Genomic DNA, 57671 nt, shown 5'->3' on the forward strand with positions numbered 1-57671 from the left:
GCATTTCTTTTAAAAGAGGCTAACGATAACGCTACATATATCGCGGTGCAAATGGTCGTAAAGCCAGACGAAGCGGAGGATATGTTTTCCTGAGCTTAATTTTCAGTATGAAATATCGCTTCGCTGGCTTTCTTCATCACACCTGCCGGGGTGGCTTATTCAGGGTTTCCCGCCCAGACGATGATAACCTTGTCGTCGCCCTGCTCACGCGCGAAACCGTAGCCCTGGCCCAACGCTAGTGTGGTTTGTTTGCCCGCGCCGATAGCGGGATGACGGGCGCGGAACTGGCTTATTCGCTGCCAGTGCTCAAGCATGGCTGCGTTTTTACCCAGGGCGTCCTGCCAGTTCATGTCTGAACGCGTCCCCTGTAGCGGATCGGAGCCGGTCGGGCCGAAGGGGCGCGCCGTTTCATCGCCATAAAAAATCTGTACGGCGCCGGGCGTGAGCAGCAGCAATTCCGCGGCGCGCTGCCCGCCTTCCCGGAACAGGCGCGTGTCATGTGAGGAGAGATAGCTCAGTACGTTGAACTGCTGAAGTTTTTCCGCCATCTGCTGCCAGGTGGTATCGATCTCCGCCAGGCAATCCGCCGCCTTCGCCGCCTGCTCCTGATAATCGAAATTAATCATCGCGTCGAAGCCGTGCTGATAGTACTCGCTCTGCATCACGCCGTGGCCCCAGGCTTCGCCGGTCATCCAGAAGGGGGCGTCATCCAGTTTTTTGTCCGGGTTGGCGGCTTTCCAGGCCTGCAGCGCTTCGCTGGCCTGGGTTTTGAGCTGCCGCCAGGCACCCATCTCCACATGTTTTGCGGTATCTACGCGAAAGCCGTCAATGCCGAAATCTTTCACCCAGCGGCTAAGCCAGTGGGTGAGATAGTCCCGCGGCGTGAAGTCCGCTAATTCCCGGGCGGCGGTATCGGGCTTATGGCGGTAGAAGCCAGGCAGCCCGGAGGGCTCGACAGATTCCGTTTTCAAATCCGGTAGAAAAGAGAGCGACATCGTGAGGTCGTCAAAGCCCGGGTTGTCATAGTCGCCAATATCGGTGCGGATCCATTTTTTACCCCACCAGTTTTCCCAGGCGGGGCCGTCATTGAAATTAATATAGTCGTTAAAGCTGTGCCAGCTCTGGCCGGGCCCTGGCCGCCAGTCGGTCCAGCGGTCGCCCAGCGTCTTTTTTATTTCGTCATCTTTAAGGTAAAGCGCGCCAAACTGAAACTCCTGCATATCCGCAAGCGTGGCGTAGCCGGTATGGTTCATCACAATATCGAACAGAACGCGGATGCCGCGCTTATGCGCTTCATCCACCAGGTTTCGCAGGTCTTCTTCGCTGCCCATGTTGGCGTCAAGTTTCGTCCAGTCCTGCACGTAATAGCCGTGGTAAGCGTAATGCGGGAAGTCGCCTTTGGTGCCGCCGCCCACCCAGCCGTGGATTTGCTCAAGCGGCGAGCTTATCCATAAAACGTTTACGCCGAGTTGCTGCAGGTAATCAAGTTTGCCGGCAAGGCCCTGCAGGTCGCCGCCGTGGAAAGTGCCAATCTCCTCCCCCCCATCTTTGTGACGACCGTAGCTGTTGTCATTCGCCGGATTGCCGTTGACGAAGCGGTCGGTCAGCACAAAGTAAACCGTGGCATTTTGCCAGCTAAAAGGGGCTTTGCCAGCCGCTTGCGCGGGTTCGAGCAGCAGCAGCCCGTCGCTATTAGCAGCGGGGGTCAGGGTGATGGCGCCATTCGTTACCGTGGCGGTCTGGCCGCTGTAAAAATCACGCACTTCGCTGCCTTCAGGGAAAACGCTGTTTACCTGCACCGTTAACGGCTTGCCGTCCCATTTCGGGCACTGGCGCGCAACTTCCTGCGTCGTGTCGTCCGCTTCCTGCTGCACGCTTAACATTAGCGTGGGCGTGCCGGAGCGGGTATCAATCTGCACGCGGTAATGGCCGTCGCGAAACAGGCGCCACTGCGGCGGCGCGCCATCGCAGGGTTTTAGCGAAAGCATCTGGTTGAGCCTGATGGCGTCTGCCGGCTGCCAGCACGCCTGGTCAAATGTCAGGGTAAGAGGAAGCGTACCTTTTGCGAGCGTGGCGTCGCTGACAAATATCCCGGCGGGCTGTTCGTGAAATTCAGGCAGTCCTGGCGCAGACCAGTTGGCCCAGACAAGGCCTGGCATAGCCAGCAGGGCGAGGAGCGAAAGTTTCATTAAGCGGCGTCCTGTGCGGTTTTTCTCCATTTTCGCCTGGCTGCCATGAAAGTAACTCATCCTTTATTCGTAGTGAAAGGGGAGGACGATACGGGCTGAGTTTTGAGGTCATTCATTGGTATTATCACGTAAAAAATTGACGACTTTTATTTTTAATAATCAAAGAGATGTAAAAATCATACGTGACAGTTTTTAGGATTTGGACTATTTCTTTTGATGCTATCGACCGGTATTTTTGATACGATTTCAAATTCGTTTCTTAAATATTTGTGAAAAATAAGGTGTTGGAATGCTTATATCCGACCAGGAGAGCTGATGATATCGACTCGATTACACCGATTCGGGGCCGCGATATTCATGTTGATCACCCTTGGCTTATCGGGTGAGGTGCTGGCAAAAGAGCACACAACTAAGAAGACTCATACAGCCCACGTAACAGCAATAAAAGACGGTAAAAATCTGGCGAGCAGTAAAAAAGAGTATTCTCGCAATAGTGAAAGCGGTTCACTTCCTGACTTGCGAAAATACCCTTCCGGGACACCAAGGAAAAAGGCGTTTCTCCGGACAGTAATGCCCTATATTACCAGTCAAAACGCGGCAATTACGGCAGACCGTAACTGGCTTATTTCTAAGCAGTATGAGGGCCGTTGGTCGCCGAGTGAACGCGCGCGCCTGAAAGATATCACGAAGCGCTACAAGATTAGCTGGAGCGGCAATACTAAACGCATTCCGTGGAATACGCTGCTTGAGCGCGTGGATATTATTCCAACCAGCATGGTCGCGACCATGGCGGCGGCGGAAAGCGGCTGGGGCACCTCTAAGCTTGCGCGCAGTAACAATAATCTGTTCGGCATGAAGTGTGCGAAACGCCACTGTAATAATGAGCCGGGCAAGGTGAAAGGTTATTCGCACTTTACTTCGGTAAAAGAATCCGTGAATGCTTATGTGGTAAATCTGAATACGCACCCGGCTTACAACTCCTTCCGTAAATCACGCGCCCAGTTGCGCAAAGCGGATCAGGAAATTACCGCGAGCAATATGATTCATAAGCTCAAAGGCTATTCGACGAAAGGTAAGAGCTATAACAATTACCTGTTTGCCATGTACCAGGATAATGCCCGGTTGCTTTCGGCAAACTAAGCGGACAGATAAAACGCCTTCCAGCCGGAAGGCGTTTTTTATTGCTTAAATCAGCACTTCGCTATACCTGTCCCGATAATCTTTCGGGGTCGACTCGTAAGCCTTTTTAAACACCGAGTAAAAATATTGCAGCGAAGGGTAGCCGCACATTTGTGAGATTTCGTTAATAGTTAACGAGGTAGAAATAAGCAGGCTGCGCGCTTTATCCAGCTTTTCTGCATGAATAACCGCATGAATGGTTTCGCCCACCTCTTCTTTAAAGCGCTTTTCCAGATTAGAGCGGGAAATGCCTACGGCATCCAGCACCTGTTCAACCTTGATGCCTTTGCAGGCGTGATTGCGAATGTAATGCATCGCCTGGATAACTGCCGGGTCATGCAGTGAACGGTAATCCGTGGAACGCCGTTCTACTACTCGTACGGGCGGCACCAGCACGCGCTGCAACGGCATCGACTCATTATCGAGCAGGCGATGCAGTAACTTAGCTGCCTGATACCCCATCTGTCGCGTGCCCTGCGCCACTGAAGAGAGCGCCACGCGTGACAAATAGCGCGTCAGCTCTTCGTTATCAATGCCGATAACGCACAGCTTTTCCGGCACGGGAATGTGCAAATGTTCGCAAACCTGTAGAAGGTGACGCGCCCGCGCGTCCGTCACGGCGATAATGCCGGTCTGGGGCGGCAGCGTTTGCAGCCAGTCCGCCAGCCGATTTTGCGCGTGTTGCCAGTTTTCCGGCGCGGTCTCCAGCCCCTGATAGATGACGCCCCGGTATTTCTCCCGCGCCACCAGTTGGCTAAAAGCATGTTCGCGCTCCGCCGCCCAGCGTTTGCCGCTGGAAGCAGGCAGACCATAAAAGGCGAAGCGATTGACGCCTTTTTCTTTAAGGTGCAGGAAGGCGCTCTCTACCAGCGCCTGGTTATCGGTAGCGATGTAATGTACCGCCGGATAGTGCTCAGGCAAATGATAAGATCCGCCGACGCCGACAATCGGCACGTCAACGTCGGCCAGCAGCGTCTCTATCTCCCGGTCATCAAAATCAGCGATGACGCCATCGCCTAACCACTCTTTGATATTGTCGATACGGGCGCGGAAATCCTCTTCAATAAAAATATCCCACTCCGATTGTGAAGCCTGTAAATATTCACCCACGCCTTCAACGACCTGCCGGTCATATGCTTTATTCGCGTTAAATAACAACGTAATGCGGTGACGCTTCTCAAACATAGTGTTGATTTCCAGGCCCATAACCTGTGTCTGAATACCATATTCCGGCGGCGAGCGGCGAACCCCGCACTGACATTGTGATCTGCCGCCGGGTTTGTTCAGGCGCGACGCTTGGTTGCCGAATCCATCCAGACAGCGAGCAGCAGAATGGCGCCTTTAACGATGTACTGCCAGAAGGTGGGCACATCCATCATGCTCATGCCGTTATCCAACGAAGCCATAATAAATGCGCCCATCACCGCGCCGGCCACGCTGCCGATACCGCCTGCCAGGCTGGTGCCGCCAATCACGCAAGCGGCGATGGCATCCAGTTCCGCAATATTCCCGGCCGAAGGCGAGCCTGCGCCCAGGCGGGAGCTGAGAATTAACCCTGCGATAGCGACCATTAAGCCATTGATGGCAAAGACGGCAAGCTTGGTGCGCTCCACGTTAATACCGGAGAGGCGCGCCGCTTCCAGGTTGCTGCCAATAGCGTAAATGCGCCGGCCAAATGCGGTACGCGTCGCCATAAACAGGCCGCCCAGCAGCAGAAAGGCCAGGATTAGCACCGGGGTTGGCACGCCGCGATAATCATTCAGCAGCCAGATAGCGCCCAGTACAACGATAGCGGTAATAGCCTGGCGTCCCACTACGCCGCCCGAGGCGGGTGCGCTGAGACCCAGCGCCTGACGACGCATACGTCCCCGCCACTGCCAGATAATAAACGCGCCTAAACCCAGCGCGCCTACCGCGAAACCGACGCCATCCGGCAGGTAGCTTTGCCCGATTTGCGACATCGCTGCGCTGGTGGGCGAGACAGTAGTACCGTTAGTGATGCCTATCAGCACGCCGCGAAACGCCAGCATGCCGGCGAGCGTGACGATAAACGAAGGGACTTTGCGGTAGGCGACCCACCAGCCGTTCCAGGCGCCAAGCAGCAGCCCCAGCAACAGAGTGACGACCACCGTCAGCGGCAGCGGCCAGCCCAGCCAGACGTCAAAAATCGCCGCCGCGCCGCCAAGCAGGCCCATCATCGAGCCCACAGAGAGGTCGATTTCGGCCGAGATAATCACAAATACCATCCCTACCGCCAGAATGCCGGTAATGGCGGTCTGGCGCAGCAGGTTCGAAACGTTACGGGCGCTCAGATAAGCGCCGTCGGTCATAAAGGTGAAAAAGAGCATGATGGCGACGATGGCGGCAATCATGACAAAAACTTGTAAATTCAGCGCGCGCAAATTGCCGAGCGGCGTCGCCAGCGGCGCGGCCAGTTTCATTTCAGACGGGTTGCTTTTCGACATGGCTGTCGCTCCTCAGTGCGGCTTCCATCACCTGCTCCTGGGTCAGGTTATGGTTGATAAGATTGGCTTTCAGGCGGCCTTCATGCATCACCAGTACGCGGTCGCTGAGGCCCAGCACTTCCGGCAGTTCGGAGGAGATAACGATGACCGCGATCCCCTGTTGCACCAGTTGGTTAATTAGTTTGTAGATCTCATATTTGGCTCCGATATCGATGCCGCGGGTGGGTTCATCCAGAATCAGCACCCGGGGGTTAAGCAGCAGGCAGCGCGCAAGAATCGCTTTTTGCTGGTTGCCGCCGCTTAAGCGGCCGATAGCGAGCATGGGCGAGGCCGTTTTCACCTTCAGCCGCTGTAGCGACTGTAAGATGCACTGCTGCTCGGCCGCGTCGTCCAGCGCGCTCAGCGCGCCGGAAAAGTTATCCAGCGCCGCCAGCGTAATGTTCTGTCCGACCGCCATTACCGGCACGATGCCGTCTCTCTTGCGATCTTCCGGCACCATGGCGATGCCGTGCGCGATGGCCTGTTTGCAGTTGGTTATCGTCACTGGTTTGCCATCGATAAAGATTTTGCCTTCATGACGGCCGGGCCAGACGCCGAACAGGCACTGCACCGCTTCTGTTCGTCCGGCGCCTACCAGGCCTGCGATGCCAAGAATTTCACCGCGGCGCAGTGAAAAAGAGACATTATTCACCCGCTTGATGTGCCGGTTAACCGGATGCCAGGCGGTCAGGTTTTCCACGCGCAGAATCTCTTCGCCTGCGGTGTGCGGCTCGTTAGGGTAGAGCGCTGTCAGCTCCCGGCCGACCATCATGGTGATGATATCCTCCTCGCACATCTGTTCGGCTTCCCGGGTACCGATGTGCTGCCCGTCGCGGATAACGCAGATGGTGTTGGAGATCGCCTTTACCTCGTTCAGCTTGTGGGAGATATAAATACAGGCGATGCCGTGGTTTTGCAGGTCGCGGATAATCTCCAGCAGCACGGCGGTTTCCTGTTCGGTGAGCGACGCGGTGGGCTCATCCAGAATCAACAACCGCACTTGCTTATTCAGCGCCTTGGCGATTTCAACCAGCTGCTGTTGGCCGAGACCTAAATCGCCGACCCGGGTATCGGGTGAGATAGCGAGGCTGACCTGGGCGAGCAGCTTCTGGCAGCGTAGCGTCATGGTGTCGTAATCCAGTACGCCGCGGTGCGTTATCTCGGCGCCAAGAAAAATGTTTTCCAGCACCGTCAGGTGCTTCACAAGAGCCAGCTCCTGATGAATTATCGCGATGCCTTTACGCTCGGTATCGCGAATGTGGTTCGCCTCCAGTTTTTCTCCGGCGAACCAAATTTCGCCCTCGTAGCTGCCGTGCGGGTAGATGCCGCAGAGCACTTTCATCAACGTTGATTTACCAGAGCCGTTTTCGCCGCACAGCGAAAGCACCTCACCCGGATTCAGCGAGAGCGTGACGTTATCCACCGCTTTCACCGCGCCGAATGCTTTAGTGATGTTTTTCATTTCGAGTAAGTAAGGCATAGCACCCTCGCCCGACGTTCAGACAGCAGCAAAGCGCCCATGGCGAACCATGAGCGCCGCCAGGTTAAAGCTCGCTTTTCTTATGAAAACCATCTTTGATGACGGTGGTTTCGATATTGCTTTTATCCACTTCGATAGGCGTTAACAGGCGCGCCGGCACCTCTTTCAGACCATTATTGAGCGTGGCGTCCGATTTCGGTTTTTGATCGTTGCCAAGCTCTACCGCTATTTCCGCCGCGGTATTAGCAAGTTGCGTAATAGGTTTATAAACCGTCATGGTCTGCGTGCCGGCGATAATACGCTTCACGCCCGCAAGATCCGCATCCTGCCCGGAAATAGCCACTTTGCCCGCAAGTCCCTGCGCGCTCAGCGCCTGAATAGCGCCGCCCGCCGTGGCGTCGTTGGAGGCGACCACCGCGTCAATTTTGTTGTTGTTGGCCGTCAGCGCGTTTTCCATGATTTTCAGCGCGTTTTCCGGCAGCCAGCCATCGGCCCACTGATCGCCGACAATTTTAATTTTGCCTTCATCGATATAAGGCTTTAATACTTTCATTTGCCCGGCGCGGAATAACTTCGCGTTATTATCTACTGGCGAGCCGCCCATCAGGAAATAATTTCCCTGAGGCACTTTGTCGACCAGGCTTTTAGCTTGTAATTCACCGACTTTTTCATTGTCGAAGGAGATATAGAAATCGATATCGGCGTTATTAATCATGCGGTCGTAAGCGAGAACTTTAATTCCTTCGCGTTTCGCTTCCGCCACGACGTTGCTTAATACCTGGCCGTTGTAGGGAATAATAACCAGCACATCCACGCCGCGGTTAATCATGTTTTCAATTTGCGACATTTGCGTCTCTTCGTTGCCGTTGGCCGACTGTACGAAAACTTTCGCGCCTAACGATTCCGCTTTGCTGACGAAGATGTCGCGATCCTTTTGCCAGCGCTCAAGGCGCAGGTCATCAATAGCCATGCCGATTTTAACTTCTTTAGCGATGCCGCTGAAGCTCGAAAGCATCAGCGAGGCGCACAGGGTAACGAGTAGGGTTTTCATTTTCATAGCGTTAATACCTGTAGTAGGGGTGAGAAAGGTCGTACAACCATTAAAGCTAAAGGCAAAGAGATACTTTCAGACGCTGGCAATTTTTAGCGCAGACTCGCCTGTTATCAATTACAGATTTTTATCTTCTGATTATGATTTTTTGTTTATTTTTGCTTTTATGACGGCGATCGAATTTCATTTTTCAATGCATAGCGCAATTTCAAAAAAGTGGAATAAGCCTCGAAGATGTTTATTTCATTTTGCACGCTATTTTGAGAGCCGCCGCACATTTGCGTATTCTCTTAATCGCAGTGTGAAATAACGTAATTGAGCAGAACGAAAGGTAATTCCAGGATAAAGCCATCCTCGCTGGAACGGTCCCTGATTACGGAGTCAATTATGCAAAATTATTTCGACCAACTTGAGCGCGTGCGTTACGAAGGTCCGACGACCACCAACCCGCTGGCGTTTCGCCACTACAATCCTGACGAGAAGGTGATGGGCAAGCGCATGGAGGAGCACCTGCGCTTCGCGGCCTGTTACTGGCACACCTTCTGCTGGAATGGCTCGGATATGTTCGGCGTGGGCGCCTTTGACCGCCCGTGGCAACAGCCGGGCGACGCGCTGGCGCTTGCGAAACGCAAAGCGGACGTGGCGTTTGAATTCTTTCACAAGCTGAACGTGCCCTATTACTGCTTTCATGATGTGGACGTCTCGCCGGAAGGCGCATCGCTGAAAGAATACCTGAACAATTTTGCGCAGATGGTCGACGTGCTGGCGGAAAAGCAGCAGCAAAGCGGCGTGAAGCTCCTGTGGGGCACTGCGAACTGCTTTACGAACCCGCGCTACGGCGCCGGGGCCGCCACCAACCCGGATCCGGAAGTTTTCTCCTGGGCGGCAACGCAGGTTGTAACGGCGATGAACGCCACGCATCAACTGGGTGGGGAAAACTATGTGCTGTGGGGCGGGCGCGAAGGGTATGAAACGCTGCTCAACACCGACCTGCGTCAGGAGCGCGAGCAGATTGGCCGCTTCATGCAGATGGTGGTCGAGCATAAACACAAAATCGGCTTTCGCGGCACGCTGTTAATAGAGCCGAAACCGCAGGAACCGACCAAGCACCAGTATGATTATGACGTCGCGACGGTTTACGGCTTCCTCAAGCAGTTTGGCCTTGAAAAAGAGATTAAGGTTAATATCGAGGCGAACCACGCCACGCTCGCGGGTCACGCCTTCCATCATGAAATCGCCACGGCTATCGCGCTCGGCATCTTCGGTTCGGTAGACGCCAACCGCGGCGACCCGCAGCTTGGCTGGGATACCGATCAGTTCCCCAACAGCGTGGAGGAAAACGCGCTGGTGATGTATGAAATCCTTAAAGCGGGCGGCTTTACAACCGGCGGGTTGAACTTCGACGCCAAAGTGCGCCGCCAGAGCACCGACAAATACGATCTCTTTTATGGCCATATCGGCGCGATGGACACTATGGCGCTTTCGCTGAAGATTGCGGCGCGGATGCTGGAAGAGGGCGAGCTGGATAAGCGCGTCGCTAAACGCTACGCGGGCTGGAATGGTGAGCTGGGCCAGCAAATTTTGAAAGGGCAGCTGACGCTCGCGGAGCTGGCGAAGTACGCTGAACAGCATAATTTCGCGCCGCGTCATCAGAGTGGCCACCAGGAGCTGCTGGAAAACCTGGTTAATCACTATCTGTTTGATAAATAAAAGCCAGCGCCGCCACGAGGCGGCGCTTTTTTAAGGAGTCGCCGCTATGTATGTCGGAATCGATCTCGGGACATCGGGGGTTAAAGCGATACTGCTGGATGAGCAAGGAACGCTGTTGGCCTCGCATACGGCACCGTTAAGCGTGTCGCGACCGCAACCGCTCTGGTCTGAGCAAGATCCACAGGCGTGGTGGCAGGCAACGGACGACGCCATGAAAGCGCTGGGCGCTAAGCAGAGCCTGCGCGGCGTCAAGGCGCTCGGTCTGACCGGGCAGATGCACGGCGCCACGCTGCTGGATAAGCAACAGCGCGTGTTGCGCCCGGCGATTTTATGGAATGACGGCCGCAGCGGCGAAGAGTGCGCGCTGCTGGAAGCGAACATTGAAACCTCCCGCGCGATCACCGGCAACCTGATGATGCCAGGCTTTACCGCGCCGAAGCTGCTGTGGGTGGAGCGTCATGAGCCGGAAATTTTCGCTCAGGTAGACAAGGTCTTGCTGCCAAAAGATTATCTTCGCCTGCGCATGACGGGCGACTTCGCCAGCGATATGTCCGATGCGGCGGGCACGATGTGGCTTGATGTGGCGAAGCGCGACTGGAGCGACGTCATGCTGGAGGCGTGCCGGCTCACGCGCGACAACATGCCCGCGCTGTTTGAAGGCAGCGAAATTACCGGCGTGCTGAAGGCGGATGTGGCTGAGGCGTGGGGCATGCCAGCCGTGCCTGTGGTGGCGGGTGGCGGCGACAACGCGGCGGGCGCTGTCGGCGTTGGCATGGTGGATTCCGGCCAGGCGATGCTGTCGCTCGGCACCTCCGGCGTCTATTTCGCGGTAAGTGACGGCTTTCGCGCAAAGCCGGAAAGCGCGGTACACAGTTTCTGCCACGCGTTGCCCAACCGCTGGCATCTGATGTCGGTCATGTTAAGCGCCGCTTCCTGCCTCGACTGGGCCGCGAAACTAACCGGTTTTCACAGCGTGCCGGCGCTGCTTGAAGCGGCGCAAAACGCGCGCGGCGATGCAGGTGTTATCTGGTTTTTACCCTACCTTTCCGGTGAGCGCACGCCACACAACAACCCACAGGCGAAAGGGGTCTTTTTCGGTTTGACGCATCAGCACGGCCCGGCGGAACTGGCGCGCGCCGTGCTCGAAGGGGTAGGTTATGCGCTGGCGGATGGCATGGACGCAGTGCATGCCTGCGGCATCGAGCCGCAAAGCGTAACGCTTATCGGCGGCGGCGCGCGCAGCGGTTACTGGCGGCAAATGCTGGCGGATATCAGCGGCAAAACGTTGGATTACCGCACCGGCGGCGACGTGGGGCCAGCCCTTGGCGCGGCGCGGCTGGCGCAAATCGCCCTTTCGCCCGGACAATCCCTGCACCAGCTTCTGCCGCAGCTGTCGCTTGAGCAGCAACACCAGCCCGATAACGAGCGCTATCAGCGCTATGCCGGGCGACGGGAAACTTTCCGCCAGATCTATCAGCAACTGCTGCCGCTGATGTCATAGCGAAGAGGCTGAAAGCGTATCGCGGAAGGCGAGAGATTAAAAATCCCCTTTTTTGTCGTATAAGCGCGCCAGCAGGCGCGCTTTTTCGTTGTCCTGAACCAGCCTGTTTCTGTCCTTTTCTGGTCTGCTCCCGGCAGCGAACCTCGCGCACAATGGCTACGAATCCCCTTTACCGGAGTCCGAAAATGACACGTAGCGCATTGCTTAATATCGATACCCAGTGTTCCTTCTTTCACCGCCATTACTGGCAGGAAACGGAGTTTCCGGCCTTTCAGCAGGCGCTAAACGAGCTTATTCGCGGCTGCGAAGCGTTTCAGGTGCCGGTAGTGGATATTTTTCACGTCGACGGTGACGATGTCTTTACGCTGGAGTCCGGCTTTGTTACGCCGATGCCCTTTTTAACCCATCGTCCGGCGGTCGCTTTTCATAAGCATGTGCATAACGCTTTTACCGACACCGGACTGGATCGCTGGTTGCGCGGGCGCGATATTAATCATCTGATAATTGCTGGCATCCGCACCGAACAGTGCTGCGAAACCACTGCGCGAGTAGCTTCCGACCTTGGCTATAAGGTAACGTTTGTTAGCGAAGCCACGCTGACTTTCCCGATGACGTGGCAGGGCGTCACGCTGGACGCACAAACCCTGCGCCATCGTACCGAAACGGTGCTGCAGGGCCGCTTCGCTTCCATTCTCACCGTAGCGCAAACGCTGGAGCAGCTTGCATGATGACAGATGTCTGGTTTGTGGTGTTGCCGGGGGTACTCGCGCTGGATATGACCGGCCCGGCGGAGACGCTGCGGCTGGCGGGCGGGCGCTTTCGTCTGCATTATATTGGGCCGGACGAAGAGGTGGAAACCTCGATCGGGCTGAAAATAAGCGGCGTTGCGCCGCTGCCGGAGCACCTGCCCGCAGGCAGCCTGCTGGTGGTGCCGGGCGCGGAAGATTCAGCCCGCTGGTTCGCCACGCCGCAGGCGGAAACGGTACGCCGCTGGCTGACGCGCCAGCAGCCGCAGATCCACAGCCAGCAGCTTACGCTGGTCTGCATCTGCTCGGGCGCGTTGCTGGCCGCCCGCGCCGGGCTGATGCACGGCGTCGCCTGCACCACGCACCACGACGTGCTGGAGCGGCTCAAGGCTGCCGCGCCGGGCGCGCTGGTGCGGGAGAACCGCATTTTTGTCGAGGACCGAGGGATCTGGACCAGCGCCGGCATTACTTCCGGCATTGACCTCTCGCTGCACCTGATTAACCGGATCTGCGGGCCGCAGACGGCGCTGGAGGTGGCGCGAGAGATGGTGGTCTGGCTGCGCCGCTCCGGCGACGACCCGCAGCTTTCGCCCTGGCTGCGCTATCGCAACCATCTTCATCCGGCCATTCATCGCGCTCAGGATCTGCTGGCGGCCGCGCCGCAGCGCGCCTGGAGCCTGCCCGTATTAGCGGAAAAAGTACATGTCAGCCCGCGCCATCTTTCGCGGCTTTTTCAGCAGCACCTCGGCATTAGCGTGCGGGATTATCTGGAGCACCTGCGCCTTGCCGTGGCGGAACAGTGCCTGTTGCAAGGGCAAAGGACCGAGCAGGCGGCGCTGGCGGCCGGGTTCTCTTCGCCGCGCCAGTTTCATCGCGCCCGCGGTCGCGCTAGCTAACCAGCCGTCGGGTATCGATGCGCTGCAACAGCACGGAAAGCAGCAGTGAGCCGGCCAGCGTCGCGCCGAATATCCACGCGAGATCCAGCACCGGCCAGGCGGTGAATTCAATATCATGCGTGCGCAGAAAATGAATAAACAGCGCATGAAAGCCGTAAATGCCGAGCGAATGGCGGGAAATAAAGCCGAGTACCGGCAGCGGGCGTCCATCAAGCGTATTTTTCACCAGCACCAGCAGGCTGATAGCGGCGATAAACACCAGCGGGCCGCAGTAGATGTAAAAGATATCTGAGAAATTACCCTGGATTTCGAGTTGCGTATGGGTGCCGGTTGAAATCATCACCACGCATAATACGAATAAAAACGCCGCCACCGCGCTGACCACGCCGTTTTTCGTCTCCAGCATGCCGATAGCCCGGCCAAGCAGGCCATAAAGCACGTAGTAAAAGGTATCGCCGCGAATATACAGGTTTATCGGCAGCCATTTCACCTCGTGGATGACCTGCGGCACGGTATTCGGATTGGCGATGACCCCCAGCAACACCATCAGTCCCAGAATCGTTGTGGCGTTGACCCTTTTTACGCAGATAAGCGGTGAAAGCAGGTAGATGACTGCAATCGCGAAGAAAAACCATAGGTGATAAAAAACCGGCTTTTGAAACAGATAGATAAGCGAAAGCCGCGGGCTGATGGGCGTTAAGAGCGAAATGTAGATAAACGCGACCGTGCTATAGAACAGCAGACAGAGCGCGATGCGCAGAAAGTGGCGCTGTCCGGCGCTGCGCTCGCCGAAAAAAAGATAGCCGGAAATCATAAAAAAGAGCGGCACGCTGACGCGCGAAGCGGAGTTCAGCACGTTCGCTAAATCCCAGCTCCAGGCGCTGACCTGGCCTGAATTGGTGATGTACCAGGTGGTGGTGTGAATCATCACCACCATCAGGCAGGCGATGCCGCGCAGGTTATCTATCCAGTTAATTTTTTGCTGCATGCCATCCTCTGTACCATCTTTATTCTCTGGTGGCGTCATCCGCCCGGAACAATCTGAGTTTAGCGCTGGCCGGTTGCCTGCGGTTGCGGGGTTTCGCACAATGCGGCCCCTTTCTGTGACGGACCACGGCATAAACGCGGAAAGGTCGATACTTTAACATGGAGATAACAAGTAATGGCGAAGCGGTTTCTCTGTATGGTGCTGGCGACCTCCGTTCTGACGACAGGCTGCATGATGCAGCAATCAGAGCCGCAGCATGCCCAGAACGCGCAAAAGACGCATTTAACCGCGGCGCGTTCGCTGGATATGGAGCAACTGTGCAAAGGGGAAGCCGCGCACCGTTACAACACCGGGCCGCAGCAGGTTAACGTCGTCGGGTTCGATACTTTTCAGGGAAGCTATGAATTACGCGGCTACACCGCTCGCGAAGAGGGATTTACCTGCTCTTTTGACGCCGACGGTCGCTTTTTACACCTTTCCATGCGCTAGCACCTCACTCTTCCTTCAACAGCCGGGTTTTGTACGCGGATCCGGGCTGTATATCTTGCGGTCAATGGGTATACTGACCGCTTCCCTATAAAACCACTCGTATCGCGTGCGAAATTATATGCAAAAGTTTGATACCAGGACCTTTCAGGGCCTGATTCTGACGCTTCAGGATTACTGGGCTCGCCAGGGCTGCACCATCGTTCAACCTTTGGACATGGAAGTCGGCGCCGGAACGTCTCACCCCATGACCTGCCTGCGGGCGCTCGGACCTGAGCCTATCGCGGCGGCTTATGTACAGCCTTCCCGCCGTCCCACCGACGGCCGTTACGGCGAAAACCCGAACCGCTTACAGCACTACTACCAGTTCCAGGTGATCATCAAGCCGTCGCCGGACAACATTCAGGAGCTTTACCTGGGCTCGCTGAAAGAGCTGGGCATGGACCCGACCATTCACGATATCCGCTTCGTTGAAGACAACTGGGAAAACCCGACGCTGGGCGCCTGGGGTCTCGGCTGGGAAGTGTGGCTCAATGGTATGGAAGTCACTCAGTTCACCTATTTCCAGCAGGTAGGCGGTCTGGAGTGCAAGCCGGTTACGGGTGAGATCACTTACGGTCTTGAGCGTCTGGCAATGTATATCCAGGGTGTCGACAGCGTTTACGATCTGGTGTGGAGCGACGGCCCGCTGGGTAAAACTACCTACGGCGACGTGTTCCATCAGAACGAAGTAGAGCAGTCCACCTACAACTTTGAATACGCGGATGTGGATTTCCTCTTCACCTGCTTTGAGCAGTACGAGAAAGAAGCGCAGCAGCTGCTGGCGCTGGAAACGCCGCTGCCGCTGCCAGCCTACGAACGTATCCTGAAAGCCGCGCACAGCTTCAACCTGCTGGATGCCCGCAAAGCCATCTCGGTAACCGAGCGCCAGCGCTACATTCTGCGTATCCGTACGCTGACCAAAGCTGTGGCTGAGGCCTACTACGCTTCCCGTGAAGCGCTGGGCTTCCCGATGTGCAACAGGAATAAATAAGAGGCTGCCATGTCTGAAAAAACTTTTCTGGTGGAGATTGGCACTGAAGAGCTGCCGCCAAAAGCCCTGCGCAGCCTTGCGGAATCTTTTGCTGCGAACTTCACGGCTGAACTGGACGCTGCGGGCCTCGCCCATGGCGAGGTGAAATGGTACGCGGCGCCGCGCCGCCTGGCGGTGAAAGTGGCGAGCCTCGCCGCTTCTCAGCCCGACCGCGAAGTGGAAAAGCGCGGTCCGGCCGTGTCGGCGGCGTTTGACGCTGAAGGCAAGCCGAGCAAAGCGGCGGAAGGCTGGGCGCGAGGCTGCGGCATTACCGTCGACCAGGCGGAACGCCTGACCACCGACAAAGGCGAATGGCTGCTTTATCGCGCCCACGTGAAGGGCGAAAGCGTGCAGGCGCTGTTGCCGAATATGGTCAGCACCGCGCTTGCTAAGCTGCCGATTCCCAAACTGATGCGCTGGGGCGATTCCGACGTCCAGTTCGTGCGTCCGGTGCATACCGTCACCCTGCTGCTGGGCGACGAGGTCGTGCCCGCCACCGTGCTCGGCATCGATTCTGACCGCGTGATCCGCGGCCACCGCTTTATGGGCGAGCCGGAATTCACGTTGGAGAACGCCGATCAGTATCCGGAAATCCTGCTGGAGCGCGGCAAAGTGATCGCGGATTACGAAGCGCGTAAAGCGAAGATCAAAGCAGACGCCGAAGCGGCGGCCCGTCAGATTGGCGGCAACGCCGACTTAAGCGACAGCCTGCTGGAAGAAGTCGCCTCGCTGGTGGAATGGCCGGTGGTGCTGACGGCGAAATTCGAAGAGAAATTCCTCGCGGTGCCTGCCGAGGCGCTGGTCTACACCATGAAAGGCGACCAGAAATACTTCCCGGTTTACGGCAACGACGGCAAGCTGCTGCCGCACTTCATCTTTGTGGCGAACATTGAGTCTAAAGATCCGCAGCAGATTATCTCCGGTAACGAAAAAGTGGTGCGCCCGCGTCTGGCGGATGCGGAGTTCTTCTTCAATACCGACCGCAAAAAGCGTCTGGAAGACCATCTGCCGCGCCTGGAAACCGTGCTGTTCCAGCAGCAACTCGGCACCCTGCGCGATAAAACCGACCGCATTCAGGCGCTGGCTGGCTGGATTGCCGGACAGACTGGCGCAGACGTTAACCACGCGACCCGCGCAGGCCTGCTCTCCAAATGCGACCTGATGACCAACATGGTGTTCGAGTTTACCGACACCCAGGGCGTGATGGGGATGCACTACGCGCGTCACGACGGCGAAGCCGAAGATGTGGCGGTTGCGCTGAACGAGCAGTACCAGCCGCGCTTTGCGGGCGATGACCTGCCTTCTAACCCGGTCGCCTGCGCGCTGGCGATTGCCGACAAAATGGATACCCTGGCGGGCATCTTCGGCATCGGCCAGCATCCGAAAGGGGATAAAGACCCGTTCGCGCTGCGCCGCGCCGCGCTTGGCGTGCTGCGTATTATCGTTGAGAAAAACCTGCCGCTCGATCTGCAAACGCTGACCGAAGAAGCGGTGCGCCTCTACGGCAGCAAGCTTACCAATGCTAACGTGGTGGATGATGTCATCGACTTCATGCTGGGCCGCTTCCGCGCCTGGTATCAGGAAGAAGGTCACAGCGTGGATACCATCCAGGCGGTGCTGGCGCGTCGTCCGACCAAACCGGCGGATTTCGACGCTCGCATGAAGGCGGTATCGCACTTCCGCACGCTGGAAGAGGCCGCTGCGCTGGCCGCCGCCAACAAGCGTGTTTCCAACATCCTTGCGAAGTCGACCGAACCGCTGAACGAGACGGTTCACGCTTCGGTGCTCAAAGAGCCGGCGGAGATTAAGCTTGCGGGTAACCTTGTTGTGCTGCGCGATAAGCTGCAACCCTATTTCGCCGAAGGGCGTTACCAGGATGCGCTGATTGAGCTTGCCGCCCTGCGCGAGCCGGTGGATGAGTTCTTCGACAAAGTGATGGTGAACGCGCAAGAGCACGAGGTGCGCATCAACCGCCTGACGCTGCTTGCAAAACTGCGCGAGCTATTCTTGCAGGTGGCGGATATCTCGCTGCTGCAATAAGCCTGATGAAACCCGCCGCAAGGCGGGTTTTTTATGTGAGGGATAACATGAAATTAGCCTTAACACTGGCGCTGGCAGGGATCATCAGCGCGCCACTGTACGCGGCGGACGATACAACGCGCTTTATCAACAAGCACTACCAGCCTCTCTCTGTCGGGGAGTGGCGCAAAGCCGATACGCCGGGTTTTGTGTATCGCCGCTGTCTTGATAAGCCCATCAGCGCGCAGCAGCGAATCCTCGTGATGTGCGGCGAAGGCGATAACGCTAACAGCGCTGGCGCCGACAGCGGCTATTTCGATATCTGGTATCTGACCGGGGATAAAGCGATAAGCCTGGCGGGCGAGCAGGGCGCCGGGCGTTACGGCCAGTCTGGCGACGTGCAGGCGGTGCGAATGGGCGACCAGTGGGGCGTTGTGACGAAAACCGGCTATTCGCTTCAGGGCTTCACCCAGGATTTTGAGCGTTACTACGTTCGGCTTGGCGAGCGAATCGCCAACGTGGCGACCGTAACGGTGTACTCCGATAACCTGGGCTTCTGCGATGTCACGGAAAAAGCGGGCTGCAAGCAGGATGAACTGAAGGTGAAGGTGGGATTTGGCGAAATGCATGCCGGACAACGTTTGCCGGACATGAAGCTTACGGCAAAAGGCAAACTTGCAGGCGAAGCGATGAATAAAAGCTGGTTGCTGCCTTTTGATGAAAAAACGCAGCGCTATCCTGTGCCGGAAGTGCTTAATATCGGCTACTAAAAACAGAAAACCCCGCTTCAGATGGCGGGGTTTATTTTTTTACTTTTTTTAAAACGTTCAAATCAAACAGACCGGATTATTCCATCAGCTGCTGACTTAGCTTCGGGTTGGCCTGAATCAGGCGCATCAGCTTAAGTTCAGTACTGGAAGGTTTTACGCGTTTTGATTCCCATTCCTGCACCGTGGCGACGCTGACGCCCATTACACGGGCAAGTTCAGCCGTTTTCAGTCCCATGCTCTTACGCAGTTTTTCAAATTCTGAGAAGGCATTAGGTTTCTGCGCCGGGGTAACTTTTGGTGGTACGTCCTTAAATACAATCTGCTCAAGGCTGCTGAGCAGCTCAGCCATAGGCTCTTTATATTCCATTGAGAACTCCTCGTACATCACACAGCGGGATCGTGAACTTCTAAGAAGCTTCTTAAGGATAGTTCGGAAAATATAAAATGCGCCTGCGCCTGTTAATTAATTTTGCAATTGATGCTTTTTTATGCTTACTGAGTGCTTCAATAAGCATTTTAGATGATGTTAACTGCCTGAATAATCAGTTAACCCGTTGAGCTAAGTATAAATTTGTAAATCGTTATGCGGGCGGCGAATAACCGCCCGCCGCGTAGCGTTACGCCTTTTGCGCCGCTTTATCGAGCCGATTGTCAGCTACCCGCTCTTCTTTCGGGCGCCGCAGGCTGGCGTAATATTTCACCATCAGCGCCAGCGCGGAAAGCGCCGCCGGGATTGCCAGCAGCATAAAGATAGTGCGGAAAGCGAGTTCGGCCTGCATTAAAAATGCGCCGCTGAAAGCGCCCAGGATGCCGCCGAAGCGGCCCAGGCCAAGCATCCAGGCCACGCCCGTCGCCCGTCCCTGAGTCGGGTAAAAGCCCGCCGCCAGCGCCGGCATGGAAGACTGCGCGCCGTTCATGATGGTGCCGGCGATAAACACCATGACGCCCATCAGCGCCAGGCTGCTCGTCGAGAAGCCCACCAGGCAGACGAAAAGCCCGGTTAGCAGGTAACCCACCGCCACCACTTTGTTCGGGTTCAGCTTGTCCATCAGCGCGCCGATAATCAGCACGCCAATCCCGCCGCCAAGCGGGAAGAGAGCGGTAATGATAGACGCCTGGCTTAAGCTCGCGCCGGTTTCACGAATAAGCAGCGGCAGCCAGGAGGTCAGCAGATAGAAAATCAGCAGGCCCATAAAGTAGGTGAGGCAGAGCATCAGCGTGCCGACCAGATAGCGCGGCGAGAAGATAACCCCGAGCGCCGATTTCTCCTGCACCTGGCCGGGTTCATGCAGCACGAAATGGCTCTGTTCCGGCAAGGGCGCGATGCGCCGGAGAATGGCGGCGATGTGCGGCTGCGGTTTGTTATGCACCACCAGATAGCGCGCCGATTCCGGCAGCAGAAAAATCAGCACCACGGAGAGCATCAGCGGCATCACGCCGCCCAGCACCAGCACGCTCTGCCAGCCGTAATGGGGGATAAGCCAGGCGGAGATAAAACCGCCCATCGATGAGCCTATCGGGAAGCCGACAAACATCAGGTTAACCAGCAGCGCGCGTTTGCGCTCCGGCGCATATTCCGACATCAGCGTGGCAGCGTTCGGCATCGCCGCGCCAAGCCCCAGGCCGGTTAAAAAGCGCAGCAGCGCCAGCTGGTTAAGCGAACTGGCGAAGGCGGTGAGCAGGCTAAAGCCGCCGAACACCAGAATGGAGAGCACCAGCACCTTCTTGCGTCCGATGCGGTCCGCCATCGGCCCGGCGGTAAGCGCGCCGAAAGCGAGCCCGACCAGGGCTGCGCTCATCACCGGGCCGAGCGCCGATTTCTCCACGCCCCACTCCTGCACAAGGTCGGAGGCGATAAAGCCGATAATGGCGGTGTCGAAGCCATCCAGCGCCACGGTAATAAAGCAGAGTACGAGGATCATCCACTGGTAACGGGAAAAAGGATGCTCGTTGATAAACGTCTGAATATCAGTAGTCGTTTTGTTTGTCATAGGGCACGTCCTGCTGGGGCGGGCGCAGGCAACAGAGGTAAGGGTGTCGGGCGCCGCCGGAGTTGACCTGTTATGTTCGATTATCGAACAGTCATTCGTTAATCGTTCATTTAATCAAACCATTGCGCTGGCGTTCCGGCAATCATGCGCGCCGCGTAAGCGTGCGATAATCGTACGATCCGGCGCCTGAGTGACGATATTAAGCGGCCATTATATTGATAAATAAAAGATTAAAGCAGAAGCGAGGCGGTAAAACCGGGAGGCGGATTTGTGATGGACTTAACGAACTATTAACATTTTACGCCAGGCCTCCCTGCCCGGCGTAAAAGCGCGTCAGGCGGCGCGCTCTATCAGCATCAGCAACTGACCGGCCTGAACCTGATGCCCCTGCTGACGCTGGAGCGCATGCACCGTGCCGTCCACCGGCGCGGTGACCGGGATTTCCATCTTCATCGATTCCAGGATGCCGATAATCTGCCCCTCGCGCACCTGCTCGCCCGGCTGCACCAGCCACTGCCAGACGCTGCCCGCCACCTGGCTCTCCACGCCATGACAGCTTTCCGGGATAGCCTCATCGCCGAGCGGCTGCTCGTCCAGCGTACTGTCGAAAGTGAACTGCCCCTCAGCGCGCCAGCGCGCCAGCTCCTCATCAAACGCCTGCTGGCGGCGCTGCTGGAAGGCGTCGATGGTCTGCGCCTCGTCCTGCAACATTTGCTGATAAGCGCTCAGGCTGAACTCGCCCTCTTCAACGCGCAACGGGTAATCGCCCCATGGGAAGCGCTCGCGAATGTCGAGCAGCTCCTCATGGCTGACCGGGTAGAAGCGGATCTGGTCAAAGAAGCGCAGCAGCCACGGCTGGGTGAAGGCTGCGGTCTGGCGGTCGCGGTTCCACATCTGCATCGTGCGGCCGATAAACTGGTAGCCGCCCGGTCCTTCCATGCCATACACGCACAGATAAGCGCCGCCGATGCCCACCGAGTTTTCCGCAGTCCAGGTGCGCGCCGGGTTGTACTTGGTGGTGACCAGCCGGTGGCGCGGGTCGAGCGGCGTCGCCACCGGCGCGCCGAGATAAACATCCCCCAGTCCCATTACCAGGTATGAAGCCTCAAACACGATCGCTTTCACCTGCTCAACGCTCTCCAGCCCGTTAATACGGCGGATAAATTCGATGTTGCTCGGGCACCATGGCGCCCCCGGGCGCACCGACTGGGTATAACGGGTAATGGCTTCGCGGCAAGCCTCGTCATCCCAGGAGAGCGGCAGCCAGACGGTGCGCGAAGGGACGCGAGCGTCATGCAGATCGCCAAGCGACAGATCCGCCTCGATCACCGCGTTTAACAGGATCGAACGTGGGCAGATCGTCGGGTCGAAATGAATTTGTAGCGAGCGGATCCCGGGCGTCATCTCCAGACGTCCCGGCTGTGGTTCGCTTTCAAGCCGTTGCATCAGCGCATGTACGCGAAAACGCAGCGCGATATCCAGCGTCAGCTCGCCATATTCCACCAGCAGGAAGTTATCGCCCGCTGCGCGCACGGTCATGGCGGGCATGCCGTCACGCGCCGCGTCTTGCCAGAGAATGGGCGAGGGAAGTGAGGCAACGGCGACAGCCGGGGCGATTTCATCGGTGCTGTCGGCTTCTTCAAGCGTGACCGGCACAAACGTCAGCGTATCGCCCGCTTTCAGCTGGCCGAGCTTCCAGAGATCTTTTTGAATCACCGTCGCCGGACAGACAAAACCGCCCAGCGAAGGGCCGTCCGGGCCGAGAATCACGGGCATGTCGCCGGTGAAATCGACGGTGCCGAAGGCGTAGGCGTTATCGTGAATATTGGAAGGGTGCATGCCCGCCTCGCCGCCATCGGGGCGCGCCCACTGCGGTTTCGGGCCAATCAGGCGAATGCCGGTGCGGCTGGAGTTGTAGTGCACCTGCCAGCGCGCAGCGAAAAAGGCTTCAATGTCTTCTTCGGTAAAAAAGGCGGGCGCGCCGTGCGGGCCGTAAATTACCCGCAGCTGCCAGTGGTTCGTTATCGCCGGATAAGCCGTCGCAGGCAGCGAGGCCTGCGGACGCAGTGCCGGCGCCCCAAGGTGCAGCACATCGCCGGTGCGCAGCGCGCGCCCGACGTGACCGCCAAATTTACCGAGAGTGAACGTGCTGCGGCTGCCCAGATAACGTGGGCAATCCAGCCCGCCGGCGAACAGCAGGTAGCTGCGACAGCCCGCGCCGCTAATCGCGCCGAGCTTCAGCGTCTCGCCTGCGGCGATGTCTACGACCTGGCCCATCGGCAACGGCGTTTTCTCACGCATCGCTTCAATGGGCGCGCCGGTTAGCACGACCGAACACGCCTGGTTGAAGCGCAGCGTCGGTCCGCGCAGGGTGATTTCAAGACCGGCGGCATCCGGCGCGTTGCCGAGCAGCGCGTTGCCCAGGCGAAACGCCAGGCTGTCGAAGGGGCCGGAAGGCGGCACGCCGACGTGCCAGTAGCCGGTGCGGCCCGGCAAATCCTGAATGGTGGTCATTGTGCCGCCGCCCAGCACGTCGAGCGTGGCGGGCCGCCAGCTGACCTGGCCTAACGTGGCGGTGATCACCTCGCCTTGCCGCACCTCCGGCAGCGTCAGCAGGTGGCGCAGCCAGACAAGGTTGTTCTCAATGCCGTAAAGACGGCTCTCATTAAGCGTTGTTTGCAGCGCCGCCAGCGCCGCCGGGCGATCGGCGGCATGAACAATCACTTTCGCCAGCATCGGGTCGTAGAAAGGCGAAATCTCGCAGCCGCTGGAGAGCCAGTGGTCGATACGCAGCTGCGCGCCATCCACCGCGGTTGGGAACGCCACTTCGCTTAACGTTCCCGCTACCGGCTGGAAGTTTTTCGCCGGATCTTCAGCGTAGACGCGCACCTGGATGGCGTGGCCCTGGGGCGTGGTGCGAAGCGTTTCCAGCGGCGGTAGCGTCTGCGCGCCCAGCTCCACCATCCAGCGCACAATATCGACGCCATAAACCATCTCGGTGACGCCGTGCTCCACCTGTAAGCGGGTGTTCACTTCAAGGAACCAGAACTTCTGCGCCTGGTCGTCATAAACGTACTCAACCGTGCCCGCGCTGCGGTAGTTGACCGCCTGGCACAGGCGCACCGCCGTCGCCTGCAAGGCCTGACGCGTGGCGTCGGAAAGGCGGGGCGCGGGCGTCTCTTCAATCACTTTCTGGTTGCGACGCTGGGCGGAACAGTCGCGCTCGCCGAGTGCAATGACGTTGCCTTCGCCGTCGCCAAAAACCTGTACCTCAATGTGTCGCGCCCGGGCGATAAATTTCTCTAAGAAGACGCCATCGTCGGCGAAATTGTTGCCTGCGAGACGTTTTACGCGCTCAAAGGCATCCAGTAGCGCCTGCTCGTCGTCACAGCGCTGCATGCCGATGCCGCCGCCGCCCGCCGTGCTTTTCAGCATCACCGGATAGCCGATTTCCTGCGCGGCGTCCGCCGCCTGCGCCACATCGCGCAGCAGGCCGCTGCCGGGCAGCAGCGGCACGTTATTCTGCTCCGCCAGCTCACGGGCGCGGTGCTTAAGGCCGAAGGCCGCCATCTGCTCTGTGGTGGGGCCCAGGAATATCACCCCTTCGGCGGCGCAGCGTTCAACAAAGCGGGCGTTTTCGCTGAGAAAACCATACCCGGGGTGAATCGCCTGCGCGCCGCTTTCGCGCACGATGGCGAACAGTTTGTCCTGATTGAGATAAGTTTCCCGCACGTTGCCTTCTCCCAGCGGGAAAGCGGCGTCGGCGAGACGCACATGTTCGGCATGTTTATCGGCGTCGGCATAAACCGCGATGGCGGTAATGCCCATTTTTTTCAGGGTACGGATGATGCGCACCGCGATGGCGCCGCGGTTGGCGATAAGAATTCGGCTTAACATAACCGGCTCTCCGGCGGGCAGGTCGTCCTGCGTTAACGTTGCGCTCTGTTGCGGGTCGTCCCGCAGCGCCGGGTATTACCAGATGGCCACTTCAACCGGAGTCGGGTTGTAGCCGTTGCAAGGGTTATTGAGCTGCGGGCAGTTGGAGATAAGCACGAGGACGTTCATTTTCGCCACCATTTCCACATATTTTCCCGGTGCGGAGATGCCGTCGGCGAACGTCAGACCGCCTTCGCCGGTAACCGGCACGTTCATGAAGAAGTTGACGTTATGGGTGATGTCGCGACGCGTCAGGTTAAATTCCGGGTGCGCCGCCACCGCCAGCATCCACGAGTCGCGGCAGGCGTGCATATGGCGTTTTTCCAGGTCATAGCGCACGGTATTGCTTTCACAGGAGCAGGCGCCGCCGAGCGTGTCGTGGCGACCGCAGGTATCCGCGACAATCTCCAGCATCGGTCGGTCTTCATTTGAGCGCAGCACCGTGCCGGTAGAAAGAAAGACGTTGCGCTGACCGCGCAGGGTGTCGGTCATGCTGTAGCGTTCGGCGGTGTCGTCGGCGTTAAAGAAGAGGGTATCCGCCGCCTGGTTGCCTTCGAGATCGGTGATGCGCAGCGTCTGGCCTTCGCCAAGGCGGTAAAGCCAGTAATCTCCGGCGTTAACGGTGGCGCGGTACAGGGCATCCGTGGTCTGGCGTGGGCTTTCGGTCAGCATCGTCACACTCCTTCGCTCAGGTAGTAGAGGTGGTTATTGCGCAGGCCGCGCTGGTTCTCGGCGCGCGCGAGGCAGATTTCCGGCAGCGGCTGACGCTTACCGTCGAGGGTTATCGCCAGCGGCGCGGTGGGGTAGCGGCTGGCTTCGCTTAGCGGGTGAGGGCAGGTATGGAGCACCACCAGCGTATCCATGGCGAAGCGCAGCGTAACGCTCGCGCCAGGCTTGCCCTGCTCAATCAGCCGCAGCTCGCCTTCGTCGCTGGCGGCGACTTTCGCGAAAAAGTTAATGTTTGCCGCAATATCGCGCTTACCTAGGCCATATTTCGCCAGTTCAGTCAGGAAACTGTCATAGCCGTTCTGATGGCGCGCGTTACGCGCCTGCTGGTAGTTGAGCGCGCCGAACTGTTGTTCTGTCAGCGACGCATTGCTGACGCCGCAGACGGTGTCGTGCCAGCCGAACGTGTCCTTTTCGATGCCGCAAAAAATACGGCCCATATCCGAGTAGAGGCAGTGGCCTTCCGTCAGCCGGAAAGTGTGCTGGCACTTCAGCGTATCCGGCGCGTTATAGCGCTCAAGCAGGTTTTCCGGGTTATAGAAGAGGACGGCGGCGTTCGCGCCGCCCTCTGCGTCGGTGAGCGTCAGCGCCGTGCCCCGGCGCATCACCAGCGACCAGTGGCTGCCGGCGGGCAGGCGGGTTTCATAAACGGTTTCCATTGCGTCTCCTTGAGTTAGCCTTCGCTGATTAAGGCCAGCGGGCGTTGCGTGGGGTCAGAACCGGGAAAGGGGCGCACCACGCCGTTAATCGGCCTGACTTTCCCGGCGGGCGGGCGATCCAGCGGAATGTCATAGGTGATGCAGGCGCCGTACGCGTCAGGGGCCTGCGGGTCGTGGCGTACTTTATCGAACACCCATAGCCGTGAGCCGAGCGAAAAGCCCTCTTTCAGGTCGTGGGTTATCATGAAAATCGTCAGGCGGTGGCGCTGCCAGAGATCGCTTATCAACTGGTGCATTTCGCCGCGAATGCCGGGGTCGAGCGCGCCGAAAGGCTCGTCCAGCAGCAGGATGCGCGGCTGTTTTACCAGCGCCTGCGCCAGCGCCAGACGCTGCTGCATGCCGCCGGAGAGCTGGTGCGGGTATTTATCCTGCGCCGCCAATAGCCCAACCTGGTCGAGCATAGCGCGGGCGCGTTCGCGAATGGCGTGGCGCTTGCGTCCCCATACCCGACCGAACCAGCGCGCTTCGCTAAACTCATCCGCCAGCATCACGTTGCCAAGCACGGTCAGGTGCGGAAAGACGGAGTAGCGCTGGAAGACGATGCCGCGCTGGGCGTCCGGCTCCTGGGCGAGCGGTTCGCCGTCGAGCAGCAGTTGCCCTTTGCTCTGCGCTTCGGTGCCGAGCAGCATCTTGAGAAAGGTGGTTTTGCCGCAGCCGGACGCGCCGACGATAGAGACAAACTCACCCTCTTCCACCTGCACGTTCAGCCGCTCCAGCACCACCTGATTGCCGTAATGCTTTTCAAGGTTTTTCAGTTCCAGCAGTGGCATAACGGCCTCCTTATTTGGCGTAGTACCAGGGGAAACAGCGGCGGCTGAGCATGCGCAGCAGCCAGTCGAGCAGGAAGGCGAGCAGCGTTATCCAGGCGACATACGGCAGAATGACGTCCATCGCCATGTAGCGGCGCATCAGGAAGATGCGATAGCCCAGCCCCTCGGTGGCGGCGATGGCTTCGGCGGCGATAAGAAACAGCCAGGCGGCGCCGAGCGACAGGCGCAGCGCGTCCAGCAGGCGCGGCAGCAGCTGCGGCAAAATCACCCGCACCAGAATTTGGCCGCTGTGGCCGCCGAGCGTTTGCGCTTTCACCAGCTGTTCATGCGGAATGGCCATTACCTGCATCTGCAGGTCGCGGATAAGAAAGGGGGTGATGCCGATAATAATCAGCATCACTTTCGACAGCTCGCCAAGCCCGAAGCAGATAAACAGAATCGGCAGGATAGCCAGCGGGGGAACCAGCGCCACCAGGGTCACCAGCGGCGAGAGCACGGCGCGTACCGAGGGCAGCGCGCCGCAAAAGAGGCCCAACAGCAGCGCAGTGACCGCGCTCAGCAGCGCGCCTGTAAGCAGACGCAGCAGGCTTGCGGCGGTATCGGTCCATAACAGATATTCGCCGGTGCGCGGGCTTGGCGTAAACGCCATGCGGTCAACGGCGGCGCGCATCGCGTCCAGGCCCGGCAGCAGCTTATCGGCGCTGTTGGCCGCCAGACGCGCGTCGGAGGCAATCAGATAAAACAGCGCCAGCGCCAGCAGCGGCAGGGCCCCCAGCAGCACGCGGCTCATCGGCTGCGGCTGGAAGTTAATCACTTTGCGCATCGCCCACCTCCGTTATCAGAGTTTGTTTTCTGCAGCGAGCCGTACAAACTCGTCGCTGAAGCGTAATTTCAGGTTGCCCGCGTCGCCCCAGTTGCCAGCAGGCGTCGCGATGCCCACCACATCGGCGGAAGGCGCGGCGTCGCCCAGCAGGCCGTGGGCGAAGGAGAACTCCGCCACTTTCTGCATGGTGGTTTTAAGCTGCGGATTGACGGTGAAGTCGAGCGCCGCTTGCGGCGTGGCGAAAAGGTGCGTGGCGGCGAGCTGGGCGTCAAAGCCCGCCAGATCGGTGCCTGCCGCCTCACCCATTTGCTTGCGGGCGGCTTTTGCGGCTTCACTGTCGCCCTGCATGGTTTTCAGCGTTTCAAACCAGGCGCCGGTCAGCGCTTTGCCAAGCTCCGGGTGCTGTTTCAGCGTGGCGGTGTTGACCACCAGCAGGTCGAGGATTTCGCCGGGGATCTGCGCTGAAGTGAAGAGCGTTTTGGCTCCCGTTTGCTTTTGCGCCTGCGCCAGCAGCGGGTTCCAGGTCACGATGGATTTCACATCCGGGGTGCCGAAAGCGGCCACCAGGTCAGCGTCCGCCGTGTTCACCACTTTCACGTCCCTTTCGCTAAGCCCGGCCGTTTCCAGCGCGCGGGCCAGCAGGTAGTGGGAAACGGAAAGCTCGACGAGATTGATGTTCTGGCCTTTGAGCGCGGCGACGGACGGGACGGTTTTCGACACGATGCCGTCGTTGCCGTTGGAGTAGTCGCCGATAATCAGCGCGGTGCTGTCGACGCCGCCTGCGGCCGGCAGGGTCAGGGCGTCCATGTTGGTCATGGTGCAGCCGTCGAAACCGCCAGCGGTGTACTGATTAACCGACTCGATATAGTCGTTTACCTGCACGAACTGGATGTCGATGTTGTATTTGTCGGCCCACTTTTTGATGATGCCGCTCTGTTGAGCGTAATCCCAGGGCATCCAGCCTGCGTAAATAGACCAGCAAAGTTTGAAGGCGGGTTTTGCCGCATCGGCACCCACGCTAAAGAGCGCAAGGGCGATAAGCAGTATTCCTTTCCGGCAGGCGTTGAGCATGGCGTTTCCTCTGAGGTTAACGGGGAACAAAGCAGGAGGAGGCGCACCTTCGTCGCTTATCCTCCCGGGCTTTTGTCCCGCCGTGTAACCGCCAGAGGGCGGTCGGCCACTCTCGGACCAGCGTCTTGCGACCGGAACCCTAGTGACCCATTGAATGTGTCTGGCGACGACGGCGAAACGCCCGTCACCCCTGCGGGTTTGATAAAGCAAGCCGCGTGCCAGGTAAGGGATGCGCTTTGCATTCAGCGCCTTAAAAGAACGCGTAGCAGAAGCGGCCTGCGCGTTTGTGCAACAACGGGGCAGTCGCACTCAGGGCTGCACTTCAATGGGGCAAGAAGGGCAGGGCGCGGTAATACAGCGCGGATAGTTTCAGATTAAGGCTGCGGAAAAAGACGCGCTGCATCTTCTGAAAGTTGGCCGGGGTTGGCTGGGCAAGGAACACAGAGGCGTATAGTGGCGCTGGCGCTTGAGGCTTTTTGCCTCATGCGATCGGCACAAAAGCGGATGTGCGGTGAGGCAGAAAGAAGAAAGCCCCGAAGGTCAATTTTCATTAACCAACGAGGCCTACTCCGACGCCTAGACACCGCCAGAGTAGCCTCTTACCCGCCGCAAGGCAAGGAGAAGAAAGCGATGAAGCTGCCGCAAAACCCCCGGGTCTGGTACTTATTAATCGTCTGCAGCACGCTGTTAATAACGCTGTTCCTGACGAGAAATTCATTCTGTGAAATTCGCTATAAGGACGGGCCTCTGGAGGTTGTTGCGCTTATGGCCTACGAATCCGGTAAGTAAGCAACCTGAAGGCGGGGGAGTATTCCCGCCTTTCAGGCCTGAGGTGGACGGGCGTACCGCGAGCGCCTTTATAAGGGCTGTCAGCGCAGGCTGGCAGCCCCTTTTTTCTCACGGACGTGATGTTAATAAAAGGCGCGCAAGCCTGCATTGCGAAGCAATAAAGGGTATCCTGCGAGGCGCGCGTGGACTATTCTTGTCAGCGTTGAAAGCACGCTGGTGGCAGGGTGCGTAATTCGTGGTGAAAGGAGTAAAAAAATGGCGACAGGTAAGTCCTGCTCTCGCTGGTTTGCGCCGCTGGCGGCGTTACTGATGGTGGTTAGCCTGAGCGGGTGCTTTGATAAAGAGGGCGATCAACGCAAAGCGTTTATCGATTTTCTGCAAAACACGGTGATGCGTAGCGGCGAACAGCTGCCGACGTTGACGGCGGACCAGAAAAAGCAGTTCGGCCCGTTCGTTTCTGATTACGCCGTGCTTTACGGCTATTCCCAGCAGGTGAATCAGGCGATGGACGCCGGCATTCGCCCGGTGGTGGACAGCGTAAACAGCATCCGCGTGCCGCAGGATTACATGACCCAGCGTGAAGCGCTGCGCCAGGCTAACGGCTCGCTCGGCGTGCTGAGTCAGCAGTTGCAAAACGCTAAAATGCAGGCGGACAACTCGCGCTCGACGCTGAAGCTCGCAGACGATCTGAAGCCGGTCTTTGATAAAGCCTATGAGAAAGTGGTGACCGGCCCGGCGAACGCGCTGCAGCCGCTGATCCCGGCTGCTCAGGTGTTCACGCAACAGCTGGTGCAGGTTGGCGATTTCATCGCTCAGCAGGGCACGCAGGTGAGCTTTGTGTCGAACGGCATTCAGTTTCCTACCTCTCAGCAGGCAAGCCAGTACAATTCGCTGATTGGCCCGCTCGCTTCTCAGCATCAGGCTTTTATGCAAGCTTACAGCGCCGCGACTAACGCGATGCAGTAACAAAAAACGGCTCTTACGAGCCGTTTTTTTATTTCACCGCCTGTGGGTTCACGCAGTTCTTTTCTACGTTGCCGTTCAGCGCGTCAATCAGGTTATCCACCGCGCAGGCCGCCATGTTGTAACGCGTTTCGTGGGTTGCTGAGCCGATGTGCGGCAGCGCCACGACGTTTGGCATTGAAAGCAGCGGCGAATCCGCCGGCAGCGGCTCCTGCTCAAATACATCCAGACCCGCCGCGTGGATTTTCCCCGCCTTCAGCGCGTCAATCAGCGCCGGTTCATCCACTACCGGGCCGCGTCCGGCATTGATAAGAATGGCGGAAGGCTTCATCAGCGCGATTTTTTCGGCGTTGATAAGATGATGCGTTTCCTCTGTTAACGGCAGCACGATGCAGACGAAGTCCGATTCGCGCAGCAGCGTATCCAGGTCGCAAGGACGAGCGTTGAAACGCTCTTCCGCTTCCTGGTGCTGGCGGCGGGCGTTATACAGAATGGGCATGCCGAAGCCGAAGTGCGCGCGCTGCGCCAGCGCAAGGCCGATGCGGCCCATGCCGACAATGCCCAGCGTTTTATGGTGTACGTCAATGCCGAACCAATCCGGACCGATGCTCTTCGTCCATTCCCCTTTTTTCACGCGCTCCGCGACTTCCAGCGCGCGGCGCGCGGTGGTCAGCACCAGCGTCATCAGGGTATCCGCCACCGTTTCGGTCAGCACGGTTGGCGTATGCATCAGCGCGATGTGGCGGGCGTTCAGCGCGTCAACGTCAAAGTTGTCATACCCAACGGAAACGGTGGAGGTGGCGCGAAGCTTAGGCATTTTCGCCAGCAGCGCTTCATCGACCTTTTCGCTCGAGCCCAGCAGCCCTTCAGCGTTGGCGAACGCCTCAGCGTGCTGTTCTACCGTTTCCGGGCTTAAGTTTTTAACCTGAGTTACGGTGAAGTGGCTTTCCAGGCGGGCGAGCAGGTCGTCGGGGAGGGATTTATAAAGAATGACGGACGGCTTCATGCAAATCTCCTGCGTTTAGCGAAGTTTCAAGCGTAGACGAAAGGGCGGCATCATGCCGCCCTGTGCGTTATGCGTGGCGAGCGCCGGCTGGCATCCGCTGGCTCACCGTGGGTTTAACGATAAGTGTGAGCCATACGGAGGCGAAAAGCGCCACACCCATAAAAATGTAGGAGGCGGCCGGGCTGCCCGTGGCGCCGTTGAGATAACCCACCACCCAGGAGCCGACAAACGACCCGAGCGCCCCCATGCTGTTGATTAACGCCATCGCGCCGCCCGCGACATTTTTCGGCAGCATTTCCGGGATAATCGCGAAGAACGGGCCGTACGGGGCATACATCGCCGCACCGGCTATCACCAGCAGCGTATAGGAGGCCCAGAAATGGTTCGCGCCCAGCGCCCATGAGCCGATAAACGCCAGCCCGCCAATCAACAGCAGCGGCCAGACGAACAGCTTGCGGTTCTGCATCTTATCAGACGCCCAGGAGACCACGATCATGGCGATGGTCGCGGCCAGATAAGGCACGGACGAAAGCCAGCCCACTTCCACCATGCCCATGTTTTCGCTGCCGCTGCGGATAATGGAAGGCAGCCACAGAACGAAGCCGTAAACGCCGATGCTCCAGGCGAAGTATTGCGCGCACAGCAGAATAACGTTGCGTGAGCGGAACGCTTCACTGTAGTTGCGCACCGCTTTAATGCCTTGCTGTTCCTGGTCGAGCTGCGCCTGCAGCGCCGCTTTTTCCTCATCCGCCAGCCATTTCACCTGGGTCGGTTTATCTTTCACCAGCACCCACCAGCAAAAAGCCCAGATCACCGCCGGCACCCCTTCGATAATGAACATTTCACGCCAGCCGAAAGACTGGATCAGGTAGCCGGAGACCACCGACATCCACAATACCGTCACCGGGTTGCCGAGGATCAGGAAGGTGTTCGCGCGCGAACGCTCCGATTTGGTAAACCAGTTGCTGATGTAAATCAGCATGGCGGGCATCACTGCCGCCTCCACCACGCCGAGGATAAAGCGGATTGCCGCAAGCATCGGGATATTGCTCACCACGCCGGTGAGCGAGGCGCAGGCACCCCATAAAATCAGGCAGATAAAGATAAGCTTGCGCACGCTGCGGCGTTCGGCGTAGACCGCGCCGGGGATTTGGAAAAAGAAGTATCCCAGGAAGAAGAGCGCGCCCAGCAGGGAAGAAACCCCTTTGGTAATGCCCAGATCTTCGTTGATGCCCGCCGCGGAGGCGAAGCTGAAGTTAGCGCGGTCGAGGTAGGCCAGGCTGTACGTGATAAACACGATAGGCATGATGTACAGCCAGCGTTTTGATGCATTAGTCGGGCTTTTCATAAGCTTCCCTCTATGGTTGAGGTTAGGGCAACGCGTCGATGTAGGGGGCGACGGATGCTGTTAATACTGACTCGCTTTCAGGTGGGTGAGGACTGCTCTCCTCATCCCGGCCCTCGCCCCAAAGGGGCGAGGGAGAAAACCACTTACTTTTGCGTTCTGCTCTTTTTCTCTCGCCGGAACGGCGGAGGAAAAATCGCTTAACTTTGTGTTCCGCTCTTTCCCGGCGCAGGGGAGGGCGCGCTTAACGATGACCTGTCCGCTTTTTCCCCTCTCCCTTTCAGGAAAAAGGATGGGGTAAGGGTGTTACTCACCCAGTTGCTCACGGGTCGGCAATCCTTCGCTGTCGCCGGGCACCTGAATCGCCAGTGAGCCGATTTTATTGCCGCGGCAAACCGCCTGATGCAGGGTTTTGCCTTCCAGCAGCGCGCTGATTACGCCTACCGCAAAACCGTCGCCTGCGCCGACGGTATCCACCACGTTATCCACCTTCACCGCTGCCACAGCGCCTTGCTCGCCGCTGGCGGTTTTGAACCACGCGCCATCGGCGCCCGTTTTCAGCACCACCGCGTTTACGCCGCGTTCGAGGTAAAAATCGGCGATGCCTTCCGGCGTGGTTTGCCCGGTCAGAATCACGCCTTCCTTCAGCCCCGGCAGCACCCAGTCCGCCTGGAAGGCGAGCTGGTTTAGTTTCTCTACCATCTCCGCTTCGCTTTTCCACAGCACCGGGCGCAGGTTCGGGTCGAAGGAGATAGTTTTGCCTTCGGCTTTCATCATGCGCACCGTGTGGTTAAGCAGCTCCAGCGAAGAGGTTGAAAGCGCTGCCGCCACGCCGCTGACATGCAGGTGACGGGCGCTGTAAAACAGCGGCGCGTTAAAATCTTCTACGGAAAGGTGGCTGGCGGCGGAACCTTTACGGAAATATTCCACAGTGGGATCGGTTCCATCTTCAACCTTCGATTTCAACTGGAAACCGGTCGGATAGCGGTCGTCGATGGTGACGCCCTGGGTGCTAATTCCCTCTTTCGCCAACTGTTGCAGCACAAAGCGGCCAAAGGAGTCTTTGCCGACCCGGCTTACCCAGCTCACCTGCAGGCCGAGCCGGGCAAGGCCTGTCGCCACGTTCAGTTCCGCCCCGGCGACCCGCTTCATAAAGCGTTCAACGTCGGCCAGATCGCCGGTTTCGGTGGCGACGAACATTGCCATCGCTTCGCCAATGGTGATGACATCCAGCGTGTTCGGCATGGCCTTTACTCCTCGCGTAACAGGTTGACGTAATGACGGGTGACGGCGGTGAGATCGCGCCCTTCCAGCGGGAACTCAATGCCGCGCGGCGCGTCGGCGGGCAGCTGATTCAGCAGCGCGCGCCAGCGCGGCTCTGCGTCATCCAGCGCAATGGCGCGGTAGTGATAGTGGTGTGGCACGGCGGCCTTCACGTGAATGTAGCTGACGGAAGGCGCCAGAAAGCGTGCGGCGTCTTCCGGCGAGTCGCCCACCCACAGCCAGTTCGCCATATCAAAGGTCAGTTTCACCGGCAGATTGAGCACCTTGCTGGCGGCCTGGAAGCGCTGCATCGGCTTAAGCTGGCCGCAATCGGTCTGGTCGTTTTCCACTACCAGCGCCACGTTGGAGAGGGCGAGCAGGGAAAAGAGCGGCTCCGCCTGGCGGTTATGACGAAAATGACCAAGCGACACCTTCAGCCAACGGGCGTTCAGCTCGTGCGCTTCCGTCAGCAGATCGGGAAGCTGAGGGTTAAGTTTGCCGTCGGTATCAAAAAGCGGCTCTGGCGCGGAGTAGCAGGCGAACAGCCCTTTCTCTTCAATGGTGCGCGCAAGGGCCGGGAGGTTGTTGCGCTCTTCAGGGCTTAACAGTTCGCGGCGAATTTCCACGCCGTCGGCCCCGGCTTCGGCGATAATCGGCAGGACTGCCTGCTGCCCGCCGAGGGATTTAACCCGGTCGTTACCGTAAGCGGCGGTAACAACAATAATTTCTCTCTCCATCGATTTCTCCGGAGTGGTTACATCTGTATAACATAGCTATTACGCTAGATGGAACCGGTTCCAAAGAGAAGGCCAGGATGTTGAATTTATGATCGCCATCACGAACAGTCGATCAGCGCGCCGTGGAGCCCCGGACAATCAGCTCGCCGGAAAAAACCTGCTCCCGCACCGTTTCTTCATGCCCTTCAATACGTTTTACCACCTGCTCAAGCGCGGCGTAGCCAATCTGCCAGGTGGGCTGTTTTAAGGTCGTGATGCCAACGCCTGCGAGCTCCGCCCATTCCAGTTCGTCGAAGCCAAGCAGGCCGATGTCTGCGCCCCAGTGCAGGCCGATGCGCTTAAGCGAGCGGGCTACCTGCAGCGTCAGCGCGCCGTTGGCTGAGATAACCGCTTTGCGCATGCCGCGATACTGCTGGTGAAACTGACGCAGGATATTGTCCAGGCGCTCCGTCTCATGCAGCGGCGTTTCTTCATTCTGCGCCACAATGCCGGGATAACGCGCGGCAGTGTGGCGAAACGCTTTCAACCGCTCCTGACGGGTGTTTACCGTACCGAGCGGCTCGCTCAGAAACAGCAGCGCTTCAAACCCCTGCTCGATTAAATGCTCCGTGGCGGTAGTCGCCGCCTGGTTGTTATCAAGCCCGACGACATCGCAGGCGAAATCGGGGATCTTGCGGTCAATCAGCACCATCGGCAGCGCCGACTGCTGCAGGCGGCTCAATCCCTCTTCACGCATTCCCACGGCGTTCACCACAATGCCTTCCACCTGATAGCTGCGCAGCAGGTCGAGGTAATGCAGCTCCTGATCAAGCTCGTTATTGGTGTTGCAGACCAGCGGCGTAAAGCCTTTTTCCCGGCACGCGGCTTCGATGCCGCTCAGCACGTTAACGGAATAGGGATTGGTGATGTCTGCGATGATAAGACCAATTAGCCGCGTGCGCCCACGCTTGAGGCCGCGCGCCATCTGGCTGGGGCGATAATCCAGGGCGGCTATGGCGCGCTCAATGCGCTCAAGCAAGGCTTCGGAAAGCAGATGTTTTTCGCCGTTGAGGTAGCGCGAAACGCTGGTTTTGCCGGTATTCGCCGCTTTCGCCACGTCGCTGATGGTGGCGCGAGACGCTTTTATGGTCATGGAGCTTCCTTCTGAGTGCTGTAACGCCTGCCGGTCAGGTGGCTGTTTTTATTATTAGATTATTTAGGGGGCAGGCGTAAAGCGGACCGTTGCCGGGCGCGGCGCGTCATTCATCGCTTGCCGGTTGGTTATTGCGCTTGTGCGGCTTTGCAGAACTGTTAATTATTATGTTATAACGTATCAATTAATAACCATGCTTGCACAGGAGAGTGAGAGTAATGAATAAGTTAGCCTTGTTACTGGCAATAGGGCTTGTACTGCCTGGCGCTCAGGCGTTTGCCCATGCGCATCATCATGGCGCGCCGCTGACAGAGGCGGAGCAGAAAGCCAGCGAAGGTATTTTTGATGATAAAGCGGTTAAAGATCGCCCGCTAAGCGACTGGGATGGCGTGTGGCAATCGCTTAACCCTTATTTGTTAAACGGCGATCTCGACCCGGTTTTAGCCAGGAAGGCGAAAGCGGCCAATAAAAGCGTGGAGGAGTATCGGGCTTATTATAAAAAAGGTTACGCCACGGATGTGGAGATGATCGGCATTGAAAACAATGTGATGGAATTCCATACCGGTAAAGCCGTAAACGCCTGCCAGTACAGCTATAACGGTTTTAAAATTCTGACTTATGCTTCCGGTAAAAAGGGCGTGCGCTACCTTTTTGAATGTAAAGACGCCGCGTCAAAGGCGCCGAAATATGTCCAGTTCAGCGACCACACCATCGCCCCGCGCAAATCACAGCATTTCCATATTTTTATGGGTAATGCTTCACACGAGGCGTTATTAAAAGAGATGGATAACTGGCCGACTTATTATCCCTACCAGTTAAGCAAAGCGCAGATTGTGGATGAGATGCTGCACCATTAACTTTTCTCAGCGAGTAAACCGGCTAAATACGCCTCACCGGAAAAGCGCGGTGAGGCGTGCTGCCTGTTACTGCAACGGGCTTAAGGTAATTTCTACGCGACGGTTCTGCGCTTTACCTTCTTCAGTGCTGTTGCTGGCGATAGGGTTCGCCGGGCCCATGCCGCTGGTGCGGATGCGGTTGGCCGCCACGCCCTGCGTGATAAGCGCGCTGGCGACGCTTTCTGCGCGCTGCTGCGACAGACGCATGTTGAGATCCTGGCCGCCGGTGCTGTCGGTGTAGCCCACCACGTTAACCGCGGTTTTCGGATACTCTTTGAGCACCATCGCCACGCCGGTCAGGGTGTTGGCGCCCGCGGGTTTCAGGTTCGCCTGATTGCTGTCAAAGGTCACATTGTTAGGCATGTTGAGGATAATGTTGTCGCCACTGCGGGTGACGCTTACGCCGGTGCCCTGCATTTTGTCGCGCAGCTTAGCTTCCTGCACATCCATGTAATACCCTACGCCGCCGCCGAGCGCCGCGCCCGCCGCCGCGCCAATCAGCGCGCCTTTGCCGCGATCTTTCTTCGAAGAGGAGAGCGCGCCGACGCCTGCGCCTACCAGCGTGCCGAGGCCTGCGCCGATACCCGATTTCCCTGCTTCACGTTCGCCGGTGTAGGGGTTAGTCGTACAGCCGGAAACGGCCAGTGCGCCGCTGACCAGAGCGGCAATCATCATTACGCGTTTTTTCATCGCATATCCTTATTCAATTTATTTCTTGGCCGCATACAACGGCGGTGATTGATTATGCCGGGTGTTTATGTTGAAAATTTCAGGAACTCTTCCGATTTTGTAAGCAATAGTGAGTCGAGTGGCGATAAAGTAAACACAATCACGCCACGTTATCTGCAAATGCCAGTCAGGAGCCCGTTTTGGCGAACTCATCCTCTTTAAAACAAATTGTCACGGCCGCCCACTGGGGGCCGATGGTGGTGGAAACCGACGGTGAGACCGTCTTCTCCTCCACGGGCGCGCTTGAAACCCGCCACCCCAATTCCCTGCAAACGGCGGTGCCCGATCAGGTACACAGCAAAACCCGCGTGCGCTACCCGATGGCGCGTAAAGGCTTTCTCGCCTCGCCAGACAAACCGCAGGGCGTGCGCGGGCAGGATGAATTTGTTCGCATAAGCTGGGACGAGGCGCTCGCGCTTATCCATCAACAGCATCAGCGTATTCGTACCAGTTACGGTCCGTCGGCGATTTTCGCAGGCTCCTACGGCTGGCGTTCTAACGGCGTGCTGCACAAGGCGGCGACGCTGCTGCAGCGCTATATGAGCCTTGCGGGCGGCTATACGGGCCATCTGGGCGACTATTCCACGGGCGCGGCGCAGGTGATAATGCCTTACGTGGTGGGCGGCAACGAGGTTTATCAACAGCAGACCAGCTGGCCGCTGGTGCTTGAGCACAGCGAGGTGGTCGTGCTGTGGAGCGCTAACCCGCTCAATACGCTGAAAATCGCCTGGAACGCCTCGGACGAGCAGGGCATCGGCTATTTCGAACAGCTGAAGAAGAGCGGCAAACGCATTTTCTGCATCGATCCGATGCGCTCGGAAACGGTGGAGTTTCTTGGCGACAGCGTGACGTGGATTGCCCCGCATATGGGCACCGACGTGGCGCTGATGCTCGGCATCGCCCACACGCTGGTGGAGAATGGCTGGCAGGATCGGGCGTTTCTGGAACGCTGTACCCATGGTTATGAGATTTTCGCCGATTACCTTACCGGCAAAAGCGACGGAACGGCGAAAACGGCGGAGTGGGCCGCGGAAATTTGCGGCGTTGAGGCTGCCGCCATTCGTGAGCTGGCGCAGCTTTTCCATGAAAACCGCACCATGCTGATGGCGGGCTGGGGCATGCAGCGCCAGCAGTACGGCGAGCAGAAACACTGGATGCTGGTGACGCTTGCCGCCATGCTCGGGCAAATCGGCCTGCCGGGCGGCGGTTTTGGCCTCTCTTACCACTTCGCCAACGGCGGCAACCCGACGCGCCGCGCCGCGGTGCTCGCCTCTATGCAAGGCTCGCTGGCGGGCGGTGTGGATGCGGTGGACAAAATCCCGGTGGCGCGAATTGTCGAAGCGCTGGAAAACCCGGGCGGCGCTTACCATCACAACGGCGAACAGCGCACGTTTCCCGATATCCGCTTCATCTGGTGGGCGGGCGGCAGCAACTTTACCCATCATCAGGATACCAACCGGCTGATTAACGCCTGGCAGAAGCCGGAGCTGGTGGTGATTTCCGAATGCTTCTGGACGGGCGCGGCGAAGCACGCCGACATCGTGCTGCCCATCACCACCTCGTTTGAGCGCAACGACATGACCATGACCGGCGACTACAGCAACCAGCATCTGGTGCCGATGAAGCAGGTTGTGCCGCCGCAGTATGAAGCGCGTAATGATTTCGACGTTTTCGCCGCGCTCAGCGAACGGTGGGAAGAGGGCGGGCACGCGCGGTTTACCGAAGGCAAAACCGAGCTGGAATGGCTGGAGACGTTTTATAACATCGCCAGCGAGCGCGGCGCGCAGCAGCAGGTGACGCTGCCGCCCTTCAACGATTTCTGGCAGGCGAACAACATTATCGAAATGCCGCAGAACCCGCAAAACGCTGAATTCATCCGCTTCGCCGCGTTTCGCGACGACCCGGCGGCAAACCCGCTTAAAACGCCAAGCGGCAAAATCGAGATCTATTCCGAGCGTATCGCCCGCTACGGCTACGCCGACTGCCCGCCGCACCCCACCTGGCTTGCGCCGGACGAATGGCAGGGCAACGCGCGGGAAGGGCAACTGCAGCTGCTTTCCGCGCACCCGGCGCACCGCCTGCACAGCCAGCTTAACTACGCGAAACTGCGCGATCGCTACGCGGTGGCCGGGCGCGAGCCGCTGACGCTGCATCCGCAGGACGCTAACGCGCGCGGCATTGAAGATGGCGACCTGGTGCGCGTATGGAACGAACGCGGCCAGGTGCTGGCGGGCGCGGTAGTCACCGACGGCATTAAGCCCGGCGTGATTTGCCTGCATCAGGGCGCATGGCCGGATCTCGATAAAACGGCGGACGGCATTTGCAAAAACGGCGCGGTTAACGTGCTGACGCTGGATATTCCCTCTTCACGCCTTGCTAACGGCTGCGCTGGCAACACGACCCTTGTGTGGATGGAAAAATACCGGGGGCCTGCGCTTAGCGTAACGGCGTTTGATCCGCCCACCAGCGCATAATCCATGTCGGGTGGTGAGTCTCTTCCTGCCAGGCGCTCGCTTCAATGCGAAAGCCCTGCGCGTGATAGAACGTCACCGCCCGCTCGTTTTGCTGGTACACCTCAAGACTCAGGTTGTCGTAGCGCTGCTTAACATGGCTGAGCAGCGCGGCGCCGATACCTCTGCCAAGCTTGTCCGGCGCCACGAACAGCGCGCCGATAAACTGTTCGTCCAGCACGCTGATAAACCCCTCCGGCTCACCGTTACGCTCTGCAATCCAGGTTTGCGCCCGCGGCAGCCAGGCGTCGCGCACCATCGGCAGGCTTTCCAGCCAATACTCCGCCGGGATAAAAGGGTGCCCCATCGTCGTGCTGGCAAGCCACAGGGGCAGCAACGTCGGAATATCGCGCTGGTTTCCCTCGCGGATCATCGCTGATAGTCCGGGTGGCAAAAGCAGCCGGTGAGGTGATCGTTCACCAGCCCGCACGCCTGCATGAAGGCATAACAGGTGGTGGCGCCGACAAACTTAAAGCCGCGTTTTTTTAACGCTTTTGAGAGCGCTTCAGAGGTGGCGGTGCTGGCGGGTACGTCAGCAAGGGTGGCGTAGTGGTTAATCTGCGGCTCGTTATTCACAAACGACCAGACGAATTTTGAAAATTTTTCTCCCTCGGCTTCCATTGCCATATACGCCTTCGCGTTATTGATGATGGCCTCAATTTTGCCGCGATGGCGAATGATGCCCGGCTCCAGTAAAAGTTTTTCCACCTCTTCGGGTTGTATCAACGCAACGGCTGAAGGATCAAAATCGTGAAAGCATCGACGGTAATGAACTCTTTTTTTCAGTACGGTAATCCACGAAAGGCCCGCCTGCTGTCCTTCCAGGCAAAGCATTTCAAAGAGTTTTTTACCGCTGGTTTGGGGTATGCCCCATTCTTTATCGTGATAATCAAGATAAAGGGGATCCTGGGTGACCCAACCGCAACGTTGCATAAATACGTCCTCTGTTTCTGGTGAAGTAAAGTCTTGCTTAACCCTGCTTGACGTAGCGGATAAAGAGACAATAGTTAACTCAGGGTTATACGCAAATCCGTTTATAAAGCGAACAACAATACGCCGGAACCGGCTCTCTCCTGGAGTCGCCTGATGATTATAACTTTACGCAGTGGGCGCCATGTTATTCAGCGCATGGCGTGGTTGTCGTGGTGTCTGGCTTTTTCACACACAGCGCAGGCCTGGCAACAAGAGTATATCGCTGAAGAGAGTTACACGCCTGGCTCGCAGCGTTATACCTGGGATAATGACAGGCGGCCCAGCTACAACGATATTCTTGCTGAACGTATTGAGTCTTCGCAGCGTCAGGGCGACGCAGCGGGGCTCGCTATACTCTCGTACCAGGAGAGCGCGGCGGAACCGGCGACGCTGGGCGTAGGGTGGAATATTACCCTGCCGGCGCACATCTCCACCGGTCCGGTGGCAAGCTGGCGCTGGGACGGCAGCAACCCGGCCAGCTACAACGACTATGGCGATAGCGCCATCGCGGCGGGCAGCAGCGATAAGCTCTGGCACGCCAGCGTCAGCACCTTCGGCTGGCGCGTCGATTCGCGGCTCGGCTACCTGCGACCCTGGGCGCAAATCAGCTATAACCAGCAGTACGGCGAAAATATCTGGAAAGCGCAGTCCGGCATGCACATGACCGCCTCCAGCAACCAGTACGGCAGTTGGATGGACGTGACGGTGGGCGCGGATATGCCCATTAATCGTCATATGGCGGCCTACGCTTCTCTTTCCCAGGCCGATGGCATGGCGGAAGGCGAGGTTTATTTATATAGCCTTGGGGTGAACGCGCGTTTTTAAACGCTTAACGCGCGCCGGTCTCATCCAGCGCCTCCGGGTGATAAGCAGCACATGTCGGGCATCCTTGTCCGCCATATCACCTGTAAGTGGATATTGCTGAGGAAATCAGCGTTCGCTCCGAAGAGAGGCGCCAGCATGCCCTTGCGGTCGTCGGGGCGTCACCATTCGCATAAAAGCGTGGAAAATGGTTCGCAAACTTTTTTCCGTGTTACGAAGAGCGCACGAAATGGCATCAACCTGACTTCATTTTTGTTACCTGTATCACAACATCATTTTACCTTTTGTTTACTGAAATGGCGCGGCTTATAAAGGAAGTGTGTACTCACATACAAAATTTCTTTCAAAGCGCATCGCAAGATTCAAGGCCGTTCATTCCTTCTGACAGGCATTTCATTCCTCCCTGACTGCATTTCATGCCGTTTTCGATCCGCCATGAAATGCGCTTCGCTATTGTTTGAGGCAGTTAACTTCCTTAATTTTTCTGCGGGATTTCTGCCATGAACACATCACTTAACCACCGTACCCGCTGGCTAACGCTGGTTGGCACCATTGTGACCCAGTTCGCGCTGGGTTCCGTTTATACCTGGAGCCTGTTTAACAGCTCCCTGTCGCAGAAGCTGGATGCGCCTGTCAGCCAGGTGGCGTTCTCTTTCGGCCTGCTAAGCCTGGGGCTTGCGCTCTCTTCCTCCGTCGCCGGGAAACTGCAGGAGCGTTTCGGCGTGAAGCGGGTCACGATGGCCTCTGGCGTGCTGCTGGGGCTTGGTCTGTTTCTGACCGCGCACTCAAATAACCTGATGATGCTCTGGCTGAGCGCGGGCGTGTTGGTGGGGCTTGCGGACGGCGCCGGTTATCTGCTGACGCTCTCCAACTGCGTGAAATGGTTCCCGGAGCGCAAAGGGCTTATCTCTGCGTTTTCCATTGGATCTTACGGTCTGGGTAGCCTCGGTTTTAAATTTATCGACAGCCATCTGCTGGCGACCGTTGGCCTTGAGCACACCTTTATCATCTGGGGCGCGCTGGTGATGGTGATGATTGTGGCGGGCGCTACGCTGATGGTTGATGCGCCGAAACAGCCGGTGGTTAACGCAAGCGGCGTGAGCGAGAAAGATTTCACGCTGGCGGAATCGATGCGCAAACCGCAGTACTGGATGCTGGCGGTCATGTTCCTTACCGCCTGCATGAGCGGCCTGTACGTGATTGGCGTGGCGAAAGACATCGCTCAGGGGATGGTGCGTCTGGACGCGGCGACCGCCGCAAACGCCGTAACGGTGATTTCTATTGCTAACCTTTCGGGCCGTCTGGTGCTCGGCATCCTCTCCGATAAAATCTCCCGCATCCGCGTGATTACGCTCGGCCAGATTATCTCGCTGGTAGGGATGGCGGCGCTGCTTTTCGCTCCGCTCAATGAAATGACCTTCTTTGCCGCTATCGCCTGCGTGGCCTTTAACTTCGGCGGCACGATTACCGTTTACCCGTCGCTGGTGAGCGAATTCTTTGGCCTGAATAACCTCGCCAAAAACTACGGCGTGATTTATCTCGGCTTCGGTATCGGCAGCATTGTAGGCTCGGTGATCGCCTCGCTGTTTGGCGGCTTCTATGTCACCTTCTGCGTGATTTTTGCTCTGCTGATTGTCTCGCTGGCGCTCTCCACCACTATCCGCCAGCCGCAGCGTGAAGCGCTGAAACACGCCCACGCATAACCTTGCCCTGACCTATGCCGCCGCGCCTGCGTGGCGGCTTTTTTATTTGTAACGTCTAACAAGACCCCGGCGCATTGCGTCTATCCTTTGATAACACTCACAACAGAAGGAGAAAGCCATGTCCTTAGAAAAAGTGGTCTACCGCGCCAAAGCGAAAGCGACCGGTGGCCGTGATGGTCGTGCAACCTCTGATGATGGCGTACTTGATGTGAAGCTTGGCGTGCCGAAAGAGATGGGCGGTATGGGCGGCCAGGTGACTAACCCGGAGCAGCTTTTTGCGGCAGGGTACTCCGCGTGCTTCCTGGGTGCGCTAAAGCATGTCGCCGCGCAGGAGAAGAAAACCGTGCCGCAGGATGCCTTTATCGAAGGTCAGGTAGGCATCGGCCCCTTACCGACCGGTTTTGGCATTGAAGCGCAGCTGGATATTCATCTGCCGGGTATGGAGCGGGGCGAAGCGGAAGCGCTGGTGCAAAAGGCGCATATCGTCTGTCCGTATTCCAACGCCACTCGCGGCAATATTGATGTGAAGCTTAACGTCATTACCTGATTTGCTCGCTTCTTGACCGTTTGTGACAGCCTGTTTCCGGCCCGGGTATTTTGTAAATATCCGGGTCTGCCCGCGTAATTTTTCTAACTTTTTCCCGCCGCTATGGTCTACTAGCGCACGTCTGAGATAAGAATCTGTCGATTCCTCTTGTTTTTTACGTATGAGTTTTCTCTTTGAACGAGGGAAAGCGTTATTGCACCTGTGTTGCCGGGGCGGCTTGCATGAGATATATCCTCTCAATGACGCAGCAGAAAGTCAGCTTTCTGCTCGCGCTCTATATTGGTCTTTTTTTCAACTGCGCGGTGTTTTACCGTCGCTTTGATGGATATGCGCAGGATTTCACTGCCTGGAAGGGAATTTCCGCCGTGGTCGAACTGTTCGCGACCGTTTTAGTCACCTTTTTCCTGCTACGCGTGCTTTCCTTATTTGGCCGGCGCGTATGGCGTATTCTCACAACGCTTATCGTGCTGTTTTCCGCCGCCGCCAGTTATTACATGACGTTCCTGAACGTGGTGATTGGCTATGGCATCATCGCCTCGGTAATGACCACGGATATCGACCTCTCAAAAGAGGTGGTGGGCTGGCAGTTCTTCGTCTGGATGATTGCCGTCAGCGCGCTGCCGATGGTGCTTATCTGGCGCAACCGCTGCAGCTTTACTCTGTTACGCCAGCTGCGCAGCCGTGAGCAGCGTTTGCGCAGCGCCATTGTGGTGGTGGTGGCTGGCGTGCTGGTCTGGGCGCCGATTCGCCTGCTCGACCTGCATCAAAAAAATGTGGAACGTACCTCCGGCGTGGATATGCCGAGCTACGGCGGCGTGGTGGCGAACTCCTACCTGCCCTCTAACTGGCTTTCAGCGCTGGGTTTGTACGCCTGGGCGCAGGTGGATGAATCAAGCGACAATAAATCACTGATGAACCCGGCGAAGAAATTTACGTACGACGCCCCAAAGGGCATTGATGATACGTACGTCGTGTTCATTATTGGTGAAACCACGCGCTGGGATCACATGGGCATGCTCGGTTACGACCGCGACACCACGCCGAAACTCGCGCAGGAGAAAAACCTGGCGGCGTTCCGCGGCGAGTCGTGCGATACGGCGACCAAGCTCTCCCTGCGCTGCATGTTTGTGCGCGAAGGCGGAGCGGAAGATAACCCGCAACGTACCCTGAAAGAGCAGAACATTTTTGCGGTGCTTAAACAGCTCGGTTTTAGCTCCGATCTCTATGCCATGCAGAGTGAGATGTGGTTCTACAGCAACACCATGGCGGATAACATTTCGTACCGCGAGCAGATTGGCGCCGAGCCGCGTAACCGCGGCAAGCAGGTCGATGACATGCTGCTGGTGGAAGAGATGCAAAACTCGCTGAGTGAGCATCAGAAGGGCAAGCACATCGTTATTTTGCATACCAAAGGGTCGCACTATAACTATGTGCAGCGCTATCCGCGCAGCTTCGCTCGCTGGCAGCCGGAGTGCATGGGCGTAGACAGCAAGTGCAGCAAGCAGGAGCTGATTAACGCCTACGATAACTCGGTGCTCTATGTTGACAGCTTTATCTCGAAGGTGATTGACCAGGTGCGCGATAAGAAGGCCATCGTCTTTTACGCCGCCGACCATGGCGAATCGATCAACGAGAAAGAGCATCTGCACGGCACGCCGCGCAACATTGCGCCGCCGGAACAGTTCCGCGTGCCGATGATGGTCTGGATGTCGGATAGCTATCTGGCGGAGCCGGAGCACGCGCGCGCTTTCGCCCAGCTTAAAAAGCAGGCGCAGGATAAGACTGCGCACCGCCACGTTGAGCTTTACGACACCATTATGGGGTGCCTGGGTTACACCTCGCCGGACGGCGGAATCAACCAGAACAACAACTGGTGCCGCGCTCCCGCGACGCAGAAATAGCCAGCGGCGCTGGCTTTCCAGGCGATCGCGTGGCTTTTTTAAATAAGGTATTGACGCTGGGGTAGCACGGCAGTAATATGCGCCCCGCATTCGGTGATTGGCGCAGCCTGGTAGCGCACTTCGTTCGGGACGAAGGGGTCGGAGGTTCGAATCCTCTATCACCGACCAAATTCGAAAAGCCTGCTCAATGAGCAGGCTTTTTTGCATTTAACGCCTGTGAGGATGAGAACCTCCGGGGGTGGAGGTTCGACTCGAGCGCAGCGAGAGAACGTTGCTTAAGCAACGGCCCGCAGGGCGCGTCACGCAGTGAGGTGTAATCCTCTGGCACCGACCAAATTCGAAAAGCCTGCTCATTGAGCAGGCTTTTTTGCATTTAACGTTCGCGCTTTTATCTCAAGCGGCGAATAAAGCCGCCAATAAAACAGGCGGCGAGACTTAACCGCGAAAAAATCATTTCCATTCTCATTTTTAATAAACGCTATTTGCCAGATTATTGGCGTTATTTAAACAGAGCGAAGAAAGCCTCATTTTAAATAGGCTATTTTTGTTTCTTTTATCTTTTAGTCCAACGCGCCAGCACGCAACGCATCCGTTCATAAAAAGCAGTTTTTAACCAAACGGCAGATGGCGACGAGGGACTCTATTTTTTGCGGCGCCCTGACGGTTTTGTGAGATATTCCATTGAAAATTGTTATGAAAAAGGGTGGATACTTTTCCCTCCGCTTATAGATCCTGCCAGCATTTTTAGCTGAAGCGCTTCATGTTTGCAGCATGAATCGTTCATTACTTCGCCAGCTCGCCACTAATTTTACAGAAATGGCGCAAACCATAACCGCTGGATGTTGCAAGTTATTAAGAGGATTATCCTGGCATCGGGGTAGTAGCATAAATTTCCCTGCTGGAAATAGCGGCTTGAACTTTTTTTAATCTTTGTTTGTTGTTTCTCACCCCGCTTGTAAATCCCGGTGACCTGTATTGACGTTTTCCTAATCTGTTGACAGATTGTAGGGCGTGAGGGGCCCTTTACGGACAAAATGCACTGCTTCCTGGTCAACCTTACGAAAGGAATCCCCATCCTCACAACGCCCAGCGGGCACCCCGATCGGACCGGGTAAAAAACAAAAAAAGGTCTGACGGATAACACAACACCCACCACATTGGAGCAGAAGAATGAGTATTTCCTTGAAAAAGTCAGGGATGCTGAAGTTTGGTCTGAGCCTGGTAGCCATGACCGTTGCAGCAAGCGTACAGGCAAAAACCCTGGTTTACTGTTCAGAAGGCTCGCCGGAAGGCTTTAACCCACAGCTCTTTACCTCTGGCACCACCTATGACGCAAGCTCAGTGCCAATTTATAACCGCCTGGTAGAATTCAAAACCGGCACCACCGAAATCATTCCGGGCCTGGCTGAGAAGTGGGACGTCAGCGAGGACGGCAAAACGTACACTTTCCACCTGCGCAAGGGCGTGAAGTGGCAGGACAATAAAGAATTCAAACCGACGCGCGATTTTAACGCCGACGACGTTGTCTTCTCTTTTGACCGTCAGAAAAACGATCAGAACCCGTACCATAAAGTTTCTGGCGGCAGCTACGAGTACTTTGAAGGCATGGGCCTGCCGGCGCTCATTTCCGAAGTGAAAAAAGTGGATGACTCTACTGTTCAGTTCGTGCTGACCCGTCCAGAAGCGCCGTTCCTGGCTGACCTCGCCATGGACTTCGCCTCGATTCTTTCCAAAGAATACGCCGACAACATGCTGAAAGCCGGCACGCCGGAGAAAGTTGACCTGAACCCGATCGGCACCGGTCCGTTCCAGCTGCTGCAATACCAGAAAGATTCGCGCATTCTCTACAAAGCGTTTGAAGGCTTCTGGGGCACTAAGCCGAAGATTGACCGTCTGGTCTTCTCTATCACGCCGGATGCTTCCGTGCGTTATGCCAAGCTGCAGAAGAATGAATGTCAGGTGATGCCGTACCCGAACCCGGCCGACATCGCCCGCATGAAGCAGGACAAAAACATCAACCTGATGGAGCAGGCGGGCCTGAACGTGGGCTATCTCTCCTTCAACACCGAGAAAAAGCCGTTTGACGACGTGAAAGTGCGTCAGGCGCTGACTTACGCGGTGAACAAAGAAGCCATCATCAAAGCGGTATACCAGGGCGCGGGCGTTGCCGCGAAAAACCTGATCCCGCCGACCATGTGGGGCTATAACGACGACGTTAAGGACTACACTTACGACGTTGAGAAAGCAAAAGCGCTGCTGAAAGAAGCGGGCCAGGATAAAGGCTTTACCGTTGAGCTGTGGGCGATGCCGGTACAGCGTCCGTACAACCCGAACGCGCGCCGCATGGCGGAGATGATCCAGTCTGACTGGGCGAAAATCGGCGTTCAGGCCAAAATCGTGACCTATGAGTGGGGTGAATACCTCAAGCGCGCGAAAGCGGGCGAACACCAGGCGGTGATGATGGGCTGGACCGGCGACAACGGGGATCCGGATAACTTCTTCGCCACGCTGTTTAGCTGCGACGCGGCGAAAGATGGTTCCAACTACTCCCGCTGGTGCTACAAGCCGTTTGAAGATCTGATTCAGCCGGCGCGCGCCACCGACGACCACAACAAGCGTATCGAGCTTTACAAACAGGCTCAGGTAGTGATGCATGACCAGGCGCCTGCGCTGATCGTCGCTCACTCCACCGTCTATGAGCCGGTGCGTAAAGAGGTTAAAGGCTACGTTGTGGACCCGCTGGGTAAACACCACTTCGAAAACGTATCTGTCGAATAATAAGCAAGTAAGATACCCGACTCCCTCTCCCTGACCGGGCGAGGGGCGGGGTGGGGAGCCGCAGCGAAGTCCGCCTCCTCACCCGTCCCTTTCCTGCCGGGGGAGGGGAAGGGTGTATTCCCTCCCGAACGGGAGCGTGAACACATTTGTGAGCAATACAGACGCATTGTCACCAGGCCGTGCGTCATTACAGAGAATCCGGGTTATGTTGCAGTTCATCCTCCGACGTCTGGGGCTTGTCATTCCGACGTTTATCGGTATTACCCTTCTCACTTTTGCCTTTGTCCATATGATCCCCGGCGACCCGGTGATGATCATGGCGGGCGAACGTGGCATTTCCCCCGAGCGTCATGCGCAGCTGCTGGCTGAACTGGGCCTGAACAAGCCGCTGTGGCAGCAGTACCTCAATTATATCTGGGGCGTATTGCACGGCGATTTAGGCCTCTCGCTGAAAAGCCGCCTGCCAGTGTGGGAAGAGTTCGTTCCGCGTTTCAAAGCGACGCTGGAACTTGGCGTTTGCGCCATGATTTTCGCCGTAGCGGTCGGTATCCCGGTTGGGGTTCTGGCGGCCGTGAAGCGCGGCTCTATTTTCGACCATACCGCCGTGGGTCTCTCGCTCACCGGTTACTCCATGCCTATCTTCTGGTGGGGCATGATGCTTATCATGCTGGTGTCGGTGCAGTGGAACCTGACGCCGGTTTCCGGGCGCGTCAGCGACATGGTGTTCCTCGACGACACGAACCCGCTCACCGGCTTTATGCTCATAGACACCGCTATCTGGGGCGAAGAAGGCAACTTCATTGATGCGCTGGCGCACATGATCCTGCCTGCCATTGTGCTGGGCACCATTCCGCTGGCGGTTATCGTGCGTATGACGCGCTCCTCCATGCTGGAAGTGCTGGGCGAGGATTACATCCGCACCGCGCGCGCCAAAGGATTAACTCGCATGCGCGTGATTGTGGTGCATGCGCTGCGCAACGCCATGCTGCCGGTCGTCACGGTTATCGGTTTGCAGGTCGGCACGCTGCTGGCGGGCGCTATCCTCACCGAGACGATTTTCTCCTGGCCGGGTCTTGGCCGCTGGCTGATTGACGCGCTGCAGCGCCGCGATTATCCGGTGGTGCAGGGCGGGGTGTTGCTGGTGGCGACGATGATTATTCTCGTCAACCTGCTGGTCGATCTGCTGTACGGCGTGGTGAACCCGCGTATACGTCACAAGAAGTAAGGGGCCATCATGTCTCAAGTTACAGAAAACAAAGCCGTTGCGGCCCCGGTGCCGATGACGCCGATGCAGGAATTCTGGCACTACTTCAAGCGCAACAAAGGCGCGGTAGTAGGCCTGGTCTACGTCGTGGTGATGATCATCATCGCCGTGTTCGCCAACTTTCTGGCGCCGCATAACCCCGCCGACCAGTTCCGCGACGCGCTGCTCGCGCCGCCGGTGTGGCAGGACGGCGGCAGCTGGGCGCATATCCTCGGTACCGATGACGTCGGCCGCGATACGCTCTCGCGTCTGATGTACGGCGCGCGCCTGTCGCTGCTGGTAGGCTGCCTGGTGGTGGTGGTGTCGCTCATCATGGGCATTGTGCTCGGGCTTATCGCCGGTTACTTCGGCGGCGTGGTGGATGTCATCATCATGCGCGTGGTCGATATCATGCTGGCGCTGCCGAGCCTGCTGCTCGCGCTGGTGCTGGTGGCGATTTTCGGTCCGTCGATAGTCAACGCGTCGCTGGCGCTCACCTTTGTGGCGCTCCCCCACTATGTGCGCTTAACCCGCGCCGCAGTGTTGGTGGAAGTGAACCGCGACTATGTGACCGCCTCCCGCGTGGCGGGCGCAGGCGCCATGCGCCAGATGTTCGTCAACATTTTCCCCAACTGCCTTGCGCCGCTGATTGTTCAGGCGTCGCTCGGTTTCTCCAACGCCATTCTCGACATGGCCGCCCTTGGCTTCCTTGGCATGGGTGCGCAACCGCCGACGCCGGAGTGGGGCACCATGCTCTCCGACGTGTTGCAGTTTGCGCAGAGCGCCTGGTGGGTAGTGACCTTCCCGGGTCTCGCTATTCTGCTGACGGTGCTGGCATTTAACCTGATGGGCGACGGCTTGCGCGACGCGCTCGACCCCAAACTCAAGCAGTAAAGAGGCACGAGATGGCGTTATTGAATGTAGATAAATTATCGGTGCACTTCGGCGACGAAGGCGCGCCGTTCCGCGCCGTAGACCGCATAAGCTACAGCGTGAATCAGGGCGAAGTGGTGGGCATCGTCGGTGAATCCGGCTCAGGGAAGTCGGTCAGCTCGCTCGCTATTATGGGCCTGATTGATTACCCCGGCCGCGTGATGGCCGATAACCTGGAATTTAACGGCCAGGACTTAAAGCGCATCTCTGAAAAAGAGCGCCGCAACCTGGTGGGCGCCGAAGTGGCGATGATTTTCCAGGACCCGATGACCAGCCTGAACCCCTGCTACACCGTGGGCTACCAGATTATGGAAGCCATCAAGGTGCATCAGGGTGGCAACAAGAAAACCCGCCGCCAGCGGGCTATCGACCTGTTAAACCAGGTCGGCATCCCGGACCCGGCGTCGCGTCTGGACGTCTACCCGCACCAGCTCTCCGGCGGGATGAGCCAGCGCGTGATGATAGCGATGGCCATCGCCTGCCAGCCGAAGCTGCTGATTGCCGACGAACCGACCACCGCGCTGGATGTAACCATCCAGGCGCAAATCATCGAGCTGCTGCTGGAGCTTCAGCAAAAAGAGAACATGGCGCTGGTGCTTATCACCCATGACCTCGCGCTGGTGGCCGAAGCGGCGCACAAAATCATCGTGATGTACGCAGGCCAGGTGGTGGAGACGGGCGAGGCGAAAGATATTTTCCGCGCGCCGCGCCACCCTTACACCCAGGCGCTGCTGCGCGCGCTGCCGGAATTCGCGCAGGACAAAGCGCGGCTGGCCTCGCTGCCAGGCGTGGTGCCGGGCAAATATGACCGCCCGACGGGCTGTCTGCTGAACCCGCGTTGCCCGTACGCCACGGAACGCTGCCGCGTTGAAGAGCCGGGCCTGAACCCGGTGGACAACGGTCGCCAGTCGAAATGCCACTATCCACTCGATGATGCCGGGAGGCCGACAAATTATGAGCACGCATGAGGCCACCTTACAGCCGCAGCCGCTGCTGCAGGCTATCGATCTGAAAAAACACTATCCGGTGAAGAAAGGCTTCTTCGCCCCGGAGCGTCTGGTGAAGGCGCTGGACGGCGTGTCGTTCACCCTTGAGCGCGGCAAAACGCTGGCGGTAGTGGGCGAGTCGGGCTGCGGCAAATCGACGCTGGGCCGCCTGCTCACGATGATCGAAACGCCGACCGGCGGTGAGCTTTACTATCAGGGGCAGGATCTGCTCAAGCACGATCCGCAGGCGCAAAAGCTGCGCCGCCAGAAAATTCAGATTGTCTTCCAGAACCCGTACGGTTCGCTGAACCCGCGCAAAAAAGTGGGGCAGATTCTGGAAGAGCCGCTGCTTATCAACAGCGATATGAGCAAAGAGGCGCGCCGCGAGAAAGCGCTGGCGATGATGGCGAAAGTGGGGCTTAAAACCGAGCACTACGACCGCTATCCGCACATGTTCTCCGGCGGTCAGCGTCAGCGTATCGCCATCGCCCGTGGGCTGATGCTGGACCCGGACGTGGTGATTGCGGACGAACCGGTCTCGGCGCTGGACGTATCCGTACGCGCGCAGGTGCTGAACCTGATGATGGATTTGCAGCAGGACCTGGGACTTTCCTACGTCTTTATCTCTCACGACCTCTCGGTGGTGGAGCATATCGCCGATGAAGTGATGGTGATGTACTTAGGCCGCTGCGTAGAGAAAGGGACGAAAGACCAGATCTTCAATAACCCGCGTCATCCGTACACTCAGGCGCTGCTGTCCGCCACGCCGCGTCTGAACCCGGACGATCGTCGCGAGCGCATAAAGCTGACCGGCGAGCTGCCAAGCCCGCTCAATCCGCCGCCGGGTTGCGCCTTTAACGCTCGCTGCCGTCGCCGCTTTGGCACCTGCACCCAGATCCAGCCAGCGCTGAAGAGCTACGGCGGGCAACTGGTGGCCTGCTTTGCGGTAGACCAGGACGAGAACGCGGAAAAGCGCTAACGCCTGACCCATAAAAAAAGCCGACGCATGCGTCGGCTTTTTTTTTATCTTCTGGATTAGTGCGGCCGGTTCTCTTCCACCAGCGAAGCCGGCACCGTTTCGCCGGCGGGCAGCAGAGGGAGCCTGCCTGGCTCGGTCGGCGCCGGCAGCAGGTTTTCGCCGATAGCGCGGTTGACCTCCACATGATCGATACCGCCATGGTCATCGTGAAACACCGTCTGAACGCGTCCTTTGTTCATCTCCGTCACCAGTTTTGGCGTTATCTGGAAGCTCTCCGCGACCTCTTCATGCTCAAGGTCAGGGCGGCGTTTACGCCGCTCCACGCGAAAGCGAAACTGGTTATATTTTGCCCAGATAAGCAGCGCGACGCCGTTAAGCAACGCCATCAGAACATAGATGGCGATGGTGCCAAGCGTGGCGTAAAACGGACGCGGTCCGGTTGTCGCCGGCAGCATTAACTCTTTCATCAGGTCAAAATAGATGAGGTAAGTAAACGCCGCCCAGGCGATGACTGTCAGCAGGACGTCGAATACGCGCGGCGCAAGGCGCTGCTCGGTGAAAATTAACGGCTGCATCATCACTAGATCCTCCCTATACCACGATCGGGGCTGACCCAACGCGCGCGGGCGCGCTGGCGTTTAAGCATCACTTTCGGGAAGGCGACCAGCGTGGTGAACAGGCTTAACATCCAGTACACCACCGGGAACCAGATAACCCAGAACAGTGAAGTGCCAATGTTCTTCTCATAGCGCCGCTCAATGAGCAGGCTCACCATAAACTGCAGCAAACAGACCACGGCCAGAATTAACCCGGTGAACTCTGGCGGGAACAACCGCTGGATGAGAAGCGAATCGGGCAGCGGGAAAATAAAGCCCAGCACGAAAAGCACGATGCTGGCGGCGTAGGCAAACGCCCACGTTGTCGAAAGACAAAACTCGGCAAACAGCGGCCACATGCGGCGGTATTCCCACGACCACAGGCGACGCATGTTGACCAGGAACACTTCCGCGCCGCCCTGCGCCCAGCGCAGACGCTGTTTCCACAACCCTTTCATGGTTTCCGGCATCAGGATCCAGCACAGCGCACGCGGTTCAAAAAATATCGACCAGTGACGCAGCTGCAGCTTCCAGCTGATATCGATATCTTCGGTGATCATATCCGGGCTCCAGTAGCCCACTTCCGCCAGGGCGCGGCGGCGGAAGGCGACAATCACGCCGGAGACGGTAAAGACCTGGCCGTAGATACGCTGGGTGCGTTTGATAAGGCCGATAATCGAGGAGAACTCGCCCACCTGCACGCGGCCCACAAGCGTTGAACGGGTGCGAATGCGCGGGTTGCCCGTCACCGCGCCGACGCGCGGGTGTTGCAGCAGCGGCGCCACCATGTAAGCGGCGGTATCGCGGTCCAGCAACGCGTCGCCGTCGATGCAGACCAGATACTCGCTGCGGGCCGCCGCCGCGCCGGTTTTCAGCGCCACCGCTTTGCCCTGGTTTTCCGCCAGGTGAATCACGCGCAGCCGCGGATACTCTTCCGCCAGCTGGTTAAGCACGTCGGCGGTGTTGTCCTTCGAACCATCGTTAATGGCGATGACTTCCGTATTGGCGTAACGCTGCGCCAGCGCCGCCTCTACGGTTTCCCGTGCGTTCAGCCCTTCGTTGTAGCAAGGGATGAGAATGGAGATAAGCGGGTTGCCCGGCAGCTCCGGCGGCGGCGCGTCATCGCCCCATTTCCACTTGCGCTCCCGGTAGAACCAGAAGTAAAGCCCGCCCGTAATCCACAATGCAGACATAAACAGCGGCCAGAAGAAGACAAAGTTCAGCATCACTTCACCAGTGAAGATAGCGGCGACCCCCAGCGGGATACTGAACACCAGGCACAGAATTAAAAAAGCTATGATGCGATCGGTCATTTTTGCGGGTACCAGTATGCGGAGAATGCCGGTCGAACGTCGGACATCTCAGGTTGATCGTTAATGAAATCATCGGGGTAGTAGCCAAAGTTGAAGGCACCGCTCATCTGGAGCTGTTGCATCCACTCTTTCAGCTGCTCGCCGCTGATTTCCGCGTGATTTTCCTGTTTGCGCCAGTCGCGCGCCTGCAACTCAAAAACGGTTCTGTTTAACGCGCCCGGATGTTCCGCCACCGCATGCACCAGCTTCTCGAGCCAGGCGTTGCTTTCGTTGAGCGGCACGCCTTCCATCAGCGGCATCGCCATCGGCGCCGTCCAGTCGTAGGTGGTAAGGAAGTCATTCAGGTTCTGCGCGAACCAGGATTCGCTTTTCGGATCCAGCACCGGCATGGCGTAGATATTGCGCGCCGTTCTGACTTGCGGGCCGCGAATCGTACGCACGGTCTCGGTTAACGACTTCGTAAAGTCGATAAGCTCCCGGCTCTTGTAACGCGTCCAGCGCTCAAACTCCTGCGGGTTGTTGCGAATGTCCGTAATCGTCCCTTTAAAGCCCGCCTTGTGGTACGCCGCCATGGCGTCCGGGCTGGCGTCTTCAAAGTCCGTCAGCAGCGCGTCGTCATGGAACAGCACGCCGTTGAAGTTGGAATAACGGGCCAGGTCTTCGTAGATTTCAGTGATGCGCTGGCGCGCCACCGGGTTCCACGGCGAAAGACGCTGGTACTGTTTCGGGTCCACTTTCGCGGTGCCGCTTTCCGGGTCCCAGACCTGCACGCGCGGCAGGGATTTATCCAGATCGAAGGCCAGCACCGGCATCCAGGCGTACACCTTCACGCCGCCGCGGGTTTGCAGCTGCCAGGCCAGGAAGTTAAAGAGGTCGGAACGCACCGGCAGCCAGCGGTTCTTGAAGTAGAGCTCTTTGACGGTGCCGTCGCCGGTCGGGTCCGCGTAAGCCTGCAGGAAGACGTGGCTTATCTTCATGTCAAAGACGCGCTGGATAAGCTTGTCGATGTTCTTCTGCTGCTGTTTCGGGTCCTTGTCGTAGACGTAGTCCAAGTCCACGTGCATCACCCGCATCTGAGTCGGTTCCTGCGCGTCGATAACCGCGTTGGCGAAGTTATTGATAGACGGGTTGCCCGACACCAGATAGCGCGGAATGCTGTCGAGGTTTTTGACGTTGCCAAGTCCCTCGTTAAGGGTGAACACCATCTGATAGCCATGCTTTTTGATTATCGACAGCGACACGCCGTTGGCCGCGCCATAAGGCCAGACCCAGGCGCGCGGCGCCTTGCCGGTCGTTTCCTTGAGTTTGGCGGTGATGGTGGCTACGTCTTTCTCAATACGCGCCCGGAACTCTTCGTCCGTCTCGTACTGGCCGGTCTTTTTGTTAAACATGCGGTTCGCGACCGCAGGCTGCGAGCTGCCCTGCGGGTTAGCCACGCCGCCATAGTGCGAAGCCCAGGTATGCGAACCGATCTCCACCAGCGGCGAGCGGCTCACTTCGCGCACCATATCCCAGGTGGCGAACTTCTCACGGGCGGTGGGCAGGCCGCCGAAATCGACCTTTTTGTTCTCCGGCGTGCTGACCCAGATGCCGACCGGCGCCCACAGGGCGGGCCAGTTATAGGCTTTCAGCAGCGGCCAGACGCGGGTATAGAAACTGCTGTAGCCGTCATCGAAGGTCAGCAGCACCGCTTTTGGCGGCAGGGGTGCGCCGCCGTTGCGGGCATCCAGGATCTGCTGCACGCTCACCGGCCGGTAGCCGTTGCGTTTAAGCCAGACCATCTGGTCATTGAGCGCGCTGGTGCGCACTGACATGTAGCGCTGGTCCGCCCCGTCATCTTCGATATCGTGATAGGCAATCACGAGGAAGCTGTTGTGCGGCCAGGGTTGATTAGCTTCTGGCATAGGTCTTTCCGCAGGCGGCGTAAAGCGAGGGTTTTCCGCGTTGCCGCAAGCGGTCATCAGTAACCAACCAGCGAGCAACAGGCCCATACGCAGGAAATGTTTCAACATGAAAAGTCCTTAAAACCTGACGTTTAAATCAAAGGAGACGGAGATATTTCTTTCACGCTCGCCGTCGTAGGGACGTCTGTCCCAGGTGAGCATGAATCCGCCTTCCACCACGTTGTTCCACTGGACACGCTGTCCGTACCCAACAGTCGTAATCAGCCCGCTGCCCTGACCTTTTTGCATATAGCTGCCGACGCCTGCGTAAAGCTGCTGCGTCCAGGCGTTGTCATAGTGGTGATAGAGCAGGTGTTCGGCGGTAAGCCCCGGCACCAGCGAGAGATCCCGTTTCGGGTTGTAATAGTTCACGTTCTCTTTGTTGTTAAAGCTGCCGCTGATGCTGGGGGTAAAATCCAGCGTAAAGCGGGGGCGGGAAAAGAGACGTTCATGGCCGCTCAGGCTGTATTCAAACCGGTCGTTGCCGTCGGAGAACCAGGACGGCGCCACGCTTAGCTGATATTCACGTCTTTCGTTCTGATACCAGCGCACAAACGCATCGCCGCCGTTGGCCGTCACGCCGCTACGCAGCGCACGCAGCGGCGTATTGCGCGAGATTCGCTCAGCTGAGCCGCCCACGCGCCAGTTGTCGTTGAAGTCGTGCCAGCCGGCAAGGCGAGCGCCAATCTTCTGGCCGTCGTTAAAGTTACGCCCGGAGATCTCCGCTTCAGCCCAGTTGTCGCGTGAGCGCCACTCCACGCCGCCCAGCACGTCGCGGTTATAGCCTTTACCCTCTTCAAACTCGCCGGTGGCGAAGTTAAAACCGGCAAAGAGCCGCACGTTTTCGTTAATCGGCGGGCTATAGAGGGCGCTCTGGAAGGTAAAGTCGTGTTGACCGCTGATGGGGCTGTCAGAGTCGATGCCCTGGCTGCCCGCGATGCGCAGTTCCATTTTGTCA

Annotated in this window: 48 protein-coding genes, 1 tRNA gene, 1 other RNA gene and 1 riboswitch (1 of these 51 running past the window's edge); of the genes, 24 read left to right on the forward strand and 26 right to left on the reverse strand. The window is 57.8% G+C overall.

What is annotated here, in order from left to right; genetic code table 11:
* Positions 1-155 precede the first annotated feature (155 nt).
* On the reverse strand, positions 156-2189 hold the full coding sequence (locus tag IEX01_RS14560; protein WP_188724082.1) for an alpha-amylase: 2034 nt from the start codon (positions 2187-2189) through the stop codon (positions 156-158).
* Between the two features lie 315 nt (positions 2190-2504).
* Between IEX01_RS14560 and IEX01_RS14565 the strand changes: the two genes are divergently transcribed.
* On the forward strand, positions 2505-3329 hold the full coding sequence (locus tag IEX01_RS14565; protein ID WP_071997669.1) for a protein bax: 825 nt from the start codon (positions 2505-2507) through the stop codon (positions 3327-3329).
* 45 nt (positions 3330-3374) lie between these two features.
* Here IEX01_RS14565 and xylR read toward each other — a convergent pair whose 3' ends face one another.
* The 4 genes from xylR to xylF form a co-directional block, all read right to left on the reverse strand.
* Entirely contained in the window at positions 3375-4553 is a 1179-nt protein-coding gene (xylR, locus tag IEX01_RS14570) for a D-xylose utilization transcriptional activator XylR (RefSeq protein WP_024557800.1), read from the reverse strand.
* Positions 4554-4651: 98 nt separating this feature from the next.
* On the reverse strand, positions 4652-5833 hold the full coding sequence (gene xylH / locus IEX01_RS14575) for a xylose ABC transporter permease XylH (RefSeq protein ID WP_188724083.1): 1182 nt from the start codon (positions 5831-5833) through the stop codon (positions 4652-4654).
* The gene (locus IEX01_RS14580; RefSeq protein ID WP_188724084.1) at positions 5811-7352 is read right to left on the reverse strand and encodes a xylose ABC transporter ATP-binding protein; all 1542 of its coding nucleotides are present in this window, start codon (positions 7350-7352) and stop codon (positions 5811-5813) included. Before IEX01_RS14580 ends, xylH begins: the two co-directional genes overlap by 23 nt.
* A gap of 64 nt (positions 7353-7416) precedes the next feature.
* The gene (gene xylF / locus IEX01_RS14585) at positions 7417-8409 is read right to left on the reverse strand and encodes a D-xylose ABC transporter substrate-binding protein (protein WP_024557803.1); all 993 of its coding nucleotides are present in this window, start codon (positions 8407-8409) and stop codon (positions 7417-7419) included.
* Between the two features lie 381 nt (positions 8410-8790).
* On the opposite strand from xylF, the gene xylA reads away from it, so the two are divergent.
* The 4 genes from xylA to IEX01_RS14605 all read left to right on the forward strand — a co-directional run bounded on the left by xylA (position 8791) and on the right by IEX01_RS14605 (position 13256).
* Positions 8791-10113: a xylose isomerase gene (gene xylA / locus IEX01_RS14590; RefSeq protein WP_024557804.1), complete on the forward strand. Its 1323-nt coding sequence runs from the start codon at positions 8791-8793 to the stop codon at positions 10111-10113.
* Positions 10114-10159: 46 nt separating this feature from the next.
* Complete coding sequence (xylB, locus tag IEX01_RS14595; protein WP_048888739.1) at positions 10160-11614, forward strand: xylulokinase; 1455 nt, start codon at positions 10160-10162, stop codon at positions 11612-11614.
* Positions 11615-11799: 185 nt separating this feature from the next.
* Positions 11800-12342: an isochorismatase family protein gene (locus tag IEX01_RS14600; protein ID WP_188724085.1), complete on the forward strand. Its 543-nt coding sequence runs from the start codon at positions 11800-11802 to the stop codon at positions 12340-12342.
* Complete coding sequence (locus IEX01_RS14605) at positions 12339-13256, forward strand: GlxA family transcriptional regulator (protein WP_024557807.1); 918 nt, start codon at positions 12339-12341, stop codon at positions 13254-13256. Before IEX01_RS14600 ends, IEX01_RS14605 begins: the two co-directional genes overlap by 4 nt.
* Here IEX01_RS14605 and IEX01_RS14610 read toward each other — a convergent pair.
* Positions 13249-14244 (reverse strand): acyltransferase, encoded by a 996-nt coding sequence (locus IEX01_RS14610; protein ID WP_024560015.1) that lies wholly within the window; start codon positions 14242-14244, stop codon positions 13249-13251. The two genes, IEX01_RS14605 and IEX01_RS14610, sit on opposite strands and share 8 nt — an antisense overlap.
* A 174-nt stretch (positions 14245-14418) precedes the next feature.
* Between IEX01_RS14610 and IEX01_RS14615 the strand changes: the two genes are divergently transcribed.
* From IEX01_RS14615 to IEX01_RS14630, 4 genes are all read left to right on the forward strand, one after another.
* Positions 14419-14733 carry a YsaB family lipoprotein gene (locus IEX01_RS14615; protein WP_029589872.1) on the forward strand — a complete coding sequence of 105 codons (315 nt, stop codon included), beginning with the start codon at positions 14419-14421 and terminating at the stop codon, positions 14731-14733.
* Between the two features lie 118 nt (positions 14734-14851).
* On the forward strand, positions 14852-15763 hold the full coding sequence (glyQ, locus tag IEX01_RS14620; RefSeq protein WP_024554918.1) for a glycine--tRNA ligase subunit alpha: 912 nt from the start codon (positions 14852-14854) through the stop codon (positions 15761-15763).
* A gap of 9 nt (positions 15764-15772) precedes the next feature.
* Positions 15773-17842 (forward strand): glycine--tRNA ligase subunit beta, encoded by a 2070-nt coding sequence (gene glyS / locus IEX01_RS14625; RefSeq protein WP_188724086.1) that lies wholly within the window; start codon positions 15773-15775, stop codon positions 17840-17842.
* 47 nt (positions 17843-17889) lie between these two features.
* Entirely contained in the window at positions 17890-18591 is a 702-nt protein-coding gene (locus tag IEX01_RS14630; RefSeq protein ID WP_024557811.1) for a hypothetical protein, read from the forward strand.
* Between the two features lie 76 nt (positions 18592-18667).
* On the opposite strand, the gene IEX01_RS14635 is transcribed toward IEX01_RS14630, so the two are convergent.
* The 8 genes from IEX01_RS14635 to IEX01_RS14670 all read right to left on the reverse strand — a co-directional run bounded on the left by IEX01_RS14635 (position 18668) and on the right by IEX01_RS14670 (position 28627).
* Positions 18668-18958, reverse strand: a complete 291-nt coding sequence (locus IEX01_RS14635) for an HTH-type transcriptional regulator (protein ID WP_024557812.1) — start codon at positions 18956-18958, stop codon at positions 18668-18670.
* Between the two features lie 250 nt (positions 18959-19208).
* The gene (locus IEX01_RS14640; protein WP_188724087.1) at positions 19209-20582 is read right to left on the reverse strand and encodes an MFS transporter; all 1374 of its coding nucleotides are present in this window, start codon (positions 20580-20582) and stop codon (positions 19209-19211) included.
* Positions 20583-20915: 333 nt separating this feature from the next.
* Positions 20916-24479, reverse strand: a complete 3564-nt coding sequence (gene uca / locus IEX01_RS14645) for an urea carboxylase (protein ID WP_188724088.1) — start codon at positions 24477-24479, stop codon at positions 20916-20918.
* Between the two features lie 75 nt (positions 24480-24554).
* Positions 24555-25190: an urea amidolyase associated protein UAAP2 gene (locus tag IEX01_RS14650; RefSeq protein WP_024560009.1), complete on the reverse strand. Its 636-nt coding sequence runs from the start codon at positions 25188-25190 to the stop codon at positions 24555-24557.
* 2 nt (positions 25191-25192) lie between these two features.
* Positions 25193-25903: an urea amidolyase associated protein UAAP1 gene (locus IEX01_RS14655; protein ID WP_024560008.1), complete on the reverse strand. Its 711-nt coding sequence runs from the start codon at positions 25901-25903 to the stop codon at positions 25193-25195.
* 14 nt (positions 25904-25917) lie between these two features.
* Positions 25918-26733, reverse strand: coding sequence for an ABC transporter ATP-binding protein (locus tag IEX01_RS14660; RefSeq protein WP_024557817.1), 816 nt, complete (start codon positions 26731-26733; stop codon positions 25918-25920).
* A gap of 10 nt (positions 26734-26743) precedes the next feature.
* The gene (locus IEX01_RS14665; protein WP_024557818.1) at positions 26744-27556 is read right to left on the reverse strand and encodes an ABC transporter permease; all 813 of its coding nucleotides are present in this window, start codon (positions 27554-27556) and stop codon (positions 26744-26746) included.
* A 15-nt stretch (positions 27557-27571) separates the two neighbouring features.
* A complete protein-coding gene (locus tag IEX01_RS14670; protein ID WP_048888744.1) occupies positions 27572-28627 on the reverse strand; it encodes a putative urea ABC transporter substrate-binding protein in 1056 nt (351 codons plus the stop codon).
* A gap of 59 nt (positions 28628-28686) precedes the next feature.
* A riboswitch (guanidine-I (ykkC/yxkD leader) is annotated at positions 28687-28781 on the reverse strand.
* A 476-nt stretch (positions 28782-29257) separates the two neighbouring features.
* Between IEX01_RS14670 and IEX01_RS14675 the strand changes: the two genes are divergently transcribed.
* Together IEX01_RS14675 and IEX01_RS14680 are read left to right on the forward strand one after the other, a co-directional pair.
* A complete protein-coding gene (locus tag IEX01_RS14675) occupies positions 29258-29416 on the forward strand; it encodes a type I toxin-antitoxin system Hok/Gef family toxin (RefSeq protein ID WP_024557820.1) in 159 nt (52 codons plus the stop codon).
* Positions 29417-29671: 255 nt separating this feature from the next.
* Complete coding sequence (locus IEX01_RS14680; protein ID WP_024557821.1) at positions 29672-30382, forward strand: DUF3053 domain-containing protein; 711 nt, start codon at positions 29672-29674, stop codon at positions 30380-30382.
* A gap of 28 nt (positions 30383-30410) precedes the next feature.
* Here the strand turns inward: IEX01_RS14680 and ghrB are convergent, their stop codons facing one another.
* The 5 genes from ghrB to IEX01_RS14705 form a co-directional block, all read right to left on the reverse strand.
* Positions 30411-31385, reverse strand: coding sequence for a glyoxylate/hydroxypyruvate reductase GhrB (gene ghrB / locus IEX01_RS14685; RefSeq protein ID WP_024557822.1), 975 nt, complete (start codon positions 31383-31385; stop codon positions 30411-30413).
* 67 nt (positions 31386-31452) lie between these two features.
* Positions 31453-32733, reverse strand: a complete 1281-nt coding sequence (locus IEX01_RS14690) for an MFS transporter (protein WP_024560927.1) — start codon at positions 32731-32733, stop codon at positions 31453-31455.
* Between the two features lie 303 nt (positions 32734-33036).
* A complete protein-coding gene (locus IEX01_RS14695; RefSeq protein ID WP_188724089.1) occupies positions 33037-33975 on the reverse strand; it encodes a sugar kinase in 939 nt (312 codons plus the stop codon).
* Positions 33976-33980: 5 nt separating this feature from the next.
* Positions 33981-34730 (reverse strand): sugar phosphate isomerase/epimerase family protein, encoded by a 750-nt coding sequence (locus tag IEX01_RS14700; RefSeq protein ID WP_024557825.1) that lies wholly within the window; start codon positions 34728-34730, stop codon positions 33981-33983.
* Positions 34731-34842: 112 nt separating this feature from the next.
* Positions 34843-35862: a LacI family DNA-binding transcriptional regulator gene (locus IEX01_RS14705; RefSeq protein ID WP_024557826.1), complete on the reverse strand. Its 1020-nt coding sequence runs from the start codon at positions 35860-35862 to the stop codon at positions 34843-34845.
* A gap of 218 nt (positions 35863-36080) precedes the next feature.
* Here IEX01_RS14705 and zinT point away from each other — a divergent pair, with 218 nt between their 5' ends.
* Positions 36081-36719: a metal-binding protein ZinT gene (gene zinT / locus IEX01_RS14710; protein WP_024557827.1), complete on the forward strand. Its 639-nt coding sequence runs from the start codon at positions 36081-36083 to the stop codon at positions 36717-36719.
* A gap of 66 nt (positions 36720-36785) precedes the next feature.
* On the opposite strand, the gene IEX01_RS14715 is transcribed toward zinT, so the two are convergent.
* On the reverse strand, positions 36786-37448 hold the full coding sequence (locus IEX01_RS14715) for an OmpA family lipoprotein (RefSeq protein ID WP_024557828.1): 663 nt from the start codon (positions 37446-37448) through the stop codon (positions 36786-36788).
* Positions 37449-37627: 179 nt separating this feature from the next.
* Between IEX01_RS14715 and IEX01_RS14720 the strand changes: the two genes are divergently transcribed.
* On the forward strand, positions 37628-39961 hold the full coding sequence (locus tag IEX01_RS14720; RefSeq protein WP_024560932.1) for a molybdopterin guanine dinucleotide-containing S/N-oxide reductase: 2334 nt from the start codon (positions 37628-37630) through the stop codon (positions 39959-39961).
* On the opposite strand, the gene IEX01_RS14725 is transcribed toward IEX01_RS14720, so the two are convergent.
* Together IEX01_RS14725 and IEX01_RS14730 are read right to left on the reverse strand one after the other, a co-directional pair.
* On the reverse strand, positions 39924-40370 hold the full coding sequence (locus tag IEX01_RS14725; protein ID WP_024560933.1) for an N-acetyltransferase: 447 nt from the start codon (positions 40368-40370) through the stop codon (positions 39924-39926). The genes IEX01_RS14720 and IEX01_RS14725 overlap by 38 nt on opposite strands.
* Positions 40367-40930: a DNA-3-methyladenine glycosylase I gene (locus IEX01_RS14730; RefSeq protein ID WP_024557831.1), complete on the reverse strand. Its 564-nt coding sequence runs from the start codon at positions 40928-40930 to the stop codon at positions 40367-40369. The genes IEX01_RS14725 and IEX01_RS14730 overlap by 4 nt, the downstream gene beginning before the upstream one ends.
* Positions 40931-41083: 153 nt before the next feature.
* Here IEX01_RS14730 and IEX01_RS14735 point away from each other — a divergent pair, with 153 nt between their 5' ends.
* From IEX01_RS14735 to dppF, 11 genes are all read left to right on the forward strand, one after another.
* On the forward strand, positions 41084-41794 hold the full coding sequence (locus IEX01_RS14735) for an autotransporter domain-containing protein (protein ID WP_188724090.1): 711 nt from the start codon (positions 41084-41086) through the stop codon (positions 41792-41794).
* Positions 41795-42291: 497 nt separating this feature from the next.
* Positions 42292-43494 (forward strand): L-lactate MFS transporter, encoded by a 1203-nt coding sequence (locus tag IEX01_RS14740; protein WP_048888750.1) that lies wholly within the window; start codon positions 42292-42294, stop codon positions 43492-43494.
* A gap of 118 nt (positions 43495-43612) precedes the next feature.
* Positions 43613-44041 carry an organic hydroperoxide resistance protein gene (locus IEX01_RS14745; protein ID WP_188724091.1) on the forward strand — a complete coding sequence of 143 codons (429 nt, stop codon included), beginning with the start codon at positions 43613-43615 and terminating at the stop codon, positions 44039-44041.
* Between the two features lie 221 nt (positions 44042-44262).
* On the forward strand, positions 44263-45942 hold the full coding sequence (eptB, locus tag IEX01_RS14750; RefSeq protein ID WP_024557835.1) for a kdo(2)-lipid A phosphoethanolamine 7''-transferase: 1680 nt from the start codon (positions 44263-44265) through the stop codon (positions 45940-45942).
* A 91-nt stretch (positions 45943-46033) separates the two neighbouring features.
* Positions 46034-46110 (forward strand) — tRNA-Pro (locus tag IEX01_RS14755).
* 32 nt (positions 46111-46142) lie between these two features.
* A non-coding RNA gene (locus tag IEX01_RS14760) (RtT sRNA) lies at positions 46143-46276 on the forward strand.
* An 836-nt stretch (positions 46277-47112) separates the two neighbouring features.
* Positions 47113-48720 carry a dipeptide ABC transporter periplasmic-binding protein DppA gene (gene dppA / locus IEX01_RS14765; protein WP_024557836.1) on the forward strand — a complete coding sequence of 536 codons (1608 nt, stop codon included), beginning with the start codon at positions 47113-47115 and terminating at the stop codon, positions 48718-48720.
* Positions 48721-48925: 205 nt separating this feature from the next.
* Positions 48926-49945: a dipeptide ABC transporter permease DppB gene (gene dppB / locus IEX01_RS14770; protein ID WP_024557837.1), complete on the forward strand. Its 1020-nt coding sequence runs from the start codon at positions 48926-48928 to the stop codon at positions 49943-49945.
* A 9-nt stretch (positions 49946-49954) separates the two neighbouring features.
* Positions 49955-50857 (forward strand): dipeptide ABC transporter permease DppC, encoded by a 903-nt coding sequence (gene dppC / locus IEX01_RS14775; RefSeq protein WP_188724092.1) that lies wholly within the window; start codon positions 49955-49957, stop codon positions 50855-50857.
* An 11-nt stretch (positions 50858-50868) separates the two neighbouring features.
* Complete coding sequence (dppD, locus tag IEX01_RS14780; RefSeq protein ID WP_024557839.1) at positions 50869-51864, forward strand: dipeptide ABC transporter ATP-binding protein; 996 nt, start codon at positions 50869-50871, stop codon at positions 51862-51864.
* The gene (gene dppF, locus IEX01_RS14785; protein ID WP_024557840.1) at positions 51851-52861 is read left to right on the forward strand and encodes a dipeptide ABC transporter ATP-binding subunit DppF; all 1011 of its coding nucleotides are present in this window, start codon (positions 51851-51853) and stop codon (positions 52859-52861) included. Before dppD ends, dppF begins: the two co-directional genes overlap by 14 nt.
* 56 nt (positions 52862-52917) lie before the next feature.
* On the opposite strand, the gene pgaD is transcribed toward dppF, so the two are convergent.
* The 4 genes in view from pgaD to pgaA are tightly spaced (at most 9 nt apart) and all read right to left on the reverse strand, a layout consistent with a single transcriptional unit that may run on beyond the window.
* The gene (gene pgaD / locus IEX01_RS14790; protein ID WP_024557841.1) at positions 52918-53439 is read right to left on the reverse strand and encodes a poly-beta-1,6-N-acetyl-D-glucosamine biosynthesis protein PgaD; all 522 of its coding nucleotides are present in this window, start codon (positions 53437-53439) and stop codon (positions 52918-52920) included.
* Between the two features lie 2 nt (positions 53440-53441).
* On the reverse strand, positions 53442-54770 hold the full coding sequence (pgaC, locus tag IEX01_RS14795) for a poly-beta-1,6-N-acetyl-D-glucosamine synthase (protein WP_024560498.1): 1329 nt from the start codon (positions 54768-54770) through the stop codon (positions 53442-53444).
* Positions 54767-56782 carry a poly-beta-1,6-N-acetyl-D-glucosamine N-deacetylase PgaB gene (gene pgaB, locus IEX01_RS14800; protein WP_024560497.1) on the reverse strand — a complete coding sequence of 672 codons (2016 nt, stop codon included), beginning with the start codon at positions 56780-56782 and terminating at the stop codon, positions 54767-54769. Before pgaB ends, pgaC begins: the two co-directional genes overlap by 4 nt.
* Before the next feature lie 9 nt (positions 56783-56791).
* Positions 56792-57671, reverse strand: the 3' end of a protein-coding gene (gene pgaA / locus IEX01_RS14805; protein WP_048888752.1) for a poly-beta-1,6 N-acetyl-D-glucosamine export porin PgaA. Its footprint extends 1592 nt past the window's final position; only the last 880 of its 2472 coding nucleotides appear in the window; its start codon lies beyond the right edge, outside the window; its stop codon occupies positions 56792-56794.

The organism is Franconibacter daqui (assembly GCF_014644275.1).
Classification (GTDB): domain Bacteria; phylum Pseudomonadota; class Gammaproteobacteria; order Enterobacterales; family Enterobacteriaceae; genus Franconibacter; species Franconibacter pulveris.

Excerpts from the sequence above, each read along its gene's own strand:
- IEX01_RS14560 (WP_188724082.1), bottom strand. The coding sequence starts at position 2,189 with ATGAAACTTTCGCTCCTCGCCCTGCTGGCTATGCCAGGCCTTGTCTGG.
- IEX01_RS14565 (WP_071997669.1), top strand. The coding sequence starts at position 2,505 with ATGATATCGACTCGATTACACCGATTCGGGGCCGCGATATTCATGTTG.
- xylR (WP_024557800.1), bottom strand. The coding sequence starts at position 4,553 with ATGTTTGAGAAGCGTCACCGCATTACGTTGTTATTTAACGCGAATAAA.
- xylH (WP_188724083.1), bottom strand. The coding sequence starts at position 5,833 with ATGTCGAAAAGCAACCCGTCTGAAATGAAACTGGCCGCGCCGCTGGCG.
- IEX01_RS14580 (WP_188724084.1), bottom strand. The coding sequence starts at position 7,352 with ATGCCTTACTTACTCGAAATGAAAAACATCACTAAAGCATTCGGCGCG.
- xylF (WP_024557803.1), bottom strand. The coding sequence starts at position 8,409 with ATGAAAATGAAAACCCTACTCGTTACCCTGTGCGCCTCGCTGATGCTT.
- xylA (WP_024557804.1), top strand. The coding sequence starts at position 8,791 with ATGCAAAATTATTTCGACCAACTTGAGCGCGTGCGTTACGAAGGTCCG.
- xylB (WP_048888739.1), top strand. The coding sequence starts at position 10,160 with ATGTATGTCGGAATCGATCTCGGGACATCGGGGGTTAAAGCGATACTG.
- IEX01_RS14600 (WP_188724085.1), top strand. The coding sequence starts at position 11,800 with ATGACACGTAGCGCATTGCTTAATATCGATACCCAGTGTTCCTTCTTT.
- IEX01_RS14605 (WP_024557807.1), top strand. The coding sequence starts at position 12,339 with ATGATGACAGATGTCTGGTTTGTGGTGTTGCCGGGGGTACTCGCGCTG.
- IEX01_RS14610 (WP_024560015.1), bottom strand. The coding sequence starts at position 14,244 with ATGCAGCAAAAAATTAACTGGATAGATAACCTGCGCGGCATCGCCTGC.
- IEX01_RS14615 (WP_029589872.1), top strand. The coding sequence starts at position 14,419 with ATGGCGAAGCGGTTTCTCTGTATGGTGCTGGCGACCTCCGTTCTGACG.
- glyQ (WP_024554918.1), top strand. The coding sequence starts at position 14,852 with ATGCAAAAGTTTGATACCAGGACCTTTCAGGGCCTGATTCTGACGCTT.
- glyS (WP_188724086.1), top strand. The coding sequence starts at position 15,773 with ATGTCTGAAAAAACTTTTCTGGTGGAGATTGGCACTGAAGAGCTGCCG.
- IEX01_RS14630 (WP_024557811.1), top strand. The coding sequence starts at position 17,890 with ATGAAATTAGCCTTAACACTGGCGCTGGCAGGGATCATCAGCGCGCCA.
- IEX01_RS14635 (WP_024557812.1), bottom strand. The coding sequence starts at position 18,958 with ATGGAATATAAAGAGCCTATGGCTGAGCTGCTCAGCAGCCTTGAGCAG.
- IEX01_RS14640 (WP_188724087.1), bottom strand. The coding sequence starts at position 20,582 with ATGACAAACAAAACGACTACTGATATTCAGACGTTTATCAACGAGCAT.
- uca (WP_188724088.1), bottom strand. The coding sequence starts at position 24,479 with ATGTTAAGCCGAATTCTTATCGCCAACCGCGGCGCCATCGCGGTGCGC.
- IEX01_RS14650 (WP_024560009.1), bottom strand. The coding sequence starts at position 25,190 with ATGCTGACCGAAAGCCCACGCCAGACCACGGATGCCCTGTACCGCGCC.
- IEX01_RS14655 (WP_024560008.1), bottom strand. The coding sequence starts at position 25,903 with ATGGAAACCGTTTATGAAACCCGCCTGCCCGCCGGCAGCCACTGGTCG.
- IEX01_RS14660 (WP_024557817.1), bottom strand. The coding sequence starts at position 26,733 with ATGCCACTGCTGGAACTGAAAAACCTTGAAAAGCATTACGGCAATCAG.
- IEX01_RS14665 (WP_024557818.1), bottom strand. The coding sequence starts at position 27,556 with ATGCGCAAAGTGATTAACTTCCAGCCGCAGCCGATGAGCCGCGTGCTG.
- IEX01_RS14670 (WP_048888744.1), bottom strand. The coding sequence starts at position 28,627 with ATGCTCAACGCCTGCCGGAAAGGAATACTGCTTATCGCCCTTGCGCTC.
- IEX01_RS14675 (WP_024557820.1), top strand. The coding sequence starts at position 29,258 with ATGAAGCTGCCGCAAAACCCCCGGGTCTGGTACTTATTAATCGTCTGC.
- IEX01_RS14680 (WP_024557821.1), top strand. The coding sequence starts at position 29,672 with ATGGCGACAGGTAAGTCCTGCTCTCGCTGGTTTGCGCCGCTGGCGGCG.
- ghrB (WP_024557822.1), bottom strand. The coding sequence starts at position 31,385 with ATGAAGCCGTCCGTCATTCTTTATAAATCCCTCCCCGACGACCTGCTC.
- IEX01_RS14690 (WP_024560927.1), bottom strand. The coding sequence starts at position 32,733 with ATGAAAAGCCCGACTAATGCATCAAAACGCTGGCTGTACATCATGCCT.
- IEX01_RS14695 (WP_188724089.1), bottom strand. The coding sequence starts at position 33,975 with ATGCCGAACACGCTGGATGTCATCACCATTGGCGAAGCGATGGCAATG.
- IEX01_RS14700 (WP_024557825.1), bottom strand. The coding sequence starts at position 34,730 with ATGGAGAGAGAAATTATTGTTGTTACCGCCGCTTACGGTAACGACCGG.
- IEX01_RS14705 (WP_024557826.1), bottom strand. The coding sequence starts at position 35,862 with ATGACCATAAAAGCGTCTCGCGCCACCATCAGCGACGTGGCGAAAGCG.
- zinT (WP_024557827.1), top strand. The coding sequence starts at position 36,081 with ATGAATAAGTTAGCCTTGTTACTGGCAATAGGGCTTGTACTGCCTGGC.
- IEX01_RS14715 (WP_024557828.1), bottom strand. The coding sequence starts at position 37,448 with ATGAAAAAACGCGTAATGATGATTGCCGCTCTGGTCAGCGGCGCACTG.
- IEX01_RS14725 (WP_024560933.1), bottom strand. The coding sequence starts at position 40,370 with ATGATCCGCGAGGGAAACCAGCGCGATATTCCGACGTTGCTGCCCCTG.
- IEX01_RS14730 (WP_024557831.1), bottom strand. The coding sequence starts at position 40,930 with ATGCAACGTTGCGGTTGGGTCACCCAGGATCCCCTTTATCTTGATTAT.
- IEX01_RS14735 (WP_188724090.1), top strand. The coding sequence starts at position 41,084 with ATGATTATAACTTTACGCAGTGGGCGCCATGTTATTCAGCGCATGGCG.
- IEX01_RS14740 (WP_048888750.1), top strand. The coding sequence starts at position 42,292 with ATGAACACATCACTTAACCACCGTACCCGCTGGCTAACGCTGGTTGGC.
- IEX01_RS14745 (WP_188724091.1), top strand. The coding sequence starts at position 43,613 with ATGTCCTTAGAAAAAGTGGTCTACCGCGCCAAAGCGAAAGCGACCGGT.
- eptB (WP_024557835.1), top strand. The coding sequence starts at position 44,263 with ATGAGATATATCCTCTCAATGACGCAGCAGAAAGTCAGCTTTCTGCTC.
- dppA (WP_024557836.1), top strand. The coding sequence starts at position 47,113 with ATGAGTATTTCCTTGAAAAAGTCAGGGATGCTGAAGTTTGGTCTGAGC.
- dppB (WP_024557837.1), top strand. The coding sequence starts at position 48,926 with ATGTTGCAGTTCATCCTCCGACGTCTGGGGCTTGTCATTCCGACGTTT.
- dppC (WP_188724092.1), top strand. The coding sequence starts at position 49,955 with ATGTCTCAAGTTACAGAAAACAAAGCCGTTGCGGCCCCGGTGCCGATG.
- dppD (WP_024557839.1), top strand. The coding sequence starts at position 50,869 with ATGGCGTTATTGAATGTAGATAAATTATCGGTGCACTTCGGCGACGAA.
- dppF (WP_024557840.1), top strand. The coding sequence starts at position 51,851 with ATGAGCACGCATGAGGCCACCTTACAGCCGCAGCCGCTGCTGCAGGCT.
- pgaD (WP_024557841.1), bottom strand. The coding sequence starts at position 53,439 with ATGATGCAGCCGTTAATTTTCACCGAGCAGCGCCTTGCGCCGCGCGTA.
- pgaC (WP_024560498.1), bottom strand. The coding sequence starts at position 54,770 with ATGACCGATCGCATCATAGCTTTTTTAATTCTGTGCCTGGTGTTCAGT.
- pgaB (WP_024560497.1), bottom strand. The coding sequence starts at position 56,782 with ATGTTGAAACATTTCCTGCGTATGGGCCTGTTGCTCGCTGGTTGGTTA.